The organism is Streptomyces sp. NPDC107559, assembly GCF_055657365.1.
Genome location: NZ_JBVKBD010000003.1, coordinates 305,054 through 362,012, shown reverse-complemented (window position 1 = coordinate 362,012; position 56,959 = coordinate 305,054). Strand labels below are relative to the sequence as shown.

The window sequence follows — 56,959 nt, the reverse complement described above, 5'->3', positions numbered from 1 at the left end:
TCGGCGGCGTAGTCCGGACCGCCCCGGCCCCGGGGCGATCGCGCCCGGACCGGCGAGAGCGCCCGGGACGTCACCGTCCCGGGCGCTCTTCGATCCGCCGTACCGCCGACGGGTTACTTCGCCACGAACTGGGTCAGGATCGCCTGGACCTCGTAGATGTCCACGCCCTTGGTGAAGGTCTTCTCGATCGGGACCGACGAACCGGAGATCCAGATCTTCAGCTCGGCGTCGAGGTCGAACGTGCCGGCCGTCTCGACCGCGAAGTGGGTGATGCTGCGGTACGGGACGGAGTGGTACTCCACCTTCTTGCCGGTGATGCCCTGCTTGTCGACCAGGATCAGGCGGCGGTCGGTGAACAGGATGGTGTCGCGGATCAGCAGGAACGCGGCGTGCACCTGCTCGCCCGGACCCAGCAGATGTGCGAAGTCCTGCTGGGCCTGAGCCGGGTCGACGGTGTGCGCGTTGCCGAACAGTGCCATGAGTGGCCCCCCTTTTTTCGCAAGATCCCCGAAAGGTATCCCGGGCCGAGGGGACCGTCCACGGTCTGCGCGGAGGTCAGATCAGCTCGCGCAGGCCGTTGCCGCCGAGGAGCGTGCCGTTCTTCTGGGTGAGGTTGACGGAGGCCGCGTTGAAGACCCGGCTGCCCTTGGCCGTCGGACCGGAGGCACCGCCCGGGAACACCCAGACCGCGCCGGTGAAGTTGTTCTCGCCGGACGCGCCGACGAACAGCTCGGGCCTGCCGTCGTTGTTCACGTCGCCGACGGAGACGGTGGTGCCGAAGAAGTCGTCCGTCTCGTTGCCGCCGCCCACGCCCGCGGTGAACTGGCTGAAGGAGTAGGAACCGGCGCCCAGCGCGCCGGAGCGGCGGCCCGGGATCACCGTCACCTCGCCGGAGCGGTTCTTGCCGGCGACCCCCTCGTACGGCGTGCCGACGACGATGTCCGCGAGTCCGTCCCGGTTCAGGTCGGCCACGGCGAGGGCGCCGCCGAAAGCGTCGTTCTTCTCGCTGACGCCGGGCACGCCCGCGGTGTTCTGCGTGATCTGCACGGGTTCGGCGTCCTTGCCGATACCGGCCGCGCTGCCGTACCAGACCAGGACCCGGCCGCCCGAGGCGCCGTCCACGCCGGCGACATAGGGCTCGGCCGGGTCGCCGGCCACGAGATCGGCGAATCCGTCGCCGTTGACGTCGCCGGAGGCGGCGATGAAACCGTTGCCCTTGAGCGGCTGGTCGCCGTACTCGGGATACGCGTAGACCGCGCCGCCGCTCAGATCGCTCAGGCCGACGGTGACGAGGGCCTGGGCCGGGACGCCGTTGCCGTTGAAGTCGCCGAGCGTCACGCTCGCCACGGACGGGGTGTTCTGCGCGACCGAGCGGGTTCCGTAGGTGCCCGTGCGGCTGAACGGGCCGTTGAAGCTCACGGTGCCCTCCGTCCCGGCCACCACGATCCGCTCCTTCGGCCCGCCGCCGAGGCTGAGGGCGGCGAGATCCACCCCGTACCGCGCACCGTTGTCCTGCGCCGCCGGGCCGGTGGGCAGCGGCAGTTGGGTGGCCGTCGTCAGGCCGCCCTTGCTGCCCCACAACACCGTGACCAGACCGAAGTCCTTGCCCTCGGCGGTGTCCTCGTACGGCGCGGAGACCACCAGGTCGGCGTAGCCGTCACGGTTGAGATCGGCGGTGGCGGTGGCGGTCCCGAAGCCGTCGTCCCGCTCCGCGGAGCTGGGCACCCCGGCGGTGTTCTGCGTGATGGTCGTGCGCCGGGCCGTCGACAGCCCCGACTTCGACCCGTACAGGACGACCACCGCGCCCGCGCCCGCCTGGCCGGCCACGTCCGCGCCCGGCGCGGGCAGGACGGCGTCGCGGTAGCCGTCGCCGTTGAAGTCCCCGGGAGTGGCGCCGTGGACGGCCCAGGACGGTCCCGCCGACAGCAGGGTGGCCCCCATCAACCCTGCGAGCAGTAAGGCGGCGGATCTCCAACTGCCTCTGGACATACGACCTTTCATGGCCATGTTCATCCCCCTCGGTCCCTGGCGCACCATCCGTGCGCCGGTGTGACGCGGCGGATTGTAAAGGTTGAACGTGACATGTAAATGTGGGTGCGGCCGTGCTCCGGAGGCGATTTCCGGCCCTCCTCTTCAGGGCAGGGCAAAGAGTGCCGTTTTCTCAGCTCGCTGACAGGCTGCGTCCCTAGCTTTCCGGCGCATGACAGAGAATCAGGAGCCCCAGGGGCTGCCGGAATCAAGGGAACTGACCCGTCGCAAGGTCGTCGTCGCGGGCACCGGAGCGGTCGCCGCGGTGGGTCTGGGAGGCGCGTTCGCGGCGGACGCCTTCGCCGGTGAGGCCGGCGGCAGCAGACAGACTCCGGCCGCGGCCACGAGTGGCGCCGAGGTCTGCTACCGGCTGACCTCCGAAGCCGTCGAGGGCCCGTACTACATCGACGCGGACAAGATCCGGCGGGACGTCACCGAGGACCGGGAGGGCATCCCGCTCCTGCTCGACCTCAGGGTGATCGACTCCGAGACGTGCAGGCCGGTCCGCAACGCCGCCGTCGACATCTGGCACTGCGACGCCTCCGGCGTCTACTCCGGCTACGAGAGCCAGGGCAGCGGCGGTGGCGGCCCCGCGCCCACCGGTGAGCCCCCGACCGGCACGCCCACCGGCGAACCGCCTTCGGGCGGCCCCGGTGGCGGCAACCCCGGCGGGCACCAGGAGCCCACCGACGACACCCGCTATCTGCGTGGCACCTGGCGGACCGACCGGCACGGCCGGGTCGCCTTCAGGACGGTCTTCCCGGGCTGGTACCGGGGGCGTTGTGTGCACATCCACGTCAAGGTGCACGTGGACGGCGAGTGGACCGACGCCGGTTACGAGGGCGGGCACACCTGCCACACCGGCCAGTTCTTCTTCACCGAGGAGGCCGTCCTCGCCTCCGCCGAGGTGGCGCCGTACTCCGCCAACACCACCGAGCGCACCACGCTCACCGAGGACACGATCTACGACCAGAGCGGCACCACGGGCGGCCTGCTCAAGCTGACCTACGACAGGAAGCACATCGCCCGTGGGGTCCGCGGGTCGATCACGGTGGGCGTCGACCCGGACGCCACCCATGACGGCCAGGACGCCCCGCCGCAGCCCAGCGCGTCGGCGACCCCGTCCGCGTCGGCGTCCTAGCGGACCCGGTGCGGTGACGCAGCACAGCGGGCCCGGTGACGCCGTACGACGTCACCGGGCCCGCTGTCGGAAGAGCCGCGGCTACTCCGGCGAACCGCCGAAGCGCTCCTTGTAGGTCTCCAGGTCCTCGTCCGTGAGCTTGGCGAAGAGGACCGGCGGAACCGTGAACGGGGTGCCGGCGGGGACCGCGGTGAGGGACTTCGCCTCGGCCTCGGTGACCCAGGCCGCCGTGTCGTCGGAGAGGGTGAAGGCCGCGCGCATCGTCGCCGCCGTCGCCGGGATGAACGGCTCCGAGACCACCGAGTAGAGGTGGATCAGGTTCATCGCCGTGCGCAGGGTGAGAGCCGCGCCGTCCTTGTCGGTCTTGATCTCCAGCCAGGGGGCCTTCTCCTCCAGATAGGAGTTGCCCGCCGACCACAGGGCGCGCAGCGCCGCCGCGGCCTTGCGGAACTGGAGGGCCTCCATCTGGGACTCGTACTCGGCGAGCAGCCGGGCGATCTCCTCGCCCAGACGCGCCTCCGCCTCGCCCGACTCGCCGCCCGCCGGGACGTCGTCGCCGAAGCGCTTGCGGGAGAAGGACAGCACCCGGTTGACGAAGTTGCCCAGGGTGTCGGCCAGGTCCTTGTTCACCGTCGCCGTGAAGTGCTCCCAGGTGAAGGACGAGTCGTCCGACTCCGGGGCGTTGGCGATCAGGAAGTAGCGCCAGTAGTCGGCCGGGAGGATGTCCAGCGCCTGGTCGGTGAAGACACCGCGCTTCTGGGACGTGGAGAACTTGCCGCCGTAGTACGTCAGCCAGTTGAAGGCCTTGACGTAGTCGACCTTCTTCCACGGCTCGCGCACGCCGAGCTCGGTGGCGGGGAACATCACCGTGTGGAACGGGACGTTGTCCTTGGCCATGAACTCCGTGTAGCGGACGGTGTCGTCGGCCTCGTACCACCAGGACTTCCAGTCCCGGTTCTCCGGGTCCTGGTCCGCCCACTCCTTCGTCGCGCCGATGTACTCGATCGGGGCGTCGAACCAGACGTAGAAGACCTTGCCCTCCGCCGCCAGCTCCGGCCAGGTGTCCGCCGGGACCGGGACGCCCCAGTCCAGGTCACGGGTGATCGCCCGGTCGTGCAGCCCCTCGGTCAGCCACTTGCGGGCGATGGAGGAGGCCAGCTGCGGCCAGTCCGCCTCGTGGCGCGAGACCCAGGCCTCGACCTCGTGCTGGAGCTTGGACTGGAGGAGGAAGAGGTGCTTGGTCTCGCGGACCTCCAGGTCGGTGGAGCCGGAGATCGCCGAACGCGGGTCGATCAGGTCGGTCGGGTCCAGGACGCGGGTGCAGTTCTCGCACTGGTCGCCGCGGGCCTTGTCGTAGCCGCAGTGCGGGCAGGTGCCCTCGACATAGCGGTCCGGGAGGAAGCGGCCGTCGGCCGGGGAGTACACCTGGCGGATCGCCCGCTCCTCGATGAAGCCGTTCTCGTTCAGCTTGCGGGCGAAGTGCTGGGTGATGTCCCGGTTCTCCGGGGACGAGCTGCGGCCGAAGTAGTCGAACGCGAGCGCGAAGCCGTCGTAGACCGCCTTCTGCGCGTCGTGCGCCTGGGCGCAGAACTCGGCCACCGGCAGGCCCTGCTCCTTGGCCGCGAGCTCGGCGGGCGTGCCGTGCTCGTCCGTCGCGCAGATGTAGAGGACGTCGTGGCCGCGCTGGCGGAGGTACCGGGAGTACACGTCCGCCGGGAGCATGGACCCCACCATGTTGCCCAGGTGCTTGATCCCGTTGATGTACGGAAGGGCGCTGGTGATGAGGTGTCGAGCCATCGCGGGCTGCTCCCAAGTCGCTACGCGGGGTGACGATCATCGGTTCTCTGGTCGTCTATGAACCTTGAAATCGTAGCCGACATGGGTACGCCGCCCGCCTCCCGTTTTACGGGTTGGGAAGCGGACGGCGCGGGTGGTGCCCGGCGGTACGGCCGGTCGGCCGGTGGTTACGGACGCCAGGCGGCCAGTACGCCCTCGTACAGCTCGGCGTCCGTGAGCTCGCGCGGGGTCGGGCCCGCGTGGAAGAAGGCCGCGTTGCCGGTGTTCAGCTTGCGGAGGTAGTCGAAGGCCTTGTTCTCCAGGTCACCGAAGGCGACGAAGGAGAAGAAGAGGGACGGGTCGTTCTTCGCGGCGTCCGTGAGGGACTGGGTCGCCGGGGTCTTGGCGTCCGGGGCGCCGTCGGTCTGGAAGACGACCAGGGCGGGATCCGTCGTGCCGGACTTCCGGTAGTGGGCGACGATCGCCTCCACGGCCGCGTGGTAGCTCGTACGGCCCATGCGGCCGAGGGAGCCGTGCAGCTCGTCGATCCGGTTCTCGTGGTCGGCGAGGGTGAGGTCGGCGGTGCCGTCCACCTCCGTGGAGAAGAAGACGACGTGCACCGTGGCGTCGGCGTCCAGGGTCGCCGCGAGGGCGAGGGTCTGGTCGGCGAGGGCCTGGGCGGAGCCGTCCTTGTAGTAGGGGCGCATCGACGCGGAGCGGTCGAGCACGAGGTACAGCTTCGCCCGGGTGCCGGTGAGGCCGCTCTTCGCCAGGGCGGCGGTGGCGGCGCTGTGGGCGGTGGCGAGACCGGGAGCGGTGGCGTCGAGCGGGGCGACGGTCTCGGCCTCGGGCGCGGACTCGGGCTCGGGGGCCGACTCCGTCGCGAGCGCGGGCTCGGGGTCCGACTCGGGCTCGGGCTCCGCCGTGAGCGTCGGCTCGGGCTCGGGCTCGGGCTCCGGCTCGGGGTCGGTGGTGGCCTCGACCGGCTCGGTCTCGGGCTCGGTGACGGGTTCCGCTTCCGCTTCAGGCTCGGGCTCCGCTTCGGCAGCGGGCTCGGTCGCGGGCTCGGGGTCCGCCGCGGGCGTCACCTCGGCGACCGGCTCGTCCGCAGTCTCGGGCTCGGCGGCGGTCTCCGTCACCGGCTCCGCAGGCGCCTCGGCCTCCGGCTCGGCTTCGGCTTCGGCCGCGGGTTCCGGCGTCGGCTCGGCTTCCGGCTCCGAGGGGACCTCGGCCGTCGGCTCGGCGTCAGCCACCGGCTCTGCCTCGGCTTCGGTGACCGGCTCGGCCTGCGCTTCAGCCACAGGCTCTGCTTCGGCGACCGGCTCAGCCTCCGGCTCGGCCTCCGCTTCAGCCTCCGGCTCGGCGGCCGGCTCGGCCTCGACCTCAGCCACCGGCTCAGCCTCGGCCTCCGGCTCGGTGACCGGCTCGGCCTCGACCTCAGCCGCCGGCTCGGCCTCGGCTTCGGCGACCGGCTCGGTCTCGGGCTTGGCGGCCGGCTCGGCCTCGGCTACCGGCTCGACCTCAGCCGCCGGCTCGGCCTCGGTCTCGGTCGTAGGTTCGGTCTCCGGCGACTCCGTCGGCTTCGGGACCGTCACGTTGTCGAAGGCCGCAGCCACCAGTTCGTGTTCGTCCTGCTCGGACGTGCTGCGCGGCTCGGGGACCTGGGCGCTTGCCGTGGGTTCCGATGCCGGCTCCTCGGAGGGGGCCGTCGGTTCCTGAGTGGGGACCGTCTCCTGCGAGGGAATCTGCTCCGCACCCTTTGTCTCGGCGGCGTGATCCTTGCGTGAGCGGCCGAATGCGTTCCGCAGGAGAGTCAGAATGCCCATGTGCGCAACCCTTCGCGTGAGTTGATGCCCGTTAATCCCTGGCCAGGACGGACACGTAAGGTTAGCGGCCCCAGGTGGTGATCTTGGGGTGGGGTGAGTGACGTCGGGCCGCCTGTGTCAACACCGTGTCCCCGGCCGTGCCGCCCCCATGGTTAACACCCTTGCCGCGTCCATGGGTTCACTCTCGTTCACCCCTCCTCGACGGCGCCGTACGCACGTACCCTCGGCACCCGCCGGCCGGCGCTCAGTGCGGGGACGCGATCGCCCGGGCCGCCGCGACCTCCTGGCGTACCGGTTCCAGGACGCTGTCCGCCGGTCCCGTGAGGTCGCTGCGCACCGCGACCAGGGTCGTCGCCTCCCGCAGGCCCGCGGACAGCTCTCCCAGCTGCCGTGCCACCTGGGACACCTCGGCCGCGGACGGCGGTGCGGCCCCGTGCTTCACCCGGACCCGGGCCGCGGTCGTGGCGTCCACGATGCGCTCCACGGCGACGACGAGCGGCCACCAGGCGGCGGCGCGCCGGCCGACGGGCGGCGGTTCGGTCAGCGCGCGCTGGAACTCCGTACGGACGTCGGACAGGTCGCGGTAGAGGCGCCGGCGCATCCGGGCGCGGACCGCGGGGGCCGTTCCCGCGCCGAACGCGGACTCGACGTAGCGGGCGGTGTCAGCGACCGCGTCCGCCAGGCGGTCGCCGACCCGGGTGTGCCAGCTCTCGGGCCACAGGAGATAGCCCGCCACCAGCGCGATCGCGCAGCCCGCCAGGGAGTCCACCAGACGCGGGAGGAGCAGGGCCGTGCCCAGGTGGTTGAGGATGTCGGAGAGCAGCAGCATCACCGGGGTGATGGCCGCCGTCTGGTAGCCGTAGCCGCGCGGCGTGAGGATCGGGATCAGCGGGGCCAGCAGCATCATCGTCGGTACGTCCCACCAGCCGCGCGGCACCTGTGTCAGCACCGCCGCCGCGACGACCAGGCCGGCCACCGTGCCCAGCGCGCGCAGCAGCGCCCGGGAGAAGACGGAGCCGAAGTCGGGCTTGAGGACGAAGGTGATGGTGAGGGCGACCCAGTAGGAGCGGGGGACCGGGATGGTCGAGACCAGGACCTGGGCGAGCCCGATGCACAGGGCCAGCCGCAGGCCGTAGCGCCAGGCGGCGGCGGAGAGGGCGGCGCCGCGGGCGGCCCGGGCGGCGCGGACGTGCAGCGCGGTGGCGGGAACGGCGGAGACGGTGACCGGGACGGCGGCGGTGCCGCGTCCGGGCGGCGCCGGTGCGGCGGCCGGACCGAGCAGCTCCACGTCGGGGGCGGCCACGACCTCGGCGGCGTGGCGCAGGGCGTGCTCGACGGCGCGGCCCGCCTCGTCGGTGGGGGTGGGCAGGTCGATCGGCGTCGGGCCGGTGCGGCCGGCCTCCACGGCGGCGGCGAGCCGCCGTACCGTCTCCGCGACCCGGGACGGCAGCCGGTGGCCTCTCTGGTGCGCGGCCGGGGCGGCCTCGACCACCGGGGTGACGGCGTTCAGCTGCGCGAGCAGACGGGTGAGGTCGGGGCTGCGGCCGTGCAGGTGGGTGCGACGGGCCAGGATGACGTCGTACGACTTGTTCAGCGACTCGGTGACGACGCGCCGGGCCTCGTCGTACTCGCCGGGCACCGCGCTGCCGCAGGCGGCGAGCAGGTCGGCGACGGCGCGGTAGCTGTCGGCGACCGTGACCCGTTCCGGCACCCCGGAGCGCAGCGGCCAGAAGAGCAGTCCGAGGAGCAGCACCAGCAGTCCGCCGCCGGACATCAGGACCGGCGCCAGCCACCAGGCGCCGGGCAGCGGCAGGCCCGCGCCGATCACCGAGTTCAGCAGCAGGACCAGGCCCGACGCGGAGGCCACGGCACCGATCGTCGAGATCATCCCGGAGACGAGCGCGATGCCGGTGAGGGTGGCGACGGCGACCCAGCCGTGGCCGAGGACGAGGGCGCCGAGAGTGACGCCGACGGCGCCGAACAGCTGGGGGATCGCGATGTGCAGGATCCGTAGCCGGTAGGCGTCGGCGGTGTCGCTGATGACGCCGGACATGCCGCCCATGGACGCGAGGGCGCCGCAGTCGGGCCGGCCGGCGGCGAGTCCGACGGCCAGCGGGAGCGCCATGGCGATCGAGGCGCGGACTGCGGCGGCGCGGTTGACCGGGGCCTGCCGGGGCCGGAGGTTCCGCACCAGCCAGTCGGGAGGGGTCAGGCCGGTGGGGAACTCTCGCGACATGGGCCCATTATGGGCGTTTTGTTCGGGGTTCTAGGGCTGCGCGTCCACCCGGACCAGGAACGCCTCCAGTGCGGCGTTGAACTCGGCCGGCCGTTCCAGGTTCGGCAGATGGGCCGCGCCCTCGATCACCCGGAGCGTGGAGTCGGGCAGGAGGGCGTGCATCGACTCGGCGTCCGCGACCGGGGTGTACGTGTCGTCCGCGCCGACGACGACCAGGGCGGGGATCGTCACCCGGGTCAGCAGGTCCCGGTAGTCGGGGCGGTCGGCGCGGCCGCGGAGCGCGGCGGCGGCGCCCTCGGGGTGCGCGGCGGTCATCATGCGGTGGACGTGGGACTTGACGGCCGGGGCCGCGCCGGGGGCGACCATCTTGTCCAGGACCTCGTCGGCGTAGCCGCGCATGCCCTCGCGCAGCAGCCGGTCCGCCATGGCGTTGCGGGCGACCCTGCCCTCGGGGGTCTCCGCCCCCGGGAAGGTGTCCGCCAGGACCAGGCCCCGGACGCGGTCGCCGAAGCGGTCCTGGCACTCCATCGCGATCTGGCCGCCCATCGACAGGCCGGCCAGGACGAAGGTGTCCATCTCCAGGTCGTCCAGGAGTGCCTCGACGTCCCGGGCGAAGACGGACAGCGGGGTGCGGCCGGGGACCACCGGTGAGGCGCCGTAGCCGCGCAGGTCGGGGGCGACGACGCGGCGCCCGGACGAGAACGCCTCGATCTGCGGGGCCCACATCGTGCGGTCGAAGGGGTGACCGTGGACGAGTACGAGCGGGACGCGGGGAGGGTGGGGGACATGGGGGGTGCCGGGGACTTCGGGAGCCGGGTGGATATCCGGCCCTTTGTCCTCGTACGCGAGGAAGGGCGGCATGTGTTCGACCCTAGGACGTATCAACTACTCGGTGCAATAAGATCTTTGCTCTCGGTGCAATCCAGTGGGGGCTCGGATGGACGACTACCGGCGCATAGCCGACCGCATAGCCGACGACATCGCCGCCGGGCGGCTCAGCCCAGGCCAACGGCTGGCTCCGCAGCGGCTGTTCGCGCGCCGGCACGGGATCGCCGGGTCGACCGCGGGGCGGGTGTACGGCGAACTCGTGCGGCGTGGACTGGTGGTGGGCGAGGTCGGCCGCGGCACCTTCGTGCGGGCCGCGGCGGCGGGGCCCACCGGTCGCGCCCTGACCGAGGAGGCGACCCGCGCGCCGGTCAACCTGGAGCTCAACTACCCCTCCGCGCCCGGTCAGTCCGAGCTTCTCGCGCCCGCCCTCGCGCCACTGCTGCGGCCCGACGTGCTGGCCGAGTCGCTGCGTCCGGCGGCCGCCACCGGCACCGCCGAGGCCCGCGCCGCCGCGGCCGCCCTGCTGGCCGCCCCGGGCTGGCGCCCCGACCCCGCGCAGCTGCTCTTCACCGGCAACGCGCGCCAGGCCGTCGCCGCCGCCCTCGCCTCCCTGGTCCGCCCCGGCGGCCGGGTCGGGGTCGAGGAGCTGACGTATCCGCTGGTCAAGGAGATCGCCGCCCGGCTGGGCATCGTCCTGGTCCCGCTGGCCACCGACGCGGACGGGCTGCGCCCGGAGTCCCTCGCCGCCGCCCACCGCTCCGCTCCCCTGTCCGCGCTCTACCTCCAGCCGGTGCTGCACAACCCGACCTCGGTCACCACCCCGCCCGAGCGGCGGCAGCGGATCGCGCGGGCCGTCACCGACCTCGAGCTGCCCGTCGTGGAGGACCGCGTCTGGTCCTTCCTGCGTCCCGGGGACACCCCGTTCGCCGCCGGTGCACCCGGGCTGACCCATGTCGTCGACGGGCTGTCCAAGCGGGTCGCGCCCGGACTCGCCGCCGGTTTCCTGGCCGTACCGCCCGGGCGGGTGGAGAGCGTGGCCGCGGCGGTCCGTTCCGGGGGCTGGAGCGTGGGGCGGTTCGCGCTGGAGGCGGCCGTGCGGTGGGCCGGGGACGGCACGGTGCGGCGGCTGGCGGCGGCCAAGCGCGCGGACACGGCGCGGCGGCAGGACATCGTCGCGCGGGAACTGGCCGGATTCACCGTGCGGACCGACCCGCACTCCTGCTTCGTCTGGTGGGACCTGCCCGCGCCCTGGCGCGCCGACACCTTCACGGCCGCCGCGGCCGCGCATGGGATCGCCGTCACGCCGGGACCCGCCTTCGCCGTGGACCCGGGCCGGACGCCGGACGCGGTGCGGCTCGGTCTCGCCTCGGTCTCCGAGGCCGAGCTGACGCGCGCGCTGCGGACTCTGGCGGAGACGGCACGCACGGGCGGAGGCGGGGCCGGGGCGTGACGGCGTCCGGCGGTCTTCGGGGCGTCAGATGCGGGCACGGGTCGGTTCCTGCGGCTGGGCCGCGGCGGCCGCCGCCGAGGCGCGGCGGCGGGCGTGGTGACGGCGGGCGAGCTGGGCGCCGACCGCCACGGTCAGCCCCAGGGCCAGCAGCAGCCAAGCCGCCGTACGCAGGGTGGAGGTGAGGGCGTCGTAGACCGCGCCGGCGGCCCGGTGCGAGACCTCCGCGGGCAGGTCGTGCAGGGTCAGCCGGCGGCCGAGGGCGACCGCGAGGGCCAGCAGGGCGCCGCCGGCCGCGGTGCCCAGACCGGTCGCGGTGATCGCGCGGCGGCGGCGGACGGCGAGGCCGATGCCGGCGACGGCGAAGACGCACGCGGCGACGGGGAGCCAGAAGCCGGCGACTTCGAGCACGCCGTACCCCTTCCGGAGACGGCCCAGGTCCTCGGCCGTGAGTACGGGGACCCGCGCGTGCCGGACCGGGATGTGGTCCGCCAACGCCACGTGGGCGTCGACGAGGTGACGTTTGACCTCGACGGTGACCGGGGCGAGATCGACGGTGACCGTACGGTCGTGCTCGCCGCGCAGTGCGCGCAGGACGGCGTCGTGGGTGGCCCGGTTGCCCTCGTTCCAGGCGGTGCGGAAGGCCTCCGTGCGGGTGAGCGAGCGCACCGCCTCGTGCACGAACGGCGCCACCGTGCCGCGCAGCGGGCGCACCACCGTCCTTCGCCGGTCCACCTCGCGCATGATGCCGTCGCCGACGGTGTCCGCGACGGCCTCGCGGACGTCCGGGTCGTCGGCCAGCGGCGCCATCGCGGTGACGTACCGGTCGGTGTCCGTCAGCCCGTACGCGGCCCACGCCGACAGCGCGCCGAGCGGCGCCAGCAGGCACGCCAGCGCGATCAGCACGGCCGACAGAGCGGTACGCAGGGGGCGGGACACGCTTCCAGAAAAGGTCCCGCGCCCGCGGAGCGCGAGCGGGGTGACTGCGGACGGGTGCACAGGTCCCGCCGAACGGGGAGCCCTTGGCGGAACTGGGCGGTCCGCGCTCCGGTGGAGGGTTCACCCGGACGGGTGTTTCCTGGTTCAGGGGAGAAGGAGGTCGATCATGCGCACCACTACGGCCCTGCGGACCCTGGCCGCGGCCCTGCTCACCAGTGGCATCCTCGCCGTGACGTCGGCGGGCACCACCGCGACGGCAGCCCCGTCGACCCTCGCCCGAGGACATGGTGGCGGCGCGGGAACATTCGGCGGTTTCGGTTTCTGGACCCCGGGCGTCGTCGTGGCCCCCGGATGGCTGGACGTACGGCAGTTGCCCACGCCCGTCTCGCCCGTGGTGAACCGGCTGCTGCCCGGTTTCCAGGACAGCGTGCAGTGCGTGGTGCTGGGTCCGAGCTTCAACGGCAACCCGTACTGGTACTGGCTCTCCGGTGTCCGGGCCTGGGCCCCGGCCGGCTTCGTGTACACGTACGGCCTGCGCGTGCCGTACTGCTGAACACGTCCGAAGCCTCGACGGGCGGCGCGGACGGCAACTCCCGTCGCCCGGCGAGTGGAGGGATGAGGGAAACGAATGGGCCCCGGCCACAGCCGGGGTCCATTCGCCGTTCCGCTCGCCGCCGGGGGTCAGGAGATCCGATGGCCCGCCGCGTCCTCGTGCGTGTAGTAGCGGTAGAACATCACCACGAAGCAGATCGCTCCGATCAGCAGTGACCAGCCCACGGACCGCATGATGGTCGCGCCCGTCTGGCTGTACAGGAAGCCGAACGCGCTGCCCGCGAACGCCGCCCACACCAGGGCGTGCATTTCGCGCCGCATCAACGGGGTGAGCCTGCGTATCGCCATCCAGATCGCGACGAAGGCGATCGTCGTCACGAACCCGAACAGCAGGTTCCAGCCCGTGATGGGTCCGCCGCTGCGGCGGTTGGCCGCGGCCCAGTAGCCGTAGACGAGCCCGAGCACGACGGGCACCGCCCACTCCGCCGTCCTGTGGGTCCGTGCACCGAAGACGTCCATGGTGGATCCGCGTGTCCTGCGCGCGGGTGCCGCATGAGCCATGAGAGCACTCCTCCCTCTCGACCCCCCGTTACCAGCGCACACCTGGGCAGGGGTGCTGGCAAGTCGGCGGAGATGCAACACCGCCACCCTCATGTTTCGCTGGGCACCGTGAGTGACGGTGCCCGGAGGACGCTGAACTGGCTCGTCCGGTATGCCCGGGCCGGGCATTTCGACGCCCCGCTCCGGCTCGACCTGCTGCGGGTGGGCGGGGTCAACGTCGCCTGGCTGGCGCCGCTGCTGCTGCTCGTCGGCATCGCGCTGACCGACTTCGGCACCGGCGGCGAGTTCCGGACCGCCTCCTGGCTCGTGCTCGTGCCCGCCCTCGCCGCCGCCTTCTGCGGCGTGTGGGGCACGGCCGTGTTCGTGGGGCTCGGGCTCGTCACCTACCTCGCCGTGGACAGTTCCTGGCCGCACCCGTTGCGGAATGGTCTGCCCGACTTCATCCTCATCGCCGTCGGCGGCATCCTCGCCCTCCTGGCCTGCGCGATCCGGGCGCGCGGCGAGCTGCGGATGGTGCACATGATGGACATCGCCGAGACCACCCGCCGTACCGTGCTGCGCCCGTTGGCGCCGGTCTGGGGCGGCCTGGACCATGCGGCCGTCTACCTCGCGGCCGACAGCGTGGCCAGGGTCGGCGGCGACTTCTACGACATCCAGCCCGGACCGCACGGCACCCGGGTCCTGCTCGGCGACGTCCAGGGCAAGGGGCTGTACGCGGTGGAGGCGGCGGCCGCGCTGCTGGGCACCTTCCGCGAGGCGGGATACCACGAGGCGGAACTGGCGACGGTGGCCGCGCGCCTGGAGACGCGGATGCTGCGCCACCGCGAACACGCCCAGTCGCTCGGCCGCGACGAAGGCGACCGCTTCGCCACCGCCGTGCTCATCGGCTTCCCGCTGTCCGGCCCCCCGACGGTGGAGCTGGCCGTCTTCGGCCACGAGCCGCCGCTGGCCGTCGGGCCCGACGGGGTACGGGCCCTGCCGGAGGGGGACGGACTGCCGCTGGGCCTGTGCGACCTGGTGGGCGCCGCGGGGCCGCCCACCGTGCGTCGGGTGACGCTGGCGCCCGGCGAGACCCTGCTGCTGGTCACGGACGGGGTGACCGAGGCGCGGGACCGGGCCGGGCGGTTCTACCCGCTCGCCGACGAGGTGTCCCGCGCGCTCGCCCTCGACCCGCGTGCCACCGAACCCGGTCGCCTGGTCGGCTTCGTCCGGGACGACACCCTGCGGCACAGCTCGGGGCGCCTCGACGACGACACGACGATCTTCGCCGTACGGCCGCGGAGCACGGGCGGCGAGACCCCCTGGGACGGACATTCGCCGTCCTGACCCGACCCTTTGCAGCCGCAGCGGTTACGGTGCTGCCGTAGGTGATCGACAGGGGGAGGGACCATGCCCGGAACCGTGCTGCTGCTCGCGGCCTCACCCGTGGGCAGGGGGTGTCTGGTGGACGCGGCGTCCGTGCTCCCCGTGCTCGCGGCGGTGCCGCCCGCGGTACTGGCCGGTGCGGACACCGCGAACGTCGTCGAGCTGGCCGACCCGCTGGAGCCGCAGGCGGTGCTCACCCGGCTGCGCGCGGCCGCGGCGGCCCCCGGCCCGCTGACCGTGTTCGTGACCGGCCAGCTCCAGCTCGACCGCCGTCAGCGCCTGCCCCATCTGGCGCTCGCCCGCACCACCCCGGCGAGCGTGCGCTACACGGCGTTCCCCTGGCACTGGTTCCGGGAGGAACTGCGGCTGCGGGCGCCCGGCAGCACGACGCTCCTGCTCGACCTGCACGCGGACGCCGAGACCTGGGAGCTGCTGCGGACCGCGCCGCTGGACTGTGGGCGCACCGCCGCCGTCTACGGGCGGATCGCGCCGCCGCCGGCCCGCCGGGCGGTGGCCGTGCCCGCGTACATGAAGGCGGTCGCGACGATTCTGCGCAGCGGCCACCGGCCGGCCCTGGAACAACTGCACCAGCAGGCCTGGGGCAGGCTGGCCGGCGAGGACGGGACGGCGGGCGTCGCGCTGGCCGTGCACGCGCCGGTGGCCGGCGATCCGCACGCCTCCCTGACGGCCGCCGTGCAGTGCGGCCGGCACGCCGAGGCCGACGCGCTCGCCGCGCGCTGGGAGCAGGCCGCCGTACTGGCCCACGGGCCGGCCTCGGACGACGCCCTGCACTGGGCGGAGGTGCGGGCCGATCTGGCGATGTTCGCGGGGGACGCGGAGCGCAGCTGCCGTACCTGGCTCGCGGTGGCCGGGGCCCGGCTGGCGGCCGGACAGGCCCCGGACGCCCCGGCGGTGGAGGCGGCCGTGGACCGGGCGCACCATCAGTGGGGGCAGCTGCGCGACCCGGCCCGCTCGCGTGAACTCGGTTCGGCGCTCGCGCAGTTGCGCGGCCGGGTGCCCGGCAGGCGCGAGGGCGCGCTCGGGCATGTCCAGCGGCGGCTGGACGAGTTGCAGGCGCGGGGACAGCGGCCTGGGCCGCAACCCCCGCGCCCGCGGGATCACTTGGTGTAGACGAAGTACTTCCAGGAGCCGTACGTCGTCGCGTTGACGTTGTCGCCGGACTTGGTGTCGACGTAGCCGGAGCGGACCCGGAAGCGGTCACCGACGGCCGGGGCGCCGTCCAGGGTGAGCGCGTCCTTGCCGGTGGAGCCGAGCGCCCAGTACCCGGAGTACGTGGTGTGCCAGGCGCCGCCGTAGTACTGCTGGATCTGCATCTGGTACTTGCGACCCGGGTACGTGGTCATGGTCGTGGTGGCGACCGGGTCCTTGGTCCTGTGGAAGTAGGCGTACGTCTCGTTCCACGCCCGCGCGGTCTTGTAGGCGCCGCTGAGCGCCGTCGAGACCTTCACCTGGGTGTAGACCGTGGAGGACGCGGACAGCGCCGCGGTCCGGGAGTCGCCGGTGAACTTCGCGGTGACCTTGGTGTCGCGGCCGAGGTGGAGCGTGGCCGTGAGGTTGCCGCTGGAGTTGACCGTGCCCTTCTTGACCAGGGCGTTGGGCTTGTCGGAGCCGTACGGGTCGGCCCAGATCTCCACCGTGCGGTTCTTGTAGGTGCTGCCGAGGTGCGCGGTGAACGTCACGTCGGCGCCGTAGCCGTACACCTTGCCGGTGTTGTTCACCGTCAGCGTGGTGGCGTTCTTGGAGACGGCCACCGAGGCCGAGGCGTTGGCGCCGATGTGGTCGGCGTCGCCCGCGTAGCCGACGGAGTACGTCACCTTGCCGCCGGACGCCGGGATGTCGGTGAAGGCGTACGACCCGTTGGTGACCGGGGCCGTGCCGAGCACCTTGCCCGCGGGGGACTCCTCGTCCGTGCGGGTGACCGTGACCTTGGTGCCCGCGGGGAACGCGGCCGCCGAGGTCAGCGTGCCCTTGACGGTGAGGGCCTTGGCGCGGGTGGCGGTGGCCGGTGCGGTGACCGTCAGTGTGGTGGCGTTCTTGGTGACCGACACCACGGTCGAGGCGGTGGCGCCGGTGTGCTGGGCGTCGCCCGCGTAGGTGACGGAGTACGTCGCCGTGCCCTCGGCCGACGGGGTGTCGGTGAAGGTGTAGGTGCCGTCGGCGGCGACGGTGGTCGTGCCGAGGTCCTGGCCGTCCGGGGACGTGGTGTCGGTGCGGGTGAGGGTGACCGTGGTGCCCTCGGCGAGCCCGGCCGCAGGGGTCAGCGTGCCCGTGACGGTGAGCGCCTTGCCGCGGATGGAGGTGGCCGGCGCGGTGGCCGTCAGCGTGGTGGCGGTCCTGGAGACGGTCACGGCGGCCGAGGCGTTGGCGCCGGCGTGATCGGCGTCGCCCGCGTAGGTGACGGAGTACGTCGCCGTGCCTTCGGCCGACGGGGTGTCGGCGAACGAGTAGGTGCCGTCGGCGGCGACCGTGGCCGTGCCGAGCACCTGGCCGTCCGGGGACGCGGTGTCGGTGCGGGTGACGGTGACCGTGGCGTCCGCGGGGAACGCGACCGTGGAGGCCAGCGTGCCCGTGACGGTGAGCGCCTTGCCGGGGACGGCGGTGGCCGGCGCGGTGGCCGTCAGCGTGCTGGCCGCCTTGGTCGGGTCGTCGTACACGCGCAGCGCGTAGCCGCTGCCGGTGGTGGATATCGCGAACAGCTTGCTGCTGTCCGGCGCCCAGGCCACACCGCGCGGGGCGAGGCTTCCGTCGAACGTGAACTGCCGCAGCGGCAGCGAGGTGCCGGGCTTGAAGACGTGGACGTCCGGCTCGCCGTAGGAGGAGGTACCCGCCGCGACATCGCCGTTGGGGGCGATGTCCACCGCGTTCGGGTACGGGTTCGTCACGTACTTGCCGTCCTTGGACAGGTCCGTGAGCTTGTAGACCGCCTGGTAGTACGGGGCACCGCTGGCCGTGACGACGTCCTTGCCGTCCGGGGTGACCGCCAGGTCGGCGAGGTTGCCGCCGCCGGTGCTGCCCGGGTCGAAGGCGAACGCGGTCTGCGCCGGAGTGCCCGAGGACACGTCGTACACCGCGAGCTCGACCGGGCTCTGGCTGACGGCGCCCGCGACGAGCGTGTCCGGGGCGCCGGGGGAGGCGTCCAGGATCGGGGCGGAGTACCAGGAACGGCCGGTGTTCTGGGCGAGCGTGACGACCGGCTCGGCGCCGGAGAGGTCCAGCGAGCCGATGTTGCCCTGGGCGGCGCCGCCGTAACCGAACCACAGCTTGCCGCCCGCCTGGGCGAGGTACTGCGGGTCGGCGGTGCCGGTGGAGTAGCGGTGGGCCTCGGTCGCGGTCGCCGTGTCGACGGCGGCGATCGCGTCGGCGTCGCCCACGGCCGCGTAGAGGGTGGCGGAGTCGGCGGACAGTTCCAGACCGAGGACTCCGGGCAGCGAGCCGATCGTCTTGACGACCTGGCCCGCGTAGTCGGTCACCACGATCTGACCGCTGGTCGGGTCGCTGATGAAGACCCGGTGGTGCACCCCGTCGACGACCATGTCGCCGGTCGAACGAAGGGACAGGGAGGTGCTGGAGTCGGCCGTTGCCGACCCCGCGCCGGTCGCGAGGAGCGCGACGGAGCTGAAGACGACGGCGAGTGCCGTTGCTACCGGAAGAGTGCGTCTGCGCACGGTGTTTCGAACCCCCCGGAACGAAAGTGGAATCAGACTGCGCAGGCTAGGTCATGACACTGACATTCAAGTGAACCGGGGGGTAATAGCGACGTGAGAGGCCCGAGGGGCGTGAGAGGCTCAAGAGGCCTGAAGAGCGGGAGGGTCAGCGGTCCTCGGCGGGGGCGTCGGCCCGGTGGACGGAGTCCTGCGGGCCGTCGACGGACCGGGTGATCCCGGTCCCCCGGTCCACGGCCCGTGCCGGTCCCGCGTTCGCCGCGATGACGAGGGTCGCCGCGGCGAGCACGGCTGCGGCCAGGCCTCTGGCGTAACGCGCGGAAGTGCGTCCCTGCACGGTGACCTCGCAACGACGACAGTGAAGTGTTAAGCATGCTTAATTCGCGGTTTAACCTAGGGCGTGTCATGGCCTAACGGCAAGAGGCACAAGGGCAGTTGGGGAGTCCAGGCATGGGGGAGAGAGACGAACCCGAGGTCATCGGACGCAGAGTGCAGCGGCTGCGCAACGAACGCGGGCTGACCCAGCGGCAGTTGGCGGAGCCGACCTACACCCCCGCCTACATCTCCACCCTGGAGGCCGGACGCGTGCGGCCCTCCGACGAGGCGCTCAGGCACCTCGCCGAACGGCTCGGCGTCGACTTCTCGGAGCTGGCCACCGGACGCTCCGCCCGGCTCGTCACCGACCTGCGGCTGCGGCTGACCGAGGCCCAGCGCACCCTGGCCACGGGCGAGGCCGAGGAGGCGGCGCGGCGGTACTCCGCCCTGCTCGCGGAGGCCGAGCCGCAGGGGCCGGCCGAGGTGCGGGCCACCGCGCTGCTGGGGCTCGGCGAGTGCGGGATCGAGACCGGCGACCTGGTGTCGGCCCGGGAGTACTTCGAGCGGGCCGAGGCGTGCCTTGCCGGGCATCCGCTGCCCGTGCGGGTACCGGCGCTGCGCGGACGGGCCGTCTCCCACTACCTCGCCGGTGAACTCCGGTACGCCGTCTACCTGCTGGAGTCCACCCTCGACGAGCTCAACCGCGGCGGACTGCACGACCCCGACGCGCTGCTCCTGCTGTACGCCTCCGCCATCGGTCCCTACATGGACATGGGCGCCCACGCCCGCGCCGCCCAGGCCGCCGAGTTCGCCCTCGCCCTCGCGCCCCAGGTCGCGGATCCGGCGCTGCTCGCCCGGATGCACCGGTCGGTCGCGCGCACCCTGCTCGCCGAGGGCCGGGTCGCCGAGGCCGACGCCTCGCTGGTGAAGGCCGCCGAGCTCTACCGGCAGCTCCAGATCCGGACCGAGCTCGCCAACTGCCACTGGATGCGCGGCTACGTCAGCGCGCAGAACGGCGACCTGGAGCGGGCGGAGGAGGAACTGCGCGAGGCCCTGGCCATGCTCTCGGCCAAGCGTGCCGCCCTCTACAGCAGCCAGGTCGCCGTCGAGCTCGCCGATGTGCTGCACCGGCGGGGCAGGTCCGGGGAGGCGGCCGACCTGCTGAACGGCGTCCTCGGCGACCTCTCGCCCGAGCGCGGCGCCGTGCATGCGGCCGGCGCCCACCGGCTGCTCGGCATCATCGCCGAGGACGCCCGCGACACCGAGGCCGCCGAGGAGCACTATGTGCGCGCGCTGAGCCTGCTGGAGCGGGCGGGAGCCGCGGGCGACCTCGCCGACCTGTGCCGGATGCTCGGCGACCTGCTGCGCCGCACCGGGCGGGTGGAGGCGGCGCTGGACGCCTACCGGACGGGCCTCGGGCACCGCACGGTGCCCGGTACGACGACCCTGGGACCGGCGCCCGCACAGCCGCCGCTCTGACGCCCGCACGGCGGCCGCTCCGGTCCCCCTTCGGCCTCGTGGCCGCACGGCCGCCGCTCCGGTCCCCCTTCGGTCCCGTGGCCGCGCAGCCGCGCAGCCCGTGGCCTCGTGGCGTCAGACCTGGGCGCGGCCCTGTCTGCGGACGTCCGCCAGTCGCTGCACGCCGAGCTGCACGGCCGCCTGGGTGGCGTCGTTCGGCACGTCGCCCATGCCGCCGTTGGTGAAGGCGAACGCGTCCCCGCCGACCCGCACCACGGCCACGTCCAGGGACAGGGTGCCGGGATCGCTCTCGAGCGGCTGGCCCTTCGGCCCGGTCACCGCGGTCAGCGTCACCCGCAGCCCCTGCCGGGCGTCACCGGCCTCGGGCAGCGGCGCGTTGTTGACGTAGACGTCCTGGACGGCGCCAGTCGTGGTCGTGGCCGTGAACCGCGCGCACACCCGCGGCAGGGTCTGCAGCCAGGCCAGCACGCCGTCCACGGCCTTCGCCGGCTGGGCGGAGACCTGGTAGCGCAGCTGCGCGCCGGTGTCGGAGTCGTCCAGGCCGGTGACCGCGCGGGCGGGGGCGCCGAGAAGCTCGTCGGCGTAGAGGGCGTCCAGCAGCCGCTGGCACTCGCCCGCGGGGGTCTTCGCCTTCAGCAGCCCGTCCCGCCAGGTCGCGGCACCCTGGGTCGGGATCCAGGGGCCGCCCAGGTCGGTGTCGGTGATGAGGGCGGCACGGGCCTGGTCGTCGGTGAGCGCGGCGGCGGTCGAGGAGGCGTGTGCGGACGGGGCGGTGGCCGCCGCGGAGGAGACGGGTCCGATCGGGGCGTGCGGGGCTCCCTCGTCCGGGCTGATGCAGCCGGACGCGACCAGCAGACCGGCGGCGGACAGGGCGGAGGCGAGGAGGGTGCGGGCGCGGGTCATCGGGTGCCTCCGGCGGACGGTTCGGGAATCCGTCCCTCCACCGGATCACCGGGGGTACGAGCCGGCCAGCGCGGTGGGCCGTACGGGTGAGCGCGCCCGCGGCGGCGAGGAGCGCGCCGACAGCACGGCGCCCCGGCCCCCTCGGTGCGAGGGGACCGGGGCGTGCGGGCCGAAGCGGCGGCCGCGGCCGGGGCCGGGTGGGCCGGGCTTCGGGCCCGGGCGGTTCAGGAGCGGGCCGTGCGGCGGCGCTTCGTCGCCAGGACGATGGCCGCGCCGCCGACCAGGAGGGCCGCGGCACCGCCGACGATGACGCCGGTGTTGCTGCCGCCGCCGGTCTCGGCGAGGTCCGCGCTGCCGCCGTCCGGGGTGGCGGCGGCCGCGGCGGTGTCCGTGGCCGACGCGGAGGCCTCCTCGGCCGGGGTGGACTCGTCCGCGGCGGGGGTGGTCTCGTCCGCGGCCGGGGTCGTCTCCGTGGACGACGCCGGGGTCGTCCCGCCGGTCGCCGGGGTGGTCTCGGCGGGGGCGGAGGAGGCCGGCTGCTCGGACTCCGCGGTGGTGCAGTCCTTCGTGCCGCCGTTCCAGGCCGCGATCAGCTTGTCCTTGATGACCGCGCCGTTCGGGCCCTCGGGCAGGTTGCCGTGCTCGAAGCCGTCCTGGGCGTCGAGCTTGCCGTCGAACTTGACGGCGCCGCGGTAGAGGTCGACCTGCGCGAAGCAGCCGGCGTCGGGGACGACGATGTCGAGGGTGTCGGTCGCGCCCGGCTTGACGGTCACCGTGTCGAAGCCGACGAAGACCTGCTTGCCGGAGCTGGCGAAGGTGGCGCCGTGGGCGAGGTAGGAGGCGAGCGACGCGGTGCAGGTCGACGCGTCACCGGCGGCGCGCACGGTGATGTGCACCTTGCCGTCCGCGGTCGGCTTGAGGTTCTGGTCGTCGACCTTGACGGAGGAGAAGAAGTGCGTGCCGTCGAGGGAGAACTCGCAGCGGTCGGTGCCGGTCTCCGTGCCGGCGCCGGTGCCCGGCTTGTACGTACCGCCGGACTTCCAGCCGTCGCCGCCGGGGGTCTCGTGGGCCCAGGCGCCGGAGGCGGCGGCGACGGAGGCGGCACAGAGGGCGAGTGCCGCGGCACCCGTACCCAGCAGGCGGCGCGCGGTCGTGTGGCTCGCTATGGACATGTGTATCCCATTCTTGGTGTGCATGGGGGGTATGGCTCGGTCGCCGAGAGCGTCGGCACCTGAAGCGACACTGGGCTCAATGGTCACATGTGCCACAGCGTCAGCCCATCGTGGATGTCGTCGCGGAAGACTGTCAACCTGCCTCTATGGAACGGCGGTTCACGCTTCATCACCATTCCGCCACACAGGGAATGGTCCCTTCCGGAGTGCCTGAACGTTCGCCTTCCGGGCAATGTGGACAGGCTTGTGGGTGTTGCCCGGACCTGTCCGACCGCACCGAAAGGGACACCGCGTGCCCGAACTGCCCGACCTCTCCTCCAGGAACCCCGACTGGTGGCGCCAGGCCGTCGTCTACCAGGTCTACCCCCGCAGTTTCGCCGACGCCGACGGTGACGGGCTCGGTGACATCCGCGGGGTCACCGAGCGGCTGAACCACCTCGCCGCCCTCGGCGTCGACGCCCTGTGGCTCAGCCCCTTCTACCCTTCCGAACTCGCCGACGGCGGCTACGACGTGGCCGACCACCGCGACGTCGACCCGCGCCTGGGCACCCTGGACGACTTCGACGCCATGGTCGCCGAGGCGCACCGGCTGGGCCTGAAGGTGATCGTCGACATCGTGCCCAACCACACCTCCCACCGGCACCCCTGGTTCCAGGAGGCGCTGCGCGAGGGCCCCGGCAGCGCCGCCCGCGACCGGTACGTCTTCCGGGACGGACGCGGCCCGCACGGCGAACTCCCGCCCACCGACTGGCAGTCCGTCTTCGGCGGCAGTGCCTGGCGCCGGGTCGCGGACGGCCAGTGGTACCTGCACCTGTTCGCCGCCGAGCAGCCCGACCTGGACTGGGGCCACGACGAGGTCCGTGCCGACTTCCGCACCACCCTGCGCTTCTGGTCCGACCGCGGGGTCGACGGCTTCCGCGTCGACGTCGCGCACGCGCTCGCCAAGGACCTCGGCGAGCCGCTGCGGGACGTCGGCGGCGTCGGCGCGACCGGCGAGGAGGCCCTCGAGCGGGTACCGCCCGGCAGCCACCCCTACTACGACCGTGACGAGGTGCACGAGATCTACCGCGACTGGCGCCGCGTCCTCGACGCCTACACGCCACCGCGCACGGCGGTCGCCGAAGCCTGGGTGCCGGGCGCCCGCCGCGCGCTGTACGCCCGCCCGGACGAACTCGGCCAGGCGTTCAACTTCGAGTACCTCCAGGCGGGCTGGGACGCGGACGAACTGCGCGCGGTCGTCACCGACTCGCTCGCCACGGCCCGCACGGCCGGCGCCTCCGCGACCTGGGTGCTGTCCAACCACGACGTCGTACGGCACGCCTCCCGGCTGTCGCTGCCGCCCGGCACGGACGACAACGCCTGGCTGCTCTCCGGCGGCCGCGCGCCCGCCGTGGCCGCTGAGGCGGGGGTGCGCCGGGGCCGGGCGGCGACCCTGCTGATGCTGGCGCTGCCCGGAGCGGCCTACCTCTACCAGGGGGAGGAACTCGGCCTGCCCGAGGTCGCCGACCTGCCCTTCGAGGTCCTCCAGGACCCCGTCTGGGAACAGACGGGCCATGTCCGCAAGGGCCGCGACGGGTGCCGGGTGCCGCTGCCGTGGACGACGACGGGTCCGTCGTACGGCTTCGGGGCGGCCGGCGCGTGGCTGCCGCAGCCGTCCTCCTTCGCGTCGTACGCCGTCGCCGCCCAGGATGGGGTGGACGGCTCGACCCTGGAGCTCTACCGCACGGCCCTGCGGCTGCGCCGCAAGCTGCAGGAGGGCGAGGAGCTGACCTGGGCGGAGGGGACCCCGCCCGGGGTGGTGGCGTTCGCGCGCTCCGGGAGCTGGCGGTGCGTGACCAATCTGTCGGACGCGCCGGTCCCGCTGCCGCCCGGGGAGGTGCTGCTGAGCAGCGTCCCCCTGGACGGCGACGGACAGCTGGGACCGGACACGACCGTCTGGCTCGCCTAGGGCCTGTCGTATGGATCAGCCCGGCGTCGGGCCTCGGCTCACTGCGAGGGCGGCGGCAGGTCGACCGGGGTGGCCGTGGCGGTCGGCGGCGGGGTGAGCACCACCTGCGGCTGGCCGCCGGACGGGGGCGGCGGGGTCAGGTCCGTGTCGGGCAGCTTCGGTGGGGTGGTCTGCTGGAAGAGCACCTGGTCGAAGTCGACCAGGCCGGTCTTCTCCATGACCGTGATGTGGTCCAGGACGGTGTCGTTGGCCTGGTCGGCCAGCGCCCGCACGAGGGTGTTCTCGGTGGTGGCGCGGATCTTCGCGACCGTGTTGAAGATCGAGCCGTGGGTCATGCGCAGGATGTTGGCGAAGTCGACGTCGAACTGCTTGCCGGTGTCCGCGTTCAGCGTGGTGACGAAGCCCTGCTGCTGCGGGCTCGCCAGGTTGGGGAGCGTGATGTTCAGCATCGGGGCGATCTTGCGGCAGGTGGTGTCGAGCGCCGCGTGTCCGTCGATCAGATGCTGGCTCGCCGTGATGACCGCCTTCGACTGGCCCTTCTGCAGGCCGATCTGACCGACGGGGTACTCCCACAGGCCGGCCGCGCGCACCTTGACCACGAAGTCCCTGTCCGCCTCGGTCAACGGCCCCCACTGGGTCTGCGCGATGACCCGTGAGGGGGCCGTCGACACCGTGGTGAGCCCCAGCATCGAGGGGTAGGCCAGCGCGGCGAGTGTCAGGCTCAGGGCACCACCTACGAAGAGGGTTCCCATCGCGTTCCGCGAAAAGCGCACCGTGCCTCCTGCCCGGTCGTGGATGCGTCCGTCCGCGGGGCGGGGGACGGGTCTGACGCAGAGCAGTACGGATGCGGCGTCGGTCAAAGCCTCTAGGTTTGGTAAAGAAATTGCAAGGTTGCAGCTCGTCACCTCAGTACCTCAGTAGCTCAGTACCTCAGTACGCCAGTACCTCAGTACCTCAGTGCGGACCCGACCTCCGTCTTCACCTCGCCGGACAGGTTGTGCGTACTGCGGGCGGTGGCCGTGCCCGTCTTGCCGGCCGGTACGTCGGGGACGGTGACGACGACCGTGTCGATCAGTTTGCCGCCGGAGTCCTTGAAGACGACCTGGACGGCGAACGACTTGGTGGAGTCCGCGGTGTTCTTCACGGTGATGCCGACCGTGGTGCGACCGTCGGCGGCGGTCGCCGGGGTGCCCAGCTGTACGTCGTCCTTGGCCTCGATGCCGTTCTTGACCTCGCCGAGCCTGCGGCCGGCCTCCGCCGTCGCCGACGAGATGGCCTCCGTGGCCTGCGCGGCGAGCGAGGAGATCGCCGCCGTCGCGCGGGCGCCCGCCGACTCCAGGGCGGAGGCCGCCTTGCTGGCCGGGCTCGTCGGGCTGTTGCCGTTGCCGCCGGAGCAGCCGGTCAACGCCGCCGCCAGGACCGCCGCCCATGCCGTGCCCCTGGCCCAGCGTCCGCGGTAACCGGCCATGTCGCCTCCATCGGTCGTATGCGTTCGGTCGTATGCGTTCGGTCGTTCCGGCACCAGTGAAGAGCCGTACCGGCGCGGCCGCATGCGGGGCCACCCGTACGGGCCAACCCCTGTGGTGACTTCGCTGATCCGGGTGGACGGTCGAGGGGGGACGGGAAACGACGGAAACGACGAGACGGGGTACGGCAATGACCGAGCAGCCTCAGCCGAAGCGGGACAGCGCGCACCGCACCTCCGCCCAGCAGCCTCCGGCGAACTCCGGCTGGGTGACGGGCGGGGTCACCTTCGCGGGTGTCCTGCTGCTGCTGAACGGAATCCTGGCCGTCCTCGAGGGCATCTCCGCCATCGCGAAGGACGACATCTACGTCCGGGTCGGCGCGTACATCTACAAGATCAACCTCACCGGCTGGGGCTGGATCCTGCTGATCGTGGGCGTCATCGGGGTCGTCGTCGGTGCGTTCATCCTCAGGGGCGCCGCGTGGGCCAGGGTCGGCGGCATCGTGCTGGCCGCCATCAGCATCGTCCTCCAGTTCCTCTTCCTGCCCTACCAGCCGGTCTGGTCGATCATCGTGATCGCGATGGACATCTTCGTGATCTGGGCCCTGTCCGTGTACCACGCGGAGAGTCGGAGCCGGACCGTCTGACGCGGGACCGTCTGACGCGGGACCGTCTGACGGTCGGACCGTCCGACGCAGACCGCTCCGACGCGGACCGCTCCGACGCGGGACCGACGCCGGCGCGGGAATTCGGGTACACCGATGGGCCTTCGGGATGGGCTGTTCGACGGAACCTGGCGCGGGTGCGCGGCCACCTCGTGGGGCACGGGCGCCCGGCGCCCGACGATCGGACAATGCGACGAGACCACTCCCGACGACTCCTGTCCCGCGCCGGCGTGGCCCTGGCCGCGCTCCTGTTCGCGTTCCTCCCGAGCGCCGCGTACGCCGACGGCCGCGTGCCCGTCCACGAGGACAGCCGCCCCGAGGGGCCCGACGAGAGCCGCCCCCGCAGCGCCTTCGACCGGCTGCTCGACTCCGCCGCCCGGCAGACCGCGGCCTACGAGAAGGCCCGCGCGCGAACCGACCGGCTGCGGGACCGGGTGACCCGCCTGCGCACCGAGACCAAGGAGGCGGAGGCCCGGGCCCGCACACTCTCACGAGAGGCGGACGCCGCATCCGGTAGGGCGCCGGACACGGAGACCGGCTCCGGCACGGGCCCGGACGCGGAGAGCGGTTCCCGGACCGACCCGGACACGGAGACCGGCTCCCGTACGGGCCCGGACACGGAGATGGGCTCCCCCACGGGCCCGGAGACGGACATCGGCGGTGACATGCGCGGCCTGCAGCTCGGCGACCTGGGCGTCGGCTTCCCGGCCGCGGTCCCCACCGACGTACCCACCGCATTCCCCACCGGCCGCCCCAGCGCCGTGCCGACCGCAGTACCCACCGACGTACCCACCACCGCGTCGGCCACCGCGTCGGCCGCCGTGCCGGGTGCGGTGGCCGACGCCCGGGCGCTGCGCGCCGCCCTCGGCCGGGCGGTCACCCGGCTGCACGCGGCCGAGCGCCGCCGGGCCGGCATCCGCAGCAGACTGTGGCGGGAACTCGCGGCGGCCCAGCCCGGCCTGGGGCGTCCCGCGGACGCCTGCGCGCCGGGCCGTCGCAGCCGCAGACCGCACCACGCCTCGTCCCGCTGGGTCACGCCGACCAGCGACTACCGGCTGTCGGCCGGGTACGCCGCCCCGGGAGTCCGCTGGCGGCACCGCCACACCGGTCAGGACTTCGCCGTCCCCACGGGCACCCCGGTGCACGCCGTCGGACCCGGCACCGTCGTCCTCGTCTCCTGCGGGGACGGCTTCGGCAACCAGGTCGTGGTCCGGCACCGCGACGGCTACTTCACCCAGTACGCGCACCTGTCCCGTATCGACGTACGCCCTGGACAGCGGGTCGCCGCGGGCCAGTACCTCGCAGCGTCCGGCGCCACCGGCAACGCCACCGGTCCGCACCTGCACTTCGAGGTGCGGGTCACCCCCTACCTGGGGTCGGCGGTGCCCCCGCTGCCCTGGCTGCGACGGCACGGCGTACGCCCGTGAGGCCCGGACCGCTCACCCCGGTCCGCGGTCGTCCCCCAGCAGCGAGCGGTAGACGGCGGAGGCCTCGGGATTGCCGGGACAGCGCCACACCCCGTGCGGGCAGTAGTCGCTGATGGTCTGGTAGAGCGGCCGCTGCCGGGCGAACCAGTCGAGCATGCCCCGCATGTACGCGGGGTTGTCGCCGTTGCGGTACAGCCCCCACTCGGGGTACGAGACGGGCTTGCCGTGCGCCCGCGCGAACCGCACCTGGTCGCGCAGGCCGTACGGCTCCGTCACCTGCCGGGCGAAGGAGAGCCCCTGGGGCTGGTCGTAGGCGTCCATGCCGACGATGTCCACGACGTCGTCCCCCGGGTAGCAGTCGGTCCAGGGGACGGCGTCCCGGCCCCGGCTGGGTGTGAAGTCGAACCGGAAGCGCTGGCCGGGCACCGACCGCATCGCCGTGACGATTTTTCTCCAGTACTGCTGCCAGGCCTGCGGGTCGGGGCCGCAGCGGTGGGTGTAGGTGTCGCCGTTCATCTCCCAGCCGAGCACGACGACGGTGTCCGGGACGCCGAGCCGGACCAGCCGTTCGGCCAGCGTGCGGAAGTGCCCGTCGTAGCGGCCGGCCGCGCCGAGGCGCAGCTCGGCGCGGACCGCGGGGTCGGACAGATGTGCCTCGGTGCGCTCCAGCATCGGCACGTTGAGCACGAACAGACGGTCCGGGCGGGCCCTGCGCCAGCGCGCCCACAGCTCCAGATAGCCGGGGGCGCCCTCGATGTTGCTCCACCGGTCGCCCGGCAGATACACGTGCCCGACCCGTGGTGCCGATGTCCGGCCGAGCCAGGCCCCGAGCTGCGCGACCCGGCGGACGCCGTCGGGGCCGTATCCGACGTAGGCGCCGAAGGCGGGCGGCGGTCCGGCGGCGGCCGCGCCCGGGATGGGGGAGGGCCCGGGGCCGGTCTCGGCCGTGGGCCGGGCCAGCACGCTCAGCGTGGCCAGCACCGTGACGGCGATCAGGCCGAGCAGGGACCTGCGGTACATCCCGTCCAAGGCCACGGGGCGCCTCCTGCCGACGGGTCCCCGACGAGTGGGGTGGGACCGAGCGGGGTCATGATGGCCCACTCACGGCGGCCGCCGGGCGGCTTCCGGAGGCAGGGCACTCGAACAGGTGAAGTTTCAGGCATCAAATGTTGAATGCCGAGCATCTGGCGATCGGATAACGAGTCACCGGGCACCAAATGATCAAGCGATCGGGTGTCAAATGGGCAGGTGTCAAACGTCAAATGTCAAAAGTCGTACAGAAGTCCGCACGTCGGGCTGGATATCGTGTTCCGTGCTACGGTCGAAGTGAGTTGCGGTCTTGGTTCCCAGGCATTTCGAGCCGCGCAGCCGGTCCGGTCCGGCGGTGCGTCTCCGAATTCTCCGGTATCTCCGGGCAGGGCAATCATCTCGGCGACGTGGGGAAATCACACAGTGTGATTTCCCCGGCAGGCCCTGAAGGAGAATGTGTATGGCTACCGGAACCGTCAAGTGGTTCAACTCGGAAAAAGGTTTCGGCTTCATCGAACAGGACGGCGGCGGTCCGGACGTCTTCGCCCACTATTCGAATATCGCCAGCCAGGGTTTCCGTGAACTCCAGGAAGGTCAGAAAGTGACCTTCGACGTCACGCAGGGCCAGAAGGGCCCGCAGGCGGAGAACATCCGTCCCGCCTGACGCGGAGCACGAAGCGAACCGATGACATCGGCCCGGAAAGCGGGGACGCTTTCCGGGCCGGTGTCTTTTCCTGCGTTGTTTCCGGCGGCCTTTCCGGTTACTGGTCGGAGTAGCCCATGTCCCCGATCGTCCAGGCGCTCACGTCCTCCAGCGACACCCGGTACATACCGCCCGTGTCGGGGATGCCGAAGCTGCCCTGGAGGATGCGCGCGACATGGAAGTGGAGGTGGGTGGGCCGGACCGCGCCCCGCGGCGGCTCGTCGTCGGCGGCCTTGGCGGACGGCGTGAACGCGGCGGCGAAGTGCGCGAGTTGCGCGGAGTCCCGCAGCACCTCGGCCACCCGTTCCTTCCACAGTGCCTCGGGGGCCAGCCGGCCCGTGATGACGGCGCCGGGGACCACCACCGTGAGCGACATGCGGCTGCTGTGTTCCGACTCCACCATCGCGGCGATGCCGACAAGCAGATCATCAGGGTGTGACATGGCTGAGGAGCCTAGTCCAACGCACCGGGATCGACAGGGACAAAACGACGGGCCGGCCGCTCCGGGAGTCCCGTAGCGGCCGGCCCGTGCGACCGGATGGCTCAGCCCGTCCCGGTCAGCGACCGCCGCCCTGGGCGGAGGAACGGCCGCCGCGCTGGGCGGAGGTGCGACCGCCGGCCTGGGCCGAGGAACGGCTGCCGGTCTGCCCGGACGAGCGACCGCCGGCCTGGGCGGAGGTGCGGCCGCCGGCCTGCCCGGAGGCGCGGCCCCCGGTCTGCCCGGACGAGCGGCCGCCGCCCTGGCCCGAGGCGGAGGTGGAGGTGGAGGCGCTGCGGCGGGCCGCCTGGCCCGGTCGGCCGCGCCCGCGGCTGCGGCTGCTCCGGCTCCCGGTTCCGTTTGCGGTTCCGTTCCCGCTTCCGCCTCGGCGCGAGGAGGAGCCGCCCTGAGGGTCTTCGACGACCGGGGGCGCGATGACGACGGGCACGCCCGAAGGGGCCTGGGCGCCGGTGATCCGGCTCAGTTCGGCCTCGCCCGAGCGGACCTTGGTGGTCTGCGGGGTGATCCCGGCGTCCGCCATCAGCCGCGTCATGGCACGGCGCTGGCTGGGCAGGACCAGGGTGACGACGGTGCCCGACTCACCCGCGCGGGCGGTGCGGCCGCCGCGGTGGAGGTAGTCCTTGTGGTCGCTGGGCGGGTCGACGTTGACGACGAGGTCGAGGTTGTCGACGTGGATGCCGCGGGCCGCGACGTTGGTGGCCACGAGCACCGTCACCTGGCCGTCCTTGAACTGCGCCAGGGTGCGGGTGCGCTGGGGCTGGGACTTGCCGCCGTGCAGGGCCGCCGCGCGGACACCGACCGCCAGCAGCTTCTTGGCCAGCCGGTCCGCCGCGTGCTTGGTGTCCAGGAACATGATCACTCGTCCGTCGCGGGCGGCGATCTCCGTGGTGGTGGCGTGCTTGTCGGTCTCCTCCACGTGCAGCAGGTGGTGCTCCATCGTGGTGACGGCGCCCGCGGACGGGTCGACCGAGTGGACCACCGGGTCGTCCAGGTAACGGCGCACCAGCAGATCGACGTTGCGGTCCAGGGTGGCCGAGAACAGCATCCGCTGACCGTCGGGACGGACCTGGTCGAGCAGCGCGGTCACCTGCGGCATGAAGCCCATGTCGGCCATCTGGTCGGCCTCGTCGAGGACGGTGATCGCGACCTGGCTCAGGTCGCAGTCACCCCGGTCGATGAGGTCCTTCAGGCGTCCGGGCGTCGCGACGACGACCTCGGCCCCGCCGCGCAGCGCGCTGGCCTGCCGGCCGATCGACATGCCGCCCACCACGGTGGCCAGGCGCAGCCGCAGCGCGCGGGCGTACGGGGTGAGCGCGTCGGTGACCTGCTGGGCCAGTTCCCGGGTGGGCACCAGGACCAGGGCCAGCGGCTGGCGGGCCTCGGCCCGCTGCCCGTCCATCCGGGCCAGTACGGCGAGACCGAAGGCGAGCGTCTTGCCCGAGCCCGTGCGGCCGCGGCCCAGAACGTCCCGGCCGGCCAGCGAGTTGGGCAGCGTCGCCGACTGGATCGGGAACGGCACCGTGACGCCCTCGGCGCCGAGCGCGGTCAGCAGCCGTGCGGGCATGCCGAGCTCGGCGAACTCCTCGACCGGCGGCAGCCCCTCGGTACGGGTGACCGGCAGCGCGAACTCCGCGGGACGCGCCGGGGAGGCGCCGGTACGGCCCTTGGGCCCACCGCGGCCGGTGTTCTTGGCCGACCGGGACGAACCGCTGCGGGTGCGGGTGGAGCCGGTGTTGGTGCTGTACTTCTTGCGAGCTGTGCGGTCCATTCAGAACCCTTCCTCGATGCGGCACGTATCGAGGAATTCCGGTCGTCGGCGCCGGGCCGTACGAGGATTCGCAAGAATTGAGCCGTAGAAAATGCAAATGAGCTGGGACCCGCACCCGAGAGTGCAGGCCCCAGCCATGTGGTACGCGTACGTCAGGCGGGAACGATGTTCTCGGCCTGCGGGCCCTTCTGGCCCTGCGTGACGTCGAAGGTGACCTTCTGGCCTTCCTGAAGCTCACGGAAGCCGGAGGTGGCGATGTTCGAGTAGTGGGCGAAGACGTCGGCGCCGCCACCGTCCTGCTCGATGAAGCCAAAACCCTTTTCCGAGTTGAACCACTTCACGGTGCCAGATGCCATATTGAATCTCCCTTGGGGCATTGCCCGGGGTCTGCACTGTGCAGATCCGGAGTCGCAACAATGGCAAACAAAAAGAGTGCTCGTCGACGGAAGGTCGGGAGAGCACTCGAAGTCTCTGGTAACCAAAACTGCAACTGCTATCACGTTAGCACAGGTCGGGACAGGCTGCCCATGTGTTTTTCCTTTCACTTCGGTCACTCCCCAGGGGTGCCGGGGTGAGGCCCGGCGGGGGCGTGAGACGGGTGCTGCGGCGGCTGCGGCTCCCCGTCGGGCGGGGGGCGCGCCGGCTCGGACCGGAGGTCCACGCCAGCAGGGATTCCAAGATCGTTCATACGGTCGTGGTCGTGGCCGTGGTCGCGACCGGTGCCGCCACCGGCTTCACGGTCGAGCGACCTCGTACTCATGCGTGCCTCTTGTGTCCATCTCCTCGTGTCCCATGACGCAAATCCATGGCGCCGGAAAAATATATTCGGATAATTTCCGGAGCGGCTTTCGGGTGCGACGAGGTATGTCGCGGCAATGCCTGCGGGTTTTCGGAATGTGCCGTGCTACGGTTCAACTCAGTTGCGGCTGCGATTCCCAGAAAAGTGCCGGTTCCTTCCGGGCGGGGCAATCATCACAGCGGCGTGAGGCGCGCACCGTGCGGGCTTCCGGGTACTGCCCCGTAAGGAGAATCGACATGGCATCCGGCACCGTGAAGTGGTTCAACGCGGAAAAGGGCTTCGGCTTCATCGAGCAGGACGGTGGCGGCGCCGACGTCTTCGCCCACTACTCGAACATCGCCACCTCCGGCTTCCGTGAGCTTCAGGAAGGCCAGAAGGTCACCTTCGACGTCACGCAGGGCCAGAAGGGCCCGCAGGCCGAGAACATCGTTCCCGCCTGACGCGTACGCATACTCTTCGGCCCGGGGCCGCACCTCGTCGGGTGCGGGCCCGGGCCGTTTCTCCGTTCGCTCTCCCGGCCGGGACGGAGTCCGTCACCAGCCCGTCAGCAGCAGGTGGTTGAGGAGCAGGGCGAGAACGGCCTGCGCGGTGAGCCAGGCGCGCGGATGCGGCAGCAGGGCGCAGCCCGGCAGGATCCACAGCGCGAAGGGCAGCCAGATGCGTTCCGTCTCCGCCTTGCTCATCCCGGACAGGTCGGCGAGGAGCACGGCGAGTACGGCGGACAGGACGAGCACGGCGAGGCGGGCCTCGGCGGCGGCCGCGCGGTCCGGTCCGGGCCGGACCCGATGGCGCCGTACGAGTGCCGTGCCGGCCCGGTTGAGTCCCGCCGCGCTTGCGAGGCCGACGACGAGGACGGTGCACGCGAGGTTCGCCCACACCCAGTAGCCGTAGGGCCGGGTGCCGCCGACGCCCTCGTAGTAGCGCTTGACCAGCAGGTGGTAGGCCTCCCACCAGTCGAACCCCGCGAGCGTGAACACGACCGGGACGACGGCGAGACCGACGAGCAGGAACGGGAGCGCCCCCAACCACGGGCGGTACCGGGCCCCGGCCCCGGACCGGCCCTGTCCCCCGGACCGGCCCTGTCCCCCGGACCGGCCCTGTCCCCCGGACCGGCCCTGTCCCCCGGGCCGGAGCAGGTCGCCCGCCGCCACCAGGGCACCCGCCCCGATCAGCGCGAACAGCACGAGCCCGTACGAGAGATAGCAGGTCAGGCCGAACAGCAGGCCGGAGCCGAACGCCGCGGCCCGGGTCCGGTGTCCGGTCGCCGCGAGCGCGAGCAGGGCCACCGCCCAGGCGGCGACCGCCGCGAAGTAACCGTCGGCCGAGGCGCCCACCCACACCGCGGCCGGGGCCAGCACCAGGAACGGCGCCGCCCGCCGGGCGAGGTCCTCGTCGGCCAGCAGGCGCACCGCGATCAGCACGGCCACGCAGGCCGTGGCGCCCACGGTGATGCACCAGGCCCCCGCCCAGCCCCCGCCGGCCAGACCGATCCGGTCGAGCAGGACGAAGGTCAGGGTCGCACCCGGCGGATGTCCGGCGATGTGCGCGGGCCAGGGGGCGGGCGAGCCGCTCAGGATGTGGTCGTCGAAGCCGCGCAGGGCGGCCGGGATGTCGTGGAAGCGGTCGATGACCCGCAGATATTCGTTGCGGGTGGTGAGCCGGCCCGCGACGCCCCGCTGCCAGCCGTCGACCAGGGCCAGCGACCAGGTCCAGGCCAGCGCCGTGCCGAGGGCCGTGGCGAGCAGCGGCCGCCAGCGCAGCCGGACGGCCGCGACCGGTCCGTACGCCACCACCGCGGCCGCGATCGCGACGGCGGCCGGGGTGCCCGGACCGACATGCGGGTCCCACTCCGCGAACACCGGCGGCCAGTGCACGAACAGCGTGTGGTGGGCGTTCTGGATGTGGCGGCCGACCAGCACGGCCACCAGGACGAGAAGGGCGGCGGCCAGTGCGGCGCCGAGGTCACGGAGGCGAACGGGGATCACGCCGGGAACGCTAGGCCGAAAGGCGGCGCGACCGGTCACACCGAGCCGGGACGTCAGCGTTTCGTCATGAGTCACGCCCCCTTTCGGGCCCCGGACCGGCCTACGGTCGGGACATGCCCGATCAACGGCTTCCCTCCTCGCCCGGCTTCTGGCGCAGCCCTGTGCGCGGTCCCTGGTTCACGTCCGTCCTCGGCGTCGTCCTGCTCGGCGGCATCACGGTGATGTTCGTGACGGGGCTGGTGTCGTACGCCGCGTACAACCCCGGCCTGTCGCCGGTGAACGACACGACCCCGGACAAGGGGCTCCTCGGCTTCTACCTCTTCTCCTGGCCGAGCGGCCCGGTCTGGCTGTACCGGCTCACCCAGGGCGTGCACGTCACGCTGGGCATCACGCTCGTGCCCGTACTGCTGGCGAAGCTGTGGTCGGTCGTGCCCAGGCTGTTCGCCCTGCCGCCCGCGCGGTCCGTCGCGCACGCGCTGGAGCGCGCCTCGCTGCTTCTGCTGGTGGGCGGCGCGCTCTTCGAGTTCACGACGGGCGTGCTCAACATCCAGCTCGACTACATCTTCCCCGGCTCCTTCTATCCGCTGCACTTCTACGGGGCCTGGGTGTTCTTCGCCGCGTTCGTCGCGCACGCGGTCCTGAAGACGCCCGCGGCCGTGCGCAACCTGCGCCGGATGCGGGCCGGTGAACCCGAGGCGGCGGCGGAAGGCGGCATGGGCGTCGAGGAAGGCGACGAGCTGGTCTCGCCGAACCCCGCCGAGCCCACCGTGTCCCGGCGCGGGGCCCTCGGCCTGGTCGGCGGCGGGTCGGCGCTGCTGTTCGTCACGACGGCCGGGCAGAGCCTCGACGGGCCGCTGCGGGAGACCGCGCTGCTCGCCCCGCACGGTGGTGGGGAACCGGGCAGCGGCCCCGGCGGCTTCCAGATCAACAAGACGGCGGCGTACGCGGGCATCGACCCGCGCGAGACCGGCGCCGACGCCTGGCGGCTGGTCCTCACGGGCCGCACCGGCCAGGTCCGGCTGAGCCGCGCGGACCTGCTGCAACTTCCCTTGCACAGTTCGGCGTTGCCCATCGCCTGCGTCGAGGGATGGTCGACGTCGAACCAGTGGTGGCGGGGCGTACGCCTGCGGGACCTCGCCGCGCTCGTCGGCCACGACGATCCGGTGGACGTCCTGGTGGAGTCGGTGCAGCGGCACGGCGCCTTCCGCCGGGCCGCCCTGCGCGCCAACCAGGTGGGCGACCCGCTCTCCCTCCTCGCCCTGTTCGTCAACGGCGAGGACCTGACCCCCGACCACGGCTACCCGGCGCGGGTCATCGTGCCCGCGGCTCCCGGTGTCCTGAACACCAAATGGGTGGGCCGGATGACGTTCGGAGACCTCCGATGATCCCGCGCTCGCTGCTGCCCGACCGGTTCACGCTCGGCAGCCCCCTGCAACTGCTGCTGCTCGCCTGCTCGTTCGCCCTCGCCGGGTACGCCGGGGTGCGGCTGCTGGCCGGCGGTGACACCTGGTGGCAGGTGGTGCTGTGGTTCGTCGGGCTGGCGCTGCTGCACGACCTGGTGCTGCTGCCCCTGTACTCGGCGGCGGACCGTGCGCTGACCGGGGCGGCGGGCGGGCACCGGGCGTACGTGATGTACGTCCGGGTGCCCGCCGTCCTGTCCGGGCTGCTGCTGCTCGTGTGGTTCCCGTTGATCAGCGGCCGGGTGGCGGAGCACTACATGTCCGCCACCGGACGGTCCGCGGACGGCTTCCTGGCGCGCTGGCTGCTCATCACGGCGGTGCTGTTCGCCGGGTCGGCGCTGTTGCTCGTGCGGCGGCTGCGCAGGGCGACGAAGCAGCGGCCGCCGGTGGTCCACTGAGCCTCGCACTGCCAGCCCGCCCGCGCCGCGTGCCGGACCAGGGCCGGGGTGCCCAGGCGGGCCCAGGGGAAGGGGACGTCCGTGCCGCCCTGGGGTCCGGCCAGATGGACGATATGGACCTGGGCGCGTTCGTCGACGTCCACCGGCACCGTCTCCGCGATCAGCAGCCCACCGGGGACGACCAGGCGGGCGACGCGGTCGAGGAGGGCCACGGGGTCGCCGCCGATGCCGACGTTGCCGTCCAGGAGCAGGGCGGTGCTCCAGCGGCCCTCGCCGGGGACCGGATCGAACACGGACCGGCACAGCGCCCGCCCGCCGAGGCGGATCGTGTGGGCGACGGCGGCCTCGCTGACGTCGATGCCGAGGGCGGGCAGTCCGCGCGCGCCGAGGGCGGCGACCAGCCGGCCGGGCCCGCATCCGATGTCCAGCACGGTCCCCTCGCAGCGCTCCAGGACGGACCCGTCCGCGGCGTCCGCCGCCGCGCACCAGCGCTCCACCTCCAGCGGCAGCAGCCACCCGTCCGTGCGGCGCAGGAAGAGCGGGCCCTGCCCGGCGTCCAGGGCGTCGGCGTAGGCGGTGGCGGACCAGGAGGGCGGTACGCCGTCGAGGAGGCGGCGCGGCCGGCTGCCCGTACGGGCTTTCGCGGTGGTCGTCGGCGGTGCGAACTCACGGGAGGTGCTCATCGGCCGGTTACCGCCCGGAGTCGTCCCAGTTCCGCGGCGAAGCGGGTGCGGGGCGCCGACCCGGCGACCGCCTCGGCGTCCTGGACGGTGTCCACGTCCCGCAGCCGCGGCAGATCGCGTACCCGCAGCCCGGCGGCGACCAGCCGTGCGCGCTGGACCGCACCCGTCGTCGGACTCGACATCGGCACCCCGCGCACCAGCGCGGGGTCGGGGTGGGCGAGGCCCAGAGCCCAGAAACCGCCGTCCTCGGCGGGGCCGAACCAGGCGTCGTGGCCGGTGAAGTCCACGGTGAGCAGCTCGGGCGTCACCTGCGGGGTGTCCATGCCGATCAGCAGGGCCGGGCCGGCGCAACCGGCGAAGGCGGCGGCAAGCCGTTCGTCGAGGCCGCCCGCGCACTGCGGTACGACGTCGAAGCCGGGCGGCAGCCAGGGACCGGGCCGTCCCTCCAGCACCAGCACGCGGCGCCGCGCGGGGGTCGCCGCCACGGTGCGCAGTGTGTCCACGAGGGCCGCCTCCGCGAGCCGGGCGGCGTCGCGGGGAGTGAACGGCGGGGTGAGCCGGGTCTTCACCCGCCCCGGCAGCGGTTCCTTGGCGATGACGAGAAGGCTGGTCACTGGGAGTTTCCCCCTTGCTGAGAGGAGAGCGGGCCGGGGGTTCCGCGGCCCCGGCCCGGGGGGCCGTCCCGGCGCGGCAGCGGCGGCTCGGCCAGCACGCGGCGCATGTCGCGTACCGCCTGCCAGGTCCCGCGCCAGGTCCCGGTCACCTTCGAGGCGCCGGTGCGCGGGAGGTAGGGCACGTCGTGCTCGGTGACCCGCCAGTCGGCGTCGGCGGCCCGGACCACCATCTGGAGCGGGTACCCACTCCGGCGGTCGGTGAGCATGAGCGCGAGCAAAGAGGTGCGGCGCGCGGCCCGCAGCGGGCCGAGGTCGTGCAGGCGCAGGCCGGTGCGGCGGCGCAGCATCCGGGCGAGCGCGAGGTTGCCGGCCCGTGCGTGCGCGGGCCAGCTGCCCCGGCCCTGCGGGCGGCGCCGCCCGAGCACGAGGTCGGCCGCACCGGACCGTACCTCGTGGACGAAGGGGACGAGCAGCGACGGGTCGAGCGAGGCGTCGCAGTCGCAGAAGCACACGATGTCCGCGGTGGCCGCGGTCAGACCCGCGTGGCAGGCGGCGCCGAAGCCACGGCGCGGCTCGTGCACGACGGTCGCGCCGAGGCTGCGGGCGAGCTCGGCCGAGCCGTCCGTGGAGCCGTTGTCCACGACGAGCGCGCGCCAGCCCGGCGGGATGCGCTCCAGCACCCAGGGCAGGGCTCCGGCCTCGTTCAGGCAGGGGAGCACCACATCGACGTCCGATGGTGGAGGAGAGGTCGTCACGCTTCTCACCCTACGGACGCCAAAGCCGCATATCGGACGTCAGCTCCTTACGAAACACGGACGTCGGCGGCGGCGGACGGCACCGGCGGCCGTACGGTGCGAGGCTGGCCGCATGGAGCAACAGCCGAACGGGTCGACGCGGGCCGGGGCCGCCCGGGTCCTGGTCGTCGACGACGATCCCACCGTGGCCGAGGTCGTCTCCGGCTACCTCGACCGTGCCGGGTACGACGTGGACCGCGCCGGGGACGGGCCGGCCGCGCTGGCCCGCGCCGCCGCGCACCGGCCGGATCTGGTGGTGCTCGACCTGATGCTGCCCGGCATCGACGGCCTCGAGGTCTGCCGGAGGATCCGGGAGCGCGGCCCGGTGCCGGTCATCATGCTGACCGCGCGCGGCGACGAGGACGACCGGATCCTGGGGCTGGAGGTGGGCGCGGACGACTACGTCACCAAGCCGTTCAGCCCCCGGGAGCTGGTACTGAGGGTGGAGTCGGTCCTGCGCCGCACCCGGTCCGCCGGGAGCGGAGGGCCGGGCACCGGGGCGCGCCCGCTGAGCGCGGCCGGTCTGACCGCGGACCCGGCCGCCCGCCGTGCCACCAAGAACGGCACCGAACTCGCCCTCACCCTGCGCGAGTTCGACCTTCTCGCCTTCTTCCTGCGGCATCCCGGCCGGGCGTTCGGCCGCGAGGACCTCATGCGCGAGGTCTGGGGCTGGGAATTCGGCGACCTGTCGACCGTCACGGTCCATGTCCGCCGACTGCGCGGCAAGATCGAGGACGACCCGGCCAGGCCCCGGCTGATCCAGACGGTGTGGGGGGTGGGGTACCGCTTCGAGACGGCCGGGTCCGCATCCGCCCCCGCACCCGGTACGACGGCGGGGGAGGTGTGACCTGTGCGCGACATACTCCTCATCGCACTGTTCGCCTTCCTCGGGGCCGTCGCCGCCGGGGTGGCGGGCGCGGCCGTGCTGTGGCTGATCCGGCGGCGGTCGCTGACCGCGTCGCTCGCCGTCGTCGTCGCCGTGGCGGTGACCGCGATGCTCGCGGGGACGCTGGCCGTGGCCTGGGCGATGTTCCTGTCCGCGCACGATCTGAGCGTCGTGACGACGGTCGTCGCGATGGCGGCCGTCGTGTCCCTGGCGACCGCGCTGCTGCTGGGCCGCTGGGTGGTCGCCCGCAGCCGGGCGCTCACGCAGGCCGCCCGGTCCTTCGGCGACGGCGGCGACTTCGCCGCACCCGACGGCCCGGCGACCGCCGAGCTGGAGGCGCTGAGCAGGGCACTCGCCGAGACCAGCGCGAAGCTCGCCGAGTCCCGCGACCGTGAACGGGCCCTGGAGTCCTCCCGCCGGGAGCTCGTCGCCTGGATCTCGCACGACCTGCGCACCCCGCTCGCCGGTCTGCGCGCGATGTCCGAGGCACTGGAGGACGGGGTCGCCGCCGACCCGGCCCGCTATCTGCGCCAGATCCGCACCGAGGTCGAGCGGCTCAACGACATGGTGGGCGACCTGTTCGAACTGTCCCGCATCCACGCCGGCGCCCTCGCCCTGTCCACGTCCCGGATGTCGCTGTACGACCTGATCGGCGACGCCCTCGCGGGAGTCGACCCGCTCGCCCGCGAGCACGGCGTACGGCTCGTCGGCGGCCGCATCGAACCGGTGCCGGTGGAGGTGGACGGCAGGGAGATGAGCCGGGTTCTGGGGAACCTGCTGGTCAACGCGATCCGCCGGACCCCGGCGGACGGCACGGTCGCGGTGGCGGCCGAACGGTCGCCCGAGGGCGTGGTCCTCTCGGTGACGGACGGCTGCGGCGGTATCCCCGAGGCGGATCTGCCGCGGGTCTTCGACACCGGCTGGCGCGGGACGCACGCGCGTACGCCTCCGGCCGGCGCGGGCCTCGGTCTCGCCATCGTCCGCGGCATCGTGGAGGCCCACCAGGGACGGGCCGCCGTACGCAACATCCCCGGCGGCTGCTGCTTCGAGGTGATCCTGCCGACGGCCCACGCCTGAGCGTGCCCGCACGGGCCGGTCCGGGCGTTCGGGCCGGTTCCGGGCTTGCGGTGCGGGCTCGCGCGGCAGGGCGTTGGGGCCGGTTCCGGGCTTGCGGTGCGTGCCCGCGCGGCAAGGCGGTCGGGGTTGGGCCTTTCGTCCGGCGTGCCTGCGCGGCAGGGCGTTCGGGCCGGTCCCGGGCCCGCGGTGCGTGCTCGTGCGGCAGGGCGGTCGGGGTTGGGCCTCTCGTCCGGCGTGCCCGTGCGGCAGGGCGGTCGGGCCGGTCCCGGGCTTGCGGTGCTTGCCCGTGCGGCAGGGCGTTCGGGCCGGTTCCGGGCTTGCGGTGCGGGCTCGTGCGGCGGGGCGTTCGGGCCGGTTCCGGGCTTGCGGTGCGGGCTCGTGCGGCGGGGCGTTCGGGCCGGTTCCGGGCTTGCGGTGCGGGCTCGCGCGGCAAGGCGGTCGGGGTTGGGCCTTTCGTCCGGCGGGCTCGCGCGGCAGGGCGGTCGGGGCCGGGCCTGCCGTGCGGCGTGCCCGGCCGCCGGAGCGGTCGGCCGGGATCTACCCGGCGTCTCCGGCCAGGCGGGCCCGGGCGAACTCGCGCATACCTTCCTGGAACCCCGTTCCGGCCTGCCAGCCCAGTTCGGTCCGCAGCCGGGTGGAGTCCGCGGTGATGTGGCGCACGTCGCCGAGCCGGTACTCCCCGGTGACGACGGGCTCCGGCCCGCCGGCGGCGGCCGCCAGCGCCCGGGCCATCTCGCCGACGGTGTGCGGCTCGCCGCTGCCGGTGTTGTACGCGGTCAGTGCCCCCTCCCGGGGGACGGCCGTGAGAGCGGCCAGGTTGGCCGCCGCGACATCCCGTACGTGCACGAAGTCCCGGCGCTGCGCGCCGTCCTCGAAGACGCGGGGGGCCTCGCCGCGGGCGAGCGCGGAGCGGAAGAAGGAGGCGACGCCCGCGTACGGGGTGTCGCGGGGCATCCGGGGCCCGTACACGTTGTGATAGCGCAGCGACACGGCCGAACCACCGGTCGCGCGGGCCCACGCGGCGGCCAGATGCTCCTGGGCGAGCTTGGTGGCCGCGTACACGTTGCGCGGGTCCGCCGGGGCGTCCTCGCCGACCAGCCCCGGTGTCAGCTCCTCGCCGCAGTGCGGGCACCGGGGCTCGAACCGTCCGGCTTCCAGGTCGGCGACGGCCCGCGGCCCCGGCCGCACCACCCCGTGCCCTTCGCACCGGTAGCGCCCCTCGCCGTACACCACCATCGACCCGGCCAGTACGAGCCGGCCCACGCCCGCCGCGGCCATCGCCGTGAGCAGCACGGCCGTACCGAGGTCGTTGCGGGAGACGTACTCCGCCGCGTCGGCGAAGCCGTTGCCCAGTCCGACCATCGCCGCCTGGTGGCACACGGCGTCCACGCCGGACAGGGCTTGCCGCACCGCCGCCGCGTCGCGGACGTCGGCACCCGGTTCCGTGCGCACGTCGAACACGACGGCCTCGTGCCCGTGTTCCGCCAGCGTCTCGACGACATGGGACCCGATGAACCCGGCACCGCCGGTGACCAGTACACGCATGGCCTGCACGCTAGATCCCGGGCCCGCGCCGCACCGGTGCCACGCCGCACACGTCACCGGTCCGTAAGACCTGGCCCGGGCCGGGCCTCGGGTGCCGGCCGGGTCACAGGCCGGTGGCCGGCCAGTCCAGCAGCCGGGCGCCGATGACCGCGGTCTGGAGCATGTACCGGTGCGTCGGGGAGGCCGGGTCGGCGCCGGTGAGCTGGTGGATGCGTTCCAGACGGTACGTCAGGGCGCGCACGCTCAGCGACAGCCGCCGGGCGGCCTCCGCGGCGACGCAGCCGCATTCGAAGTAGACGGTGAGGGTGTCGAGCAGCGGCTGCGCGCCGCCGCGGGCGGCGGTGAGCGGGCCGAGGGCGTTCAGGACGAGGTCGGCCATGGCCTGCCGGTCACGGGCGAGGACGGGATAGACCAGCAGGTCGGCGGCCCGCAGGACGGGGCCGTCGAGCTGGAGGCGCCCGGCCAGGTCGAGGCTGTTCAGCGCCTCCTCGTAGGACTGCCTGATGCCGCCGGGGCCGGGCTGCGCGCGGCCGATCGCGATCAGCCCGCCGTCCGTCGCCGCGTGCGCCTGCCGGGCGAAGTGGACGAGCACCTCGTCCTGGTCGCCCGGCGCGACGCACAGCAGCCGGCCCTCCTTCGTGGTGAGCAGGACGCCGCGGTTGCCGAAGCGGCCGATGAGCGCCTGCTCCACCTGGCGTGCGGCCGGGTCGCCCTCGTCGTAGGCGGCCGGTCCCTGGGCGACCGCGACGGCGTGCGTGTGGGACAGGAGCAGGCCGAAGCGTTCGGCGCGTTCGGCGAGCCGGCCCAGGTTGCTGCGGCCGTGGAGCAGGTCGTCGATGAACTCCCGGCGGGCGGCCTCCTCCTGGCGTACGGCCAGGCGCTGGGCGCGTTCGTAGCCCTCGGCGAAGGCGTCGACGGCCTGGTGCATGGCGGCGAGGGTGCTGTCGGCCGTGCGGAGGGTGCCGGGCCAGGCGGCGCGGGTGGCGGCCAGATGGGCGCCGACCAGGGCGCGCAGTCCGTGGCCGGATTCGGCGGCCCGTTCGCCGAGGGCGCGCCGTGCCTCGATCTCGTCGCGGGTCAGCCGGCGGCCGGATACCGCGACGTCCGCCAGGAGTTGGGCGTACCCGGTCAGATACTGCTCGGGTATCTCCCGTTCCGACACCCTGCCCCCGCCCTCTTGACGCTTCGGTGACGCGTTCCTGACGCCGACCGGCAGGGAGACCTTAGTGAACATTGCCGGAGACCGGCAATGCGCGAAGCGTTCATGGAACTGCACCATGGGCGCAGGGGAGCACCACGGACGGTTCTGATGCCGGGCACCGGCAAGGTGTCCGGCGTCCGTGCCCGGTGGGGAGCCGTGGCGGGGGGTCGCCGCGGCGGAACGAGGGAGGGGACATGCAGGCGTTTCTGACGGCCGTCACCGGCTTTCCGACGCTGCTGTTCACGTCCGCCCTGGTCGTGGTCGTCGCCTTCTGGCTCCTGGTCGCGTTCGGCGCGGCCGAGACGCACGGCTTCGACGCCCATGCGCATGGGCACTTCGACGGGTGGGGGCTGGGCGGGGTGCCGGTGACGGTGGCCTTCTCGCTGCTGACGGCGTTCGCCTGGTTCTTCAGTCTGAGCGCGACCGTCCTGCTGGAGCCGCTCGTGCCGCCGGGTGTGCCGCGGGTGCTGGGCGGGGTGGCGGTACTGGTCGGCGCCGTGCTGCTCGCCCGGTGGCTCACCCGGCTGCTGGTGCGGCCGCTGCACCGGCTGCTGCCCGACGAACGAGGGCCGTCCCGGCTGGACTTCGTCGGGCTGACCTGCACCATCCGTACCGGACGGGTGGGCGTCGGCTTCGGTCAGGCGGAGGTCGCGGCCGCGGACGGCTCGACCGCGCTGGTCCAGGTCCGCCAGACCGGCGTCGACCGGCTGGGCAGCGGAAGCACCGGCCTGCTGTACGCCTACGACGACGCCGGCGAGTTCTTCTGGGTCGCGCCGTACGACGCGGCGCTCGACCCGCGCGGCGACCCGACCTGAGAGCCGCGCGCCCCGCCGGCCACCGCACGCCTCACGCTTCACCTCTTTCTCTTACGCCTCAAGGACGTATGTCATGGATGCCATCACTGTGGGCCTCGCCGTGCTCGTCGCCGTTGTCCTCCTCGTCGCGGTCGCGTCGCTGTTCATGCTCAGCACGCTGTTCCGCAAGGTGGAGCAGGGCCGGGCGCTGATCATCTCCAAGACGAAGAAGGTGGACGTCACCTTCACCGGCGCGGTGGTGCTGCCCGTGCTGCACAAGGCCGAGTACATGGACATCTCGGTGAAGACGATCGAGATCCGCCGCACCGGCCGCGAGGGTCTGATCTGCCAGGACAACATCCGGGCCGACATCCACATCAGCTTCTTCGTGCGCGTCAACAAGACCGTCGAGGACGTCATCAAGGTCGCGCAGGCGATCGGCACCCAGACCGCCAGCGACCCGGCGGCCATCCAGGACTTCTTCGCGGCCAAGTTCTCCGAGGCGCTCAAGACGGTCGGCAAGCAGCTCGACTTCGTGGACCTCTACACCAAGCGCGAGGAGTTCCGGGACCGGATCATCCAGGTCATCGGCACCGACCTGAACGGATATCACCTCGACGACGCGGCGATCGACTTCCTGGAGCAGACGCCGATGTCGCAGCTGGACGCGGCGAACATCCTGGACGCCCAGGGCATCCGCAAGATCACCGAGCTGACGACGGTCGAGCACGTGCGGACCAACGAGTTCCAGCGCACCGAGGAGAAGGAGATCACCCGGCAGAACGTCGACGCCCGGGAGACCATCCTGGAGCTGGAGCGCCGGCAGGCCGAGGCGGAGATCAAGCAGCGGCGCGAGGTCGAGACGCTGCGGGCGCGCGAGGAGGCCGCCACCGCGAAGGTGCAGGAGGAGGAACGCCTCGGCGCGCAGGGCGCGTTCCTGCGGACCGAGGAGCAGCTCGGCGTCCAGCGGGAGAACCAGGCCCGGGAGATCGCCGTGGCGCAGAAGAACCGCGAGCGGGTCATCGCCGTCGAGAACGAGCGGATCGAGAAGGACCGCCTGCTGGAGGTCATCGCCCGGGAGCGGGAGACCGCGCTGTCGGTCATCGCCAAGGACAAGGAGGTCGAGGCGGAGCGCCGCGAGGTCGCGGACGTGGTGCGGGAGCGGATCGCCGTGGACCGTACGGTCGCCGAGCAGGAGGAGGCGATCAAGAAGCTGCGGGTGGTCGAGGAGGCCGAGCGGACCCGCCAGTCGGTGATCATCGCGGCCGAGGCGGAGGCCCAGGAGAAGCTGGTCAAGGACATCAAGGCGGCCGAGGCCGCGGAGGTGGCGGCCCGGCACCGGTCCGCCGAGCAGCTGACGCTCGCGGAGGCCCGGCTGAAGTCGGCCGACCTCGACGCCCGTGCCAAGCTGCGGCTCGCCGAGGGCGTCCAGGCGGAGACGGCCGCGGCCGGTCTCGCCGAGGTGCAGGTCCGCGACAAGGAGGCCGAGGTCGTCGAGAAGGCCGGGCGGGCCCAGGCCGTGGCCACCGGGGCGCGGATGCAGGCGGAGGCGGAGGGCACCGAGGCGCTGCTGCGGGCCGAGGCCGAGGGCGCGCGGGCCAAGGCGCTCGCGGAGGCCACCGCGATCGGCGAGAAGCTCAAGGCCGAGGCGGCGGGTCTGACCGAGAAGGCGGCCGCGATGGCGGCCCTCGACGACGCCTCGCGCGGTCACGAGGAGTACCGGCTGCGGCTCCAGGCGGAGAAGGAGATCCGGCTGGCCGGTCTCGACGCGCAGCGGCAGGTCGCCGAGGCGCAGGCCACGGTGCTGGCCACGGGTCTGGAGCACGCCGACATCGACATCGTCGGCGGGGAGTCCGTGTTCTTCGACCGGCTGGTGAACTCGATCGCGCTGGGCAGGAGCGTCGACGGGTTCCTGGAGAACTCCGCGACGGCACAGGCGCTGGCGAAGCCCTGGCTGGACGGGTCGTCGAGCTTCACCGAGGACCTCGGCCGCCTCCTCGGCCAGGTGTCGACGGCGGACGTGCAGAACCTGACGGTGTCCGCGCTGCTGATGCAGCTCATGAAGTCGGGCGGCTCTCCACAGGCCGGGCGGCTCCAGCAGCTCATGGACCGGGCCGGCGAGCTGGGTCTGTCCGACCTGCCGCTCACCGCGCTGAACGGCAGCTCCCGGGTCTGAGCGCCGCGCCCGTGGCCCGCAGCCGCCGCGCAGGGGACGGCGGCTGCGGGCCGTACCGCCCGAACGTCTCGAAGGGAACCCGACCCCATGGCAACCGGCCTGGACACCGCCGCGGACCCCGGCCCGAGGACCGCTCCGGACTCCGCCGCGGGCCCCGGTCCGAGGACCGCACCGGTCTCCGCAGCGGACCCCGGTCCGAAGACCGCTCCGGACTCCGCAGCGGGTCCCGGCCCGAGGACCGCACCCGGCTCCGCAGCGGGTCCCGGCCCGAGGACCGCTTCTGACACCGCCGCGGACCCCCGCCTGGACGCCGGCACGTACGAGGTGCTGCGCGACCGGCTGGCCGCACAGGCCGAGGACCTGGCCCGCCGCGCGCAGGCCCTCGACTCCCGCCGTGTGCAGGAGTTCGGCGCGACCCGGCTCGCGCTCGCCGGGACCGGACAGCTGCGCACCGAACGGGCCTGCGTGCCCGCCGACGTCGTGGCCGTCGGGGACCGTCTGCTGTTCGGCGCCCACACCGTCCTCGGGCTGCGGGCCGAGGCGGCCGTCGGCGACGTCCTCACCCTGCGCGACCGCGACCTGAACCGGCTGCCCGAGGACGCGGTGCCCGGTCTGCTGGACGACCCCGGCTTCGTCCGCGAGTTCGCCGCCCTGCACCGCTACTACCGCGACACCCGCCTGCTGCGGCTGCGCCACGTCGACGGCCGGCTGCTCGCCGTCTTCCGCACCGGGGAGAAGCCGGACGACATCCGGGTGCTGCGCTGGGCGCTCGCCGACGACGGCCGGGTGACGTTCCTCGACGCGCGTGGCGAGCGCGACCACGTCTTCCCGCCGTCCCACGACTTCACCTGGACCGAGACCACCCGCGAGGACCACGTCCCGGGCCGTCGGCCGCACGTGTCCGTCGAGGGCGAGGTCTTCGTCGCGACCGTCGGCGGCAGCCTCACCGTCAAGACCGAGGACGACACGGAGACGGACCGGGCGATCCACACCGAGCCGGTCGACGAACCCCTCCAGTCCCTCGCCGACGCGGACATCCAGTACGCGCGGGTGGGCGCCCTGCTCCTGCTGCGGGTGCGCCCCTACAAGGAGACCGCCTGGCGCCACTTCGTCCTCCACACCCTGACGAAGACCGTGGTCCGGCTCGACGCCGTCGGGCAGTCCTGCCGCCGGCTGCCCGAGGACCGGGGCATCGTCTTTCCCGGCGGCTACTGCCTCGCGGCGACGGGCGCCCACCGGACCTTCGACCTCGACACCGAGGGCCTGGAGTTCGAGCGCGAGGTGCGCTCGCCCAACGGCGAGGACGTGCTGTACGCGTACCACGCGCCCGGCGCGGGGCGCAGTCTCCTGCTGCCGTACAACCTGATCCGCAAGGAGATCTCCACCCCGCTGACCTGCCAGGGATGGGCGCTCTTCGACGACGGATCGCTGACCGTGCTGCGCACCGACCCGGCCGGTGCCGAACCGGCCCGGGTGCATCCGCTCCAGCTGTGGACGTCGCCGTACGAGTCCGACACCCGCGCCGCCGCCCGGCCGGCCGGCTCCGGACCGCTGTCCCGGATCGGCAACGCCGACCTCGTACGGGGCATCTCCGACTGTCTGACCCTCGCCGGGTCCGTCGCCGGGACACCCCCCACGACCGGGGTGTACGAGGCCCTGCGCGCCGCTTGCGTCCGGATCGCCGACACCCACCACTGGCTGGGCGAGCCCGGACTCGGCGATCTGCGCACCCCGTTGGACGCGGTCCGGGACACGGCCGGGCAGGTCGTCACCGAGTTCGAGACGGTCCGGACGCTGACCCGCCGGGCCGCCGACGCCCTCGACGAGTCCGCGGAGCGGATCACCTCGCTCGTGCGGCGGCTGCGCGGCGAGGCCCCCCGCGACGCCGCCTCCTGGGTCACGGGACTGACCGAACTGCGGCACGCCCAGGGCCGGTTGCTGAACCTGAAGGAGCTGCGGTACGCCGACACCGCCCGCATCGACGAGCTCGCCGCCGGGGTCGGCACCGACCTCGCCTCGTTCGGGCAGCGCGCGGTGGCCTTCCTGGCCCGCGAGGACGCCCTGGCCGGTCACCACCAGCAGATCGAGCGGCTGCTCGCGGCCGCCGAGGTGATCCCTACGGCCGCCGAGGCCGCACCCCTGACCGGCCGGCTCGACGAGCTCGACGACGGCCTGCGCACGGTCACCGAGGTGGTCGCCGGACTCGACATCGGCGACGCCACCGTGCGCACCTCGATCCTGGAGCGTGTCGCCGAGGTGCTGGGCGGTGTCAACCGGGTCCGCGCCACCCTCGACGCCCGCCGCCGCGAACTGCGCGAGAACGAGGGGCGCGCCGAGTTCGCCGCCGAGTTCGCGCTGCTGGGGCAGTCGGTCGTCGGTGCCCTCGCGGCGGCCGACAGCGAGGAGGCGTGCGACAGCCGGCTCGCCGCCCTGCTGGTGCAGCTGGAGAACCTCGAAGCCCGCTTCTCCGGGTTCGACGACTTCCTCGGCGAGCTCGCGGACCGGCGGACCGAGGTGTACGAGGCGTTCGCCGCCCGCAAGCAGACCCTCGCCGACGCCCGCGCCCGCCGCACCGAACAGCTGGCGGCCGCCGCCGCACGCGTCCTTGCGACCCTCGCCCGCCGCGCCGCCGCACTGGACACCGCCGACGCGATCAGCACGTTCTTCACCTCCGACCCGTTGGTCGAGAAGGTCCGGCGCACCGCCGGCGAACTGCGCGCACTCGGCGACCCGGGCCGGGCGGAAGAGCTGACGGGGCACCTGAAGGCGGCCCGCCAGGACGCGCACCGCGCGCTGCGCGACCGCACCGACCTGTACACCGACGGCGGCCGCACCCTGCGCCTCGGACGGCACACCTTCGCCGTCAACACCCAGCCCCTCGACCTCGCGCTGGTCCCCCACGGCGACGGTCTCGCCCTCGCGCTCACCGGCACCGACTACCGGGCCCCGGTCACCGACCCGGACTTCGCCGCCACCCGCCCCTACTGGGACCGGCCGCTGCCCTCCGAGTCCGCGGCCGTCTACCGCGGCGAGCACCTCGCGGCCCGGCTGCTGGCCGAGCACGGCCCCGCCGCCCTGGCGGAGGCCGACCTGCCCGCGCTGGTGAGCCGGGCGGCGCAGACGGCGTACGACGAGGGCTACGAGCGCGGGGTGCACGACCACGACGCCACCGCGATCCTCACCGCGCTGCTGCGGCTGCACGCGGGCGCGGGCGTGCTGCGCCACGAGAGCGCCGCCCGCGCCGCCGCCCAGCTGTTCTGGGCGCACGGCACCGGCGCCGCCCGGCGCCAGAGTCTGACCCGGCGGGCGGTGTCGCTGGCCCGGGCCCGGGAGACGTTCGGGACCGTGCCCGCGATCGCGGACCTCCAGGCGGAACTGGCGGCCGAGATCGGCCCGGCGGCGGCCGCGTACCTCTTCGAGGAGCTGACGACCGGCCCCGAGGGCTTCGTCATCGGCGCGGCCGGCCGCACCCTCCTCGACAAGTTCCGCCGCACGGTCGGCACATCGGCCTACGAGCAGGACCTCGCCGCCCTCGACAGCCTCGACGAGCGCCGGCAGCTGGTCGAGGGGTGGCTGTCCGCGTACACCGCCGCCACCGGCGCGGACACCGGCCCCGGGGACCTCGCCGAGGCCGTCGCCGCCGAACTCTGCCCGGAGCTGGTGCGCCACGACAGCGAGGCACCGCTGACCGCGGCCGTGACTGGGCTGCTCGGCACCCATCCGCGCATCACCCGCCGCACCCTCACCCTGCGCCTCGACGAGTTCCTCGCCCGCACCGACGACTTCCGCGCCCACGCCGTCCCCGGCCACCGCGCCTACACCGCCCGGCGCACCGCGCTGCTCGCCGCCGAGCGCTCCCGGCTGCGGATCGACGAGCTGCGGCCGCGGGTGCTGACCACGTTCGTGCGCAACCGTCTCGTCGACGAGGTCTGTCTGCCGCTCGTCGGCGACAGTCTCGCCCGGCAGATCGGCACCTCGGACGAGTCCAGGCGCACCGACACCGGCGGTCTGCTGCTGCTCGTCTCCCCGCCCGGCTACGGCAAGACGACCCTCATGGAGTACGTCGCCGACCGCCTCGGCCTCGTCCTGGTCAAGGTCGACGGCCCCGCGCTCGGTCACGGCGTCACCTCGCTCGACCCGGCCGAGGCCCCGAACGCGACCGCCCGGCGCGAGGTCGAGCGGATCAACTTCGCGCTGGCGGCGGGCAGCAACACCCTGCTCTACCTCGACGACATCCAGCACACCTCGCCCGAACTGCTCCAGCGGTTCATCCCGTTGTGCGACGCCACCCGCCGGATGGAGGGCGTCCACGACGGCGAGCCCCGCACCTACGACCTGCGCGGCAAACGCTTCGCCGTCTGCATGGCGGGCAACCCCTACACCGAGTCCGGAAGCCGCTTCACGGTTCCCGACATGCTCGCCAGCCGGGCCGACGTGTGGAACCTCGGCGACGTGCTCACCGGCAAGGAGGACGCCTTCTCCGTCAGCTTCGTGGAGAACGCCCTTACCGCGAACCCGGTGCTGGCCCCGCTGGCCGGCCGTGACCGCGCCGACCTCGACCTGCTGCTGCGGCTGGCGGCCGACGACCCCACGGCGCGCGTGGACGACCTCGCCCACCCCTGTGCACCCGCCGAACTCGACCGGATCCGTGCCGTTCTGCGCCATCTGCTCACCGCGCGCGAGACGGTCCTCGCCGTCAACTCCGCCTACATCGCCTCCGCCGCGCAGAGCGACGACGCCCGCACCGAGCCGCCGTTCCGGCTCCAGGGCTCCTACCGCGACATGAACAAGATCGTCCAGGCGATCCGGCCGGTCATGAACGACGCCGAACTCGACGCCGTCGTCGACGACCACTACCGGGCCGAGGCCCAGACCCTCACCACCGGGGCCGAGGCCAACCTGCTCAAACTGGCCGAGCTGCGCGGCACGTTGTCCGGTGCGCAGGCCGCGCGCTGGGCCGAGGTGAAGGCGTCGTACCTGCGCGCCCGGGGACTCGGCGGACCCGTCGGCGGCCCGCTCCCCGGGACGACGCCCGTGACCACGAGCGCGACGACGAGCGCGACGGCGAACGCGACGGCGAACGCGATCGCGGCCGGGGCGACGGCCGAGGCGTTGACCGGTGCGCTGAGCGAGGCGGTGGCCGCGCTCGGGCTGCTCGCCGAGCGGGTCGCCGCCGTCGAGTCGGCCATCACGCGGGCCGGCACGCCCCGTCCGCCCGTCTGACCTGCCCGGATTCGTCAGGTCGTACGGGACACACGGGATTTACGGGACCTGTCGCGCGATGTCCGCCAGGGCTGGTTCTGTCAGGGGGAGTTCAGGTCCGGCGCGATGTAAGTCCGCACGCACAACTAGCCCACTGAAATGACATGAACGATTCACTCGGTGTCCACAATTGGCGCGTCGGGACGACAGGATCCGGCCATTGACTCTCCCCGCACGGCTGCCTTCCGGCGCCGTGCGGGGAGAGTCGTTTTCGGGTGAGGGGCGTACGTACGTGGAGTCCGAGCAGGAAGAACCCGACAGACCCGGGGGGGACATACCCGGGAATGTCGAACCGGAGGGGAAAGAATCGTTTCCTCGGCGGCCTCATGCGGGGCGCGGTCTCGGTGACCGGATCTTCCGGGTCCAGCTGACGGCCACCGGGGTGGTGGTTCTGGCCATCATGGCGGCCGTGGGCCTGTTCCTGCTGATGAGAGCCGGTCAGGCGCTCAGCGTCACCGGCCTGTCGTTCCTCACCACCCCCGAATGGCAGCCGGACGTCCACCGGTTCGGCATCGCGGCCGTGCTGACGGGAACGCTGCTGATCGCCGCCGTGGCCGTGACCCTGTCCGTGCCGCTGGCCCTCGGGACCGCGCTGTTCATCTCCGACGTGGCCCCGCGCCGGCTGCGCCGTACCCTCGTCACCCTGGTCGACCTGATGGCCGCCGTGCCCTCGGTGGTCTACGGGCTCTGGGGGCTGTTCTTCCTCCAGCAGCACGTGATCGGCCTGTCGCGCTGGCTGTCCGACTGGTTCGGGTGGATCCCCCTGTTCACGGTGGACGGCACCCAGCCCGGCGACCCGCTCGCCACCGACAGCGTCTACACCGCCTCCACCTTCATCGCCGGGATCGTCGTCGCGCTGATGGTCGCGCCGATCCAGTGCTCGGTGATGCGCGAAGTGTTCGCCCAGGCCCCGGCGGGCGAGCGCGAGGGCGCGTACGCGCTGGGCGCCACCCGCTGGGGAATGATCCGCGCGGTGATCCTGCCGTACGGCAAGGGCGGCATCATCGGCGGCACGATGCTGGGCCTCGGCCGGGCGCTCGGCGAGACGATCGCCGTGTACCTGATCATCTCGCCGGTCTTCACCATCCAGCCGCACATCCTCCAGACCGGCTCGAACTCGGTGTCCTCGCTGATCGCCCTGCACTACGGCGACGCGTCGCCCTTCGGCATGTCGGCGCTGATGGCGGCCGGCCTGGCCCTGTTCCTGCTGACGCTGGCGGTCAACTTCACCGCCTCCTCCATCGCCGCCCGCTCGCGCTCCGGCGCGCAGAGCGACTGAGAGGCCTGACATGACCGTCGTGGAAGACACCAAGACGCTGCCCGCCGCGGCTGTGGAAGCGGCCGAGGCCCCGGAAGCGGCCGGGACCGGCGCCGGAGTCGTGGGCCCCGACCCCGTGGAGCTCCCCGACCGGCCCCGGCCCATCGGCGGACTCACCCGCTCGGGCGTGCTGTCGCTGGCCGGCGCCGCCGCCTCCGCGCTGTGCACGACCGTGCTGCTGTTCGGCGAACTCGCCCCGCTCTCCGGAGCGCTGGGCTTCACCGTCACGGCGTACCTGTCCTTCCTGCTGATCTACGCCGTGCTCACCGGCCTGGAGGAGGACCGCCAGGCCGTACGGGACCGGGTGATGACCGTCGTGCTGTGGACGGTGGCGCTGCTGATGCTCTCGGCGCTCGTCCTCGTCGTCGGGTTCATCGCCTGGCGCGGGCGCGAGGCGCTGCTGCACTGGAACTTCTTCACCCAGGACATGCAGGCGGCAGGACCGCTCGACCCGCTCACCAACGGCGGTATCGCGCACGCGATGCTCGGCACCCTGATCATGATCGCCATCGCGCTCACGATCACCGTGCCGCTCGGCATCGCCTGCGCGGTCTATCTCAACCAGATCCCGGGCCGCTTCTCCCGGTTCGTGCGGACCATCGTCGAGGCGATGACCGCGCTGCCGTCGATCGTGGCCGGTCTGACCGTGTACGCGACCTGGATCCTCTACCTCGGTATGCAGAAGTCCGGTCTGGCGGCGGGCTTCGCGATCAGCGTGATGATGCTGCCGATCGTGATCCGGGCGTCGGACGTGGTGCTGCGGCTGGTGCCGGGCACGCTGACCGAGGCCTCGGAGGCGCTGGGCGCACCGCGCTGGCGGACCGTGTGGCACGTGGTGCTGCCGACGGCCCGGTCCGGGCTCGCCACCGCCGTCATCCTCGGCACCGCGCGCGGTATCGGCGAGACCTCGCCGGTCCTGCTCACCGCGGGCTTCACCGCCGCGCGCAACGCCGACCCGACGAGCGGGCCGATGATCTCGCTGCCGCTCGCCGTCTTCAACTTCGTCAAGTCGCCGGAACCGACCATGATCGCCCGCGGGTTCGGCGCCGCGGCGGTGCTGATGGCGCTGGTGCTGGTGCTGTTCGTGGTCGCCCGGGTCATCGGCGGTCGCGGACCCGGTCACCAGAGCCGCCGCCAGGCCCGCCGGGCCGTCCGCGCCTCCCGTCAGGACGCGGCCCGCTTCGAGGAACTGGACGCGCCCCGGCTGTCGCTGTTCAAGGACACGGACCCGGACGGGTCCGAGGGCACCGAGGCCGTCGAGGACTCCGTGCCCGTCGAACCGGCCGTCCCCGGCAAGAACGTCGCGGCCGCTCAGGACGAGCCGGTCGCCGAGGACACCGAGCCCGCCGGAGCCGCCGCGCGCGGCGAGGACGTGTCCGACGCCGTGGTCGTCACGGACGCCCCGGCCGTCACGGACACCGCAACCCCTTCCCCTTCCCCTGCCCCCCGGCACACCCCCGTCGAGGACACCGGAGAGACCGACTGATGCTCAGCCACCTCATCGCTCGTCTGAGCCGCCTGCGGGCGCCGGCGACCCTCGGCGCGGTGTTCGGCGTGCTCGTGACGCTGCTGGCCGGCCCGCTGGCCGCGCCCGCCGCCGCCGACAGCTACACCCCGATCGCCGGAGCCGGCTCCACCTGGGCGGAGAACGCCGTCGACGAATGGCGCCGGGCCGTCAACCAGTACGGCATGCGGATCAGCTACGCCGGTACCGGATCCTCCGACGGCCGCCGGCAGTTCCTCAGCGGCACCGTCGACTTCGCCGTCTCGGACATCCCGTTCCAGACCCACCCGACGGACGGCTCCGCGGCCGAGCGGCCGGGCGCCGGATCGTACGCGTACATGCCGATCGTGGCGGGCGGCACCGTCTTCATGTACCACCTGACGGTCAACGGCAAGCGGGTCACCAACCTGCGGCTCTCCGGGGACGTCGTCACCAAGATCTTCACCGGGGTCGTCAAGACCTGGGACGACCCGATGATCAAGGCCGACAACCCCGGGGTGCAGCTGCCGCACCGCATCATCGTCCCGGTGGTCCGCTCGGACGGCTCGGGCTCCACGGCGCAGTTCACGATGTGGATGGCCAACCAGCACAAGTCGCTGTGGCAGGCGTACTGCGGGCGCGTCGGACGGTCCGGGGCCTGCGGGCAGACCTCGTACTACCCGACCGTCACCGGCATGATCGCCCAGTCCGGCGACCTCGGCGTGGCGGGCTACGTCGCCCAGAACTACGGCGAGGGCGCGATCGGTTACGTCAACTACTCGTACGCGCTCAACGCGCACTACCCGGTCGCCAAGGTCCTCAACCACGCGGGCTACTACACCGAGCCGACCCCGCAGAACGTCGCGGTGTCGCTGCTCAAGGCGAGGATCAACACCAACAAGAGCTCCGCGGACTACCTCACCCAGCAGCTCGACGGCGTCTACAACGACTCCGACAAGCGCAACTACCCGCTGTCCAGCTACTCGTACATGATCCTGCCGCTGAAGGTGCAGGGCACCTTCACCAAGGCCAAGGGCAAGACGCTCGGCGCGTTCTCGTACTACTTCATGTGCCAGGGCCAGCAGTCGGCTCCCCAGCTCGGCTACTCGCCGCTGCCGATCAACCTGGTGAAGGCGGGCTTCGAGCAGATCCGCCGGATCCCCGGCGTGGCCGCGAAGAACATCAACGTCCAGGGCTGCAACAACCCGACCTTCACCGCGAACGGCCGTAACAAGCTCGCGGAGACGGCCCCCTACCCGGCCGCCTGCGACAAGAAGGGTGCCGCGCCCTGCGGCACCGGCAGCGGCGGCGCCACGTCCAACGGCAGCGGCGGCGCTTCCGGCGGCACCTCCGGGGGCTCGGCCTCCGGCGGCACCTCGGGCGGCGCCGGCGGCGCGGCCACGGGCGGCACGGCGGGCGGCAGCGCGGCGAGCGGCGGGGCGACCGGCTCGGCCGCCGCGGGCGGCGCGTCCGGCGGCTCCGGCGGCACGACCGTCGACCCGGACACCGGCCAGGTCATCGCGGCGGCGAACAACGCGTCCGGCGGCTCCGGCGGCGCGTCCGGCGACGACACCGTCGCCCTCGCCCAGCCGATCACCGTGGCAGCGGAGCACGGCTGGACCGGCACGCAGACCCTGATGCTGCTGGCCGCGCTGCTGGTGTTCGCACTGGTGCTGCTGCCCTCCGTGGTGTCGCGACTGATCACGGCCGGCCGTGACGGCGGCGCCCGCACCACCGCCTCCGGCTCCGCCGACTCCTCCGGCACGGACGGGAGTACACGATGAAGCGCCTGCGCGGCATCCTCGTGCGGCTGGTGGCCGGCGCCGCGGTCGGCGCCCTGGCCGGCCTCGCGGTCGCCCAGTCGGCACCCAGCGCCACCGCGGCCGACGACACCGGCTCCGCCGTCACCGTCTCCGGGCGCGGCGAGTTCAAGGACATGCGGTTCACGGTGAGCCAGACCAAGCGGCTCACCAGCCAGGCCATCACGGTGAGCTGGTCGGGCGGCGAGCCGACGACCTTCGCCGGCACGCTGTTCAACACCAACTTCGTGCAGATCATGCAGTGCTGGGGCGACGACGACGGCACCGTGCCGTCCAACCCCGGCCCGTCCCGCACCCAGTGCCAGTACGGCGCCTCCCCGACCACCGACCGGGGCAGCTGGCCCGGCAACGAGTACGACGACACCCGCAAGGTCTTCTACAGCACTGACCCGGGCAACTACGGCCAGGACGACCGGTACGGGGCGGCCGGCGCCAACGGGCTGGGCGAGGTGCCCTTCAAGTCCGTCGACGGCACGCTGATCACCAGCGGCACCCAGAACAACTCCTTCTTCAACCGCAACACCACCAACGAGGTCGACTTCGCCCGCACCGGCGCCGCCGGCACCGGCAAGGAGTACTTCGAGGTCCAGACCGCCAACGAGGCGCCGCACCTCGGCTGCGGCATGCCGGTCAGGACCGGCGGCGTGACCAAGCCCCGCTCCTGCTGGCTGGTGATCGTCCCGCAGGGCCGCCTCGACCTCGACGGCAAGCCCTACGCCGACACCAGCACCGTCAACGCGGGCTCCCCGGTCTCCTCCACCAACTGGAAGAACCGCATCGCGATCAAGCTGGACTTCAACTCGGTCGGCACCAACTGCGCGCTCGGCTCCGACGAGCGGCCCACCACCGGCAGCGAGCTCGTCGCCGACGCCATGACGAGCTGGCAGGCGGCCCTGTGCCCGACCGGCA

At 73.0% G+C, this 56,959-nt stretch carries 46 protein-coding genes and 1 pseudogene (2 of these 47 cut by a window edge); 23 read left to right on the top strand and 24 right to left on the bottom strand.

The genetic code is table 11. The features are described from left to right. Positions 1-12: the 3' end of a dioxygenase family protein gene (locus ACZ7OY_RS13050; RefSeq protein WP_471911465.1), read on the top strand. Its footprint begins 948 nt before the window's first position; 12 of the gene's 960 nt are visible here — the last part of the coding sequence; the start codon falls outside the window, past its left edge; its stop codon occupies positions 10-12. Between the two features lie 101 nt (positions 13-113). On the opposite strand, the gene ACZ7OY_RS13045 is transcribed toward ACZ7OY_RS13050, so the two are convergent. Both ACZ7OY_RS13045 and ACZ7OY_RS13040 read right to left on the bottom strand, forming a co-directional pair. Continuing rightward, positions 114-479, bottom strand: coding sequence for a PH domain-containing protein (locus ACZ7OY_RS13045; RefSeq protein ID WP_471911464.1), 366 nt, complete (start codon positions 477-479; stop codon positions 114-116). A 76-nt stretch (positions 480-555) separates the two neighbouring features. Continuing rightward, entirely contained in the window at positions 556-1,989 is a 1,434-nt protein-coding gene (locus ACZ7OY_RS13040) for a VCBS repeat-containing protein (RefSeq protein WP_471911463.1), read from the bottom strand. Between the two features lie 211 nt (positions 1,990-2,200). On the opposite strand from ACZ7OY_RS13040, the gene ACZ7OY_RS13035 reads away from it, so the two are divergent. Beyond that, complete coding sequence (locus tag ACZ7OY_RS13035; RefSeq protein ID WP_471911462.1) at positions 2,201-3,169, top strand: intradiol ring-cleavage dioxygenase; 969 nt, start codon at positions 2,201-2,203, stop codon at positions 3,167-3,169. Between the two features lie 81 nt (positions 3,170-3,250). On the opposite strand, the gene metG is transcribed toward ACZ7OY_RS13035, so the two are convergent. The 4 genes from metG to ACZ7OY_RS13015 all read right to left on the bottom strand — a co-directional run bounded on the left by metG (position 3,251) and on the right by ACZ7OY_RS13015 (position 9,868). Then, positions 3,251-4,966, bottom strand: coding sequence for a methionine--tRNA ligase (metG, locus tag ACZ7OY_RS13030; RefSeq protein WP_471911461.1), 1,716 nt, complete (start codon positions 4,964-4,966; stop codon positions 3,251-3,253). Positions 4,967-5,133: 167 nt separating this feature from the next. Next, the gene (locus ACZ7OY_RS13025) at positions 5,134-6,771 is read right to left on the bottom strand and encodes a VWA domain-containing protein (RefSeq protein WP_471911460.1); all 1,638 of its coding nucleotides are present in this window, start codon (positions 6,769-6,771) and stop codon (positions 5,134-5,136) included. Positions 6,772-7,015: 244 nt separating this feature from the next. Continuing rightward, the gene (locus tag ACZ7OY_RS13020; RefSeq protein WP_471911459.1) at positions 7,016-9,007 is read right to left on the bottom strand and encodes an FUSC family protein; all 1,992 of its coding nucleotides are present in this window, start codon (positions 9,005-9,007) and stop codon (positions 7,016-7,018) included. A gap of 30 nt (positions 9,008-9,037) precedes the next feature. Beyond that, entirely contained in the window at positions 9,038-9,868 is an 831-nt protein-coding gene (locus ACZ7OY_RS13015; protein ID WP_471911458.1) for an alpha/beta fold hydrolase, read from the bottom strand. A gap of 76 nt (positions 9,869-9,944) precedes the next feature. Between ACZ7OY_RS13015 and ACZ7OY_RS13010 the strand changes: the two genes are divergently transcribed. Continuing rightward, positions 9,945-11,285, top strand: a complete 1,341-nt coding sequence (locus tag ACZ7OY_RS13010) for an aminotransferase-like domain-containing protein (protein WP_471911457.1) — start codon at positions 9,945-9,947, stop codon at positions 11,283-11,285. Positions 11,286-11,309: 24 nt separating this feature from the next. Here the strand turns inward: ACZ7OY_RS13010 and ACZ7OY_RS13005 are convergent, their stop codons facing one another. Continuing rightward, positions 11,310-12,221: a hypothetical protein gene (locus ACZ7OY_RS13005; protein ID WP_471911456.1), complete on the bottom strand. Its 912-nt coding sequence runs from the start codon at positions 12,219-12,221 to the stop codon at positions 11,310-11,312. A gap of 166 nt (positions 12,222-12,387) precedes the next feature. Here ACZ7OY_RS13005 and ACZ7OY_RS13000 point away from each other — a divergent pair, with 166 nt between their 5' ends. Beyond that, positions 12,388-12,774 carry an SH3 domain-containing protein gene (locus ACZ7OY_RS13000; protein ID WP_471911455.1) on the top strand — a complete coding sequence of 129 codons (387 nt, stop codon included), beginning with the start codon at positions 12,388-12,390 and terminating at the stop codon, positions 12,772-12,774. Between the two features lie 128 nt (positions 12,775-12,902). Here ACZ7OY_RS13000 and ACZ7OY_RS12995 read toward each other — a convergent pair whose 3' ends face one another. Beyond that, a complete protein-coding gene (locus tag ACZ7OY_RS12995; RefSeq protein ID WP_471911454.1) occupies positions 12,903-13,334 on the bottom strand; it encodes a hypothetical protein in 432 nt (143 codons plus the stop codon). A 108-nt stretch (positions 13,335-13,442) separates the two neighbouring features. On the opposite strand from ACZ7OY_RS12995, the gene ACZ7OY_RS12990 reads away from it, so the two are divergent. Then, positions 13,443-14,660, top strand: a complete 1,218-nt coding sequence (locus ACZ7OY_RS12990) for a PP2C family protein-serine/threonine phosphatase (protein WP_471911453.1) — start codon at positions 13,443-13,445, stop codon at positions 14,658-14,660. A 63-nt stretch (positions 14,661-14,723) separates the two neighbouring features. Next, positions 14,724-15,830, top strand: coding sequence for a hypothetical protein (locus tag ACZ7OY_RS12985; protein WP_471911452.1), 1,107 nt, complete (start codon positions 14,724-14,726; stop codon positions 15,828-15,830). Here the strand turns inward: ACZ7OY_RS12985 and ACZ7OY_RS12980 are convergent. Next, entirely contained in the window at positions 15,818-18,385 is a 2,568-nt protein-coding gene (locus ACZ7OY_RS12980; RefSeq protein ID WP_471911451.1) for an Ig-like domain repeat protein, read from the bottom strand. The genes ACZ7OY_RS12985 and ACZ7OY_RS12980 overlap by 13 nt on opposite strands. 145 nt (positions 18,386-18,530) lie before the next feature. Continuing rightward, a complete protein-coding gene (locus tag ACZ7OY_RS12975; RefSeq protein WP_471911450.1) occupies positions 18,531-18,719 on the bottom strand; it encodes a hypothetical protein in 189 nt (62 codons plus the stop codon). 113 nt (positions 18,720-18,832) lie between these two features. Here ACZ7OY_RS12975 and ACZ7OY_RS12970 point away from each other — a divergent pair, with 113 nt between their 5' ends. Continuing rightward, the gene (locus ACZ7OY_RS12970) at positions 18,833-20,176 is read left to right on the top strand and encodes a helix-turn-helix domain-containing protein (RefSeq protein WP_471911449.1); all 1,344 of its coding nucleotides are present in this window, start codon (positions 18,833-18,835) and stop codon (positions 20,174-20,176) included. 114 nt (positions 20,177-20,290) lie between these two features. Here ACZ7OY_RS12970 and ACZ7OY_RS12965 read toward each other — a convergent pair whose 3' ends face one another. Both ACZ7OY_RS12965 and ACZ7OY_RS12960 read right to left on the bottom strand, forming a co-directional pair. After that, on the bottom strand, positions 20,291-21,079 hold the full coding sequence (locus tag ACZ7OY_RS12965; RefSeq protein WP_471911448.1) for a hypothetical protein: 789 nt from the start codon (positions 21,077-21,079) through the stop codon (positions 20,291-20,293). Between the two features lie 224 nt (positions 21,080-21,303). Next, on the bottom strand, positions 21,304-22,251 hold the full coding sequence (locus ACZ7OY_RS12960) for an LAETG motif-containing sortase-dependent surface protein (protein WP_471911447.1): 948 nt from the start codon (positions 22,249-22,251) through the stop codon (positions 21,304-21,306). Positions 22,252-22,552: 301 nt separating this feature from the next. Here ACZ7OY_RS12960 and ACZ7OY_RS12955 point away from each other — a divergent pair, with 301 nt between their 5' ends. Continuing rightward, positions 22,553-24,199: a glycoside hydrolase family 13 protein gene (locus ACZ7OY_RS12955; RefSeq protein WP_471911680.1), complete on the top strand. Its 1,647-nt coding sequence runs from the start codon at positions 22,553-22,555 to the stop codon at positions 24,197-24,199. A 38-nt stretch (positions 24,200-24,237) separates the two neighbouring features. On the opposite strand, the gene ACZ7OY_RS12950 is transcribed toward ACZ7OY_RS12955, so the two are convergent. Both ACZ7OY_RS12950 and ACZ7OY_RS12945 read right to left on the bottom strand, forming a co-directional pair. Further along, entirely contained in the window at positions 24,238-24,951 is a 714-nt protein-coding gene (locus tag ACZ7OY_RS12950) for a DUF4142 domain-containing protein (RefSeq protein WP_471911679.1), read from the bottom strand. 194 nt (positions 24,952-25,145) lie between these two features. Continuing rightward, on the bottom strand, positions 25,146-25,667 hold the full coding sequence (locus ACZ7OY_RS12945) for an FxLYD domain-containing protein (RefSeq protein WP_471911446.1): 522 nt from the start codon (positions 25,665-25,667) through the stop codon (positions 25,146-25,148). A gap of 188 nt (positions 25,668-25,855) precedes the next feature. Here ACZ7OY_RS12945 and ACZ7OY_RS12940 point away from each other — a divergent pair, with 188 nt between their 5' ends. Together ACZ7OY_RS12940 and ACZ7OY_RS12935 are read left to right on the top strand one after the other, a co-directional pair. Then, complete coding sequence (locus ACZ7OY_RS12940; RefSeq protein ID WP_471911445.1) at positions 25,856-26,311, top strand: DUF7144 family membrane protein; 456 nt, start codon at positions 25,856-25,858, stop codon at positions 26,309-26,311. A 206-nt stretch (positions 26,312-26,517) separates the two neighbouring features. Further along, positions 26,518-27,756 carry a peptidoglycan DD-metalloendopeptidase family protein gene (locus tag ACZ7OY_RS12935; protein ID WP_471911444.1) on the top strand — a complete coding sequence of 413 codons (1,239 nt, stop codon included), beginning with the start codon at positions 26,518-26,520 and terminating at the stop codon, positions 27,754-27,756. A 12-nt stretch (positions 27,757-27,768) separates the two neighbouring features. On the opposite strand, the gene ACZ7OY_RS12930 is transcribed toward ACZ7OY_RS12935, so the two are convergent. After that, positions 27,769-28,776, bottom strand: a complete 1,008-nt coding sequence (locus tag ACZ7OY_RS12930; RefSeq protein ID WP_471911678.1) for a glycoside hydrolase family 26 protein — start codon at positions 28,774-28,776, stop codon at positions 27,769-27,771. A gap of 469 nt (positions 28,777-29,245) precedes the next feature. On the opposite strand from ACZ7OY_RS12930, the gene ACZ7OY_RS12925 reads away from it, so the two are divergent. After that, the gene (locus ACZ7OY_RS12925) at positions 29,246-29,449 is read left to right on the top strand and encodes a cold-shock protein (RefSeq protein WP_152891085.1); all 204 of its coding nucleotides are present in this window, start codon (positions 29,246-29,248) and stop codon (positions 29,447-29,449) included. Positions 29,450-29,546: 97 nt separating this feature from the next. Here ACZ7OY_RS12925 and ACZ7OY_RS12920 read toward each other — a convergent pair whose 3' ends face one another. The 3 genes from ACZ7OY_RS12920 to ACZ7OY_RS12910 form a co-directional block, all read right to left on the bottom strand. Then, positions 29,547-29,930, bottom strand: a complete 384-nt coding sequence (locus tag ACZ7OY_RS12920) for a hypothetical protein (RefSeq protein WP_471911443.1) — start codon at positions 29,928-29,930, stop codon at positions 29,547-29,549. Positions 29,931-30,045: 115 nt separating this feature from the next. After that, a complete protein-coding gene (locus tag ACZ7OY_RS12915) occupies positions 30,046-31,755 on the bottom strand; it encodes a DEAD/DEAH box helicase (RefSeq protein WP_471911442.1) in 1,710 nt (569 codons plus the stop codon). Positions 31,756-31,907: 152 nt separating this feature from the next. Next, on the bottom strand, positions 31,908-32,111 hold the full coding sequence (locus tag ACZ7OY_RS12910) for a cold-shock protein (protein ID WP_030379203.1): 204 nt from the start codon (positions 32,109-32,111) through the stop codon (positions 31,908-31,910). Between the two features lie 679 nt (positions 32,112-32,790). Here ACZ7OY_RS12910 and ACZ7OY_RS12905 point away from each other — a divergent pair. Then, positions 32,791-32,994 (top strand): cold-shock protein, encoded by a 204-nt coding sequence (locus ACZ7OY_RS12905; RefSeq protein WP_007383480.1) that lies wholly within the window; start codon positions 32,791-32,793, stop codon positions 32,992-32,994. Positions 32,995-33,087: 93 nt separating this feature from the next. Here ACZ7OY_RS12905 and ACZ7OY_RS12900 read toward each other — a convergent pair whose 3' ends face one another. Beyond that, positions 33,088-34,578 (bottom strand): hypothetical protein, encoded by a 1,491-nt coding sequence (locus ACZ7OY_RS12900; protein ID WP_471911677.1) that lies wholly within the window; start codon positions 34,576-34,578, stop codon positions 33,088-33,090. Positions 34,579-34,652: 74 nt separating this feature from the next. Here ACZ7OY_RS12900 and ACZ7OY_RS12895 point away from each other — a divergent pair, with 74 nt between their 5' ends. Further along, the gene (locus ACZ7OY_RS12895; RefSeq protein WP_471911441.1) at positions 34,653-35,924 is read left to right on the top strand and encodes a molybdopterin-dependent oxidoreductase; all 1,272 of its coding nucleotides are present in this window, start codon (positions 34,653-34,655) and stop codon (positions 35,922-35,924) included. After that, positions 35,888-36,397, top strand: coding sequence for a hypothetical protein (locus tag ACZ7OY_RS12890; RefSeq protein ID WP_471911440.1), 510 nt, complete (start codon positions 35,888-35,890; stop codon positions 36,395-36,397). Before ACZ7OY_RS12895 ends, ACZ7OY_RS12890 begins: the two co-directional genes overlap by 37 nt. A 110-nt stretch (positions 36,398-36,507) precedes the next feature. On the opposite strand, the pseudogene ACZ7OY_RS12885 reads toward ACZ7OY_RS12890, so the two are convergent. The 3 genes and pseudogenes from ACZ7OY_RS12885 to ACZ7OY_RS12875 all read right to left on the bottom strand — a co-directional run. Continuing rightward, positions 36,508-37,080 (bottom strand): annotated as a pseudogene (locus ACZ7OY_RS12885) (class I SAM-dependent methyltransferase); the annotation flags it as partial. After that, the gene (locus ACZ7OY_RS12880) at positions 37,077-37,694 is read right to left on the bottom strand and encodes a TIGR04282 family arsenosugar biosynthesis glycosyltransferase (RefSeq protein WP_471911439.1); all 618 of its coding nucleotides are present in this window, start codon (positions 37,692-37,694) and stop codon (positions 37,077-37,079) included. The pseudogene ACZ7OY_RS12885 and the gene ACZ7OY_RS12880, both read right to left, overlap by 4 nt. Next, the gene (locus ACZ7OY_RS12875; protein WP_471911438.1) at positions 37,691-38,458 is read right to left on the bottom strand and encodes a glycosyltransferase family 2 protein; all 768 of its coding nucleotides are present in this window, start codon (positions 38,456-38,458) and stop codon (positions 37,691-37,693) included. Before ACZ7OY_RS12875 ends, ACZ7OY_RS12880 begins: the two co-directional genes overlap by 4 nt. A 103-nt stretch (positions 38,459-38,561) precedes the next feature. On the opposite strand from ACZ7OY_RS12875, the gene ACZ7OY_RS12870 reads away from it, so the two are divergent. Both ACZ7OY_RS12870 and ACZ7OY_RS12865 read left to right on the top strand, forming a co-directional pair. Continuing rightward, positions 38,562-39,335: a response regulator transcription factor gene (locus ACZ7OY_RS12870; RefSeq protein ID WP_471911437.1), complete on the top strand. Its 774-nt coding sequence runs from the start codon at positions 38,562-38,564 to the stop codon at positions 39,333-39,335. 3 nt (positions 39,336-39,338) lie between these two features. Continuing rightward, positions 39,339-40,451 (top strand): sensor histidine kinase, encoded by a 1,113-nt coding sequence (locus ACZ7OY_RS12865; RefSeq protein WP_471911436.1) that lies wholly within the window; start codon positions 39,339-39,341, stop codon positions 40,449-40,451. 537 nt (positions 40,452-40,988) lie between these two features. Here the strand turns inward: ACZ7OY_RS12865 and ACZ7OY_RS12860 are convergent. Next, entirely contained in the window at positions 40,989-41,996 is a 1,008-nt protein-coding gene (locus ACZ7OY_RS12860) for an NAD-dependent epimerase/dehydratase family protein (RefSeq protein WP_471911435.1), read from the bottom strand. 103 nt (positions 41,997-42,099) lie between these two features. Next, on the bottom strand, positions 42,100-43,158 hold the full coding sequence (locus tag ACZ7OY_RS12855) for a PucR family transcriptional regulator (protein WP_471911434.1): 1,059 nt from the start codon (positions 43,156-43,158) through the stop codon (positions 42,100-42,102). A 233-nt stretch (positions 43,159-43,391) separates the two neighbouring features. Between ACZ7OY_RS12855 and ACZ7OY_RS12850 the strand changes: the two genes are divergently transcribed. The 7 genes from ACZ7OY_RS12850 to ACZ7OY_RS12820 form a co-directional block, all read left to right on the top strand. After that, the gene (locus tag ACZ7OY_RS12850; protein WP_471911433.1) at positions 43,392-44,012 is read left to right on the top strand and encodes a hypothetical protein; all 621 of its coding nucleotides are present in this window, start codon (positions 43,392-43,394) and stop codon (positions 44,010-44,012) included. Positions 44,013-44,085: 73 nt separating this feature from the next. Beyond that, on the top strand, positions 44,086-46,167 hold the full coding sequence (locus ACZ7OY_RS12845) for a flotillin family protein (protein WP_471911432.1): 2,082 nt from the start codon (positions 44,086-44,088) through the stop codon (positions 46,165-46,167). A gap of 87 nt (positions 46,168-46,254) precedes the next feature. Continuing rightward, positions 46,255-51,390: a DNA repair ATPase gene (locus ACZ7OY_RS12840; RefSeq protein ID WP_471911431.1), complete on the top strand. Its 5,136-nt coding sequence runs from the start codon at positions 46,255-46,257 to the stop codon at positions 51,388-51,390. 232 nt (positions 51,391-51,622) lie between these two features. Continuing rightward, on the top strand, positions 51,623-52,708 hold the full coding sequence (pstC, locus tag ACZ7OY_RS12835; RefSeq protein WP_471911676.1) for a phosphate ABC transporter permease subunit PstC: 1,086 nt from the start codon (positions 51,623-51,625) through the stop codon (positions 52,706-52,708). A 10-nt stretch (positions 52,709-52,718) separates the two neighbouring features. After that, positions 52,719-54,233 carry a phosphate ABC transporter permease PstA gene (gene pstA / locus ACZ7OY_RS12830; RefSeq protein ID WP_471911430.1) on the top strand — a complete coding sequence of 505 codons (1,515 nt, stop codon included), beginning with the start codon at positions 52,719-52,721 and terminating at the stop codon, positions 54,231-54,233. Then, positions 54,233-56,014: a substrate-binding domain-containing protein gene (locus tag ACZ7OY_RS12825; protein WP_471911429.1), complete on the top strand. Its 1,782-nt coding sequence runs from the start codon at positions 54,233-54,235 to the stop codon at positions 56,012-56,014. Before pstA ends, ACZ7OY_RS12825 begins: the two co-directional genes overlap by 1 nt. Then, positions 56,011-56,959 carry the 5' portion of a hypothetical protein gene (locus ACZ7OY_RS12820; RefSeq protein ID WP_471911428.1) on the top strand. Its footprint extends 1,697 nt past the window's final position, so only the first 949 of its 2,646 coding nucleotides appear in the window; its start codon is at positions 56,011-56,013; its stop codon lies off the right edge, out of view. Before ACZ7OY_RS12825 ends, ACZ7OY_RS12820 begins: the two co-directional genes overlap by 4 nt.

Coding starts and splice junctions, on each gene's coding strand:
- ACZ7OY_RS13045 (WP_471911464.1), bottom strand. CDS start 479: ATGGCACTGTTCGGCAACGCGCACACCGTCGACCCGGCTCAGGCCCAG.
- ACZ7OY_RS13000 (WP_471911455.1), top strand. CDS start 12,388: ATGCGCACCACTACGGCCCTGCGGACCCTGGCCGCGGCCCTGCTCACC.
- ACZ7OY_RS13010 (WP_471911457.1), top strand. CDS start 9,945: ATGGACGACTACCGGCGCATAGCCGACCGCATAGCCGACGACATCGCC.
- ACZ7OY_RS13015 (WP_471911458.1), bottom strand. CDS start 9,868: ATGCCGCCCTTCCTCGCGTACGAGGACAAAGGGCCGGATATCCACCCG.
- ACZ7OY_RS12825 (WP_471911429.1), top strand. CDS start 54,233: ATGCTCAGCCACCTCATCGCTCGTCTGAGCCGCCTGCGGGCGCCGGCG.
- ACZ7OY_RS12930 (WP_471911678.1), bottom strand. CDS start 28,776: ATGTACCGCAGGTCCCTGCTCGGCCTGATCGCCGTCACGGTGCTGGCC.
- ACZ7OY_RS13020 (WP_471911459.1), bottom strand. CDS start 9,007: ATGTCGCGAGAGTTCCCCACCGGCCTGACCCCTCCCGACTGGCTGGTG.
- ACZ7OY_RS12940 (WP_471911445.1), top strand. CDS start 25,856: ATGACCGAGCAGCCTCAGCCGAAGCGGGACAGCGCGCACCGCACCTCC.
- pstA (WP_471911430.1), top strand. CDS start 52,719: ATGACCGTCGTGGAAGACACCAAGACGCTGCCCGCCGCGGCTGTGGAA.
- ACZ7OY_RS13040 (WP_471911463.1), bottom strand. CDS start 1,989: ATGTCCAGAGGCAGTTGGAGATCCGCCGCCTTACTGCTCGCAGGGTTG.
- metG (WP_471911461.1), bottom strand. CDS start 4,966: ATGGCTCGACACCTCATCACCAGCGCCCTTCCGTACATCAACGGGATC.
- ACZ7OY_RS12995 (WP_471911454.1), bottom strand. CDS start 13,334: ATGGCTCATGCGGCACCCGCGCGCAGGACACGCGGATCCACCATGGAC.
- ACZ7OY_RS12845 (WP_471911432.1), top strand. CDS start 44,086: ATGGATGCCATCACTGTGGGCCTCGCCGTGCTCGTCGCCGTTGTCCTC.
- ACZ7OY_RS12925 (WP_152891085.1), top strand. CDS start 29,246: ATGGCTACCGGAACCGTCAAGTGGTTCAACTCGGAAAAAGGTTTCGGC.
- ACZ7OY_RS12970 (WP_471911449.1), top strand. CDS start 18,833: ATGGGGGAGAGAGACGAACCCGAGGTCATCGGACGCAGAGTGCAGCGG.
- ACZ7OY_RS12840 (WP_471911431.1), top strand. CDS start 46,255: ATGGCAACCGGCCTGGACACCGCCGCGGACCCCGGCCCGAGGACCGCT.
- ACZ7OY_RS13035 (WP_471911462.1), top strand. CDS start 2,201: ATGACAGAGAATCAGGAGCCCCAGGGGCTGCCGGAATCAAGGGAACTG.
- ACZ7OY_RS12850 (WP_471911433.1), top strand. CDS start 43,392: ATGCAGGCGTTTCTGACGGCCGTCACCGGCTTTCCGACGCTGCTGTTC.
- ACZ7OY_RS12895 (WP_471911441.1), top strand. CDS start 34,653: ATGCCCGATCAACGGCTTCCCTCCTCGCCCGGCTTCTGGCGCAGCCCT.
- ACZ7OY_RS12950 (WP_471911679.1), bottom strand. CDS start 24,951: ATGGGAACCCTCTTCGTAGGTGGTGCCCTGAGCCTGACACTCGCCGCG.
- ACZ7OY_RS12890 (WP_471911440.1), top strand. CDS start 35,888: ATGGGTGGGCCGGATGACGTTCGGAGACCTCCGATGATCCCGCGCTCG.
- ACZ7OY_RS12965 (WP_471911448.1), bottom strand. CDS start 21,079: ATGACCCGCGCCCGCACCCTCCTCGCCTCCGCCCTGTCCGCCGCCGGT.
- ACZ7OY_RS12860 (WP_471911435.1), bottom strand. CDS start 41,996: ATGCGTGTACTGGTCACCGGCGGTGCCGGGTTCATCGGGTCCCATGTC.
- ACZ7OY_RS12960 (WP_471911447.1), bottom strand. CDS start 22,251: ATGTCCATAGCGAGCCACACGACCGCGCGCCGCCTGCTGGGTACGGGT.
- ACZ7OY_RS12935 (WP_471911444.1), top strand. CDS start 26,518: ATGCGACGAGACCACTCCCGACGACTCCTGTCCCGCGCCGGCGTGGCC.
- ACZ7OY_RS13025 (WP_471911460.1), bottom strand. CDS start 6,771: ATGGGCATTCTGACTCTCCTGCGGAACGCATTCGGCCGCTCACGCAAG.
- ACZ7OY_RS12985 (WP_471911452.1), top strand. CDS start 14,724: ATGCCCGGAACCGTGCTGCTGCTCGCGGCCTCACCCGTGGGCAGGGGG.
- ACZ7OY_RS12870 (WP_471911437.1), top strand. CDS start 38,562: ATGGAGCAACAGCCGAACGGGTCGACGCGGGCCGGGGCCGCCCGGGTC.
- ACZ7OY_RS12915 (WP_471911442.1), bottom strand. CDS start 31,755: ATGGACCGCACAGCTCGCAAGAAGTACAGCACCAACACCGGCTCCACC.
- ACZ7OY_RS12945 (WP_471911446.1), bottom strand. CDS start 25,667: ATGGCCGGTTACCGCGGACGCTGGGCCAGGGGCACGGCATGGGCGGCG.
- ACZ7OY_RS12910 (WP_030379203.1), bottom strand. CDS start 32,111: ATGGCATCTGGCACCGTGAAGTGGTTCAACTCGGAAAAGGGTTTTGGC.
- ACZ7OY_RS12920 (WP_471911443.1), bottom strand. CDS start 29,930: ATGTCACACCCTGATGATCTGCTTGTCGGCATCGCCGCGATGGTGGAG.
- ACZ7OY_RS12905 (WP_007383480.1), top strand. CDS start 32,791: ATGGCATCCGGCACCGTGAAGTGGTTCAACGCGGAAAAGGGCTTCGGC.